Origin of the sequence: Streptomyces sp. NPDC048275 (assembly GCF_040652275.1) — a bacterium.
Taxonomy (GTDB): Bacteria; Actinomycetota; Actinomycetes; order Streptomycetales; family Streptomycetaceae; genus Streptomyces.
The window spans coordinates 1-57,671 of record NZ_JBEZLR010000040.1; the positions used below are offsets into that span (position 1 = coordinate 1).

The 57,671-nt window shown below is 69.2% G+C and carries 45 protein-coding genes, 2 tRNA genes and 3 pseudogenes (1 of these 50 running past the window's edge); 9 read left to right on the forward strand and 41 right to left on the reverse strand.

Annotated features, from left to right (window positions below; all coding sequences use genetic code 11):
• Positions 1 to 171: 171 nt before the first annotated feature.
• Complete coding sequence (locus tag AB0D57_RS23405; protein ID WP_362076119.1) at positions 172 to 2,466, reverse strand: ATP-binding SpoIIE family protein phosphatase; 2,295 nt, start codon at positions 2,464 to 2,466, stop codon at positions 172 to 174.
• 145 nt (positions 2,467 to 2,611) lie between these two features.
• Here AB0D57_RS23405 and AB0D57_RS23410 point away from each other — a divergent pair, with 145 nt between their 5' ends.
• The gene (locus AB0D57_RS23410) at positions 2,612 to 6,766 is read left to right on the forward strand and encodes a HAMP domain-containing protein (RefSeq protein WP_362076122.1); all 4,155 of its coding nucleotides are present in this window, start codon (positions 2,612 to 2,614) and stop codon (positions 6,764 to 6,766) included.
• Positions 6,767 to 6,778: 12 nt separating this feature from the next.
• Positions 6,779 to 7,363, forward strand: coding sequence for a response regulator (locus tag AB0D57_RS23415; protein WP_362076125.1), 585 nt, complete (start codon positions 6,779 to 6,781; stop codon positions 7,361 to 7,363).
• 22 nt (positions 7,364 to 7,385) lie between these two features.
• On the opposite strand, the gene AB0D57_RS23420 is transcribed toward AB0D57_RS23415, so the two are convergent.
• Both AB0D57_RS23420 and lepA read right to left on the reverse strand, forming a co-directional pair.
• Entirely contained in the window at positions 7,386 to 9,257 is a 1,872-nt protein-coding gene (locus AB0D57_RS23420; RefSeq protein WP_362076128.1) for an AMP-binding protein, read from the reverse strand.
• A gap of 247 nt (positions 9,258 to 9,504) precedes the next feature.
• Positions 9,505 to 11,373, reverse strand: a complete 1,869-nt coding sequence (gene lepA, locus AB0D57_RS23425; RefSeq protein ID WP_362076131.1) for a translation elongation factor 4 — start codon at positions 11,371 to 11,373, stop codon at positions 9,505 to 9,507.
• Between the two features lie 224 nt (positions 11,374 to 11,597).
• Here lepA and rpsT point away from each other — a divergent pair, with 224 nt between their 5' ends.
• Positions 11,598 to 11,864, forward strand: a complete 267-nt coding sequence (gene rpsT, locus AB0D57_RS23430) for a 30S ribosomal protein S20 (protein WP_362076134.1) — start codon at positions 11,598 to 11,600, stop codon at positions 11,862 to 11,864.
• A 365-nt stretch (positions 11,865 to 12,229) separates the two neighbouring features.
• Here rpsT and holA read toward each other — a convergent pair whose 3' ends face one another.
• From holA to leuS, 8 genes are all read right to left on the reverse strand, one after another.
• Complete coding sequence (holA, locus tag AB0D57_RS23435) at positions 12,230 to 13,216, reverse strand: DNA polymerase III subunit delta (RefSeq protein WP_362076137.1); 987 nt, start codon at positions 13,214 to 13,216, stop codon at positions 12,230 to 12,232.
• A gap of 150 nt (positions 13,217 to 13,366) precedes the next feature.
• Entirely contained in the window at positions 13,367 to 13,612 is a 246-nt protein-coding gene (locus AB0D57_RS23440) for a hypothetical protein (RefSeq protein WP_362076140.1), read from the reverse strand.
• A gap of 199 nt (positions 13,613 to 13,811) precedes the next feature.
• Positions 13,812 to 14,639, reverse strand: coding sequence for an arylamine N-acetyltransferase (locus tag AB0D57_RS23445; RefSeq protein WP_362076143.1), 828 nt, complete (start codon positions 14,637 to 14,639; stop codon positions 13,812 to 13,814).
• 4 nt (positions 14,640 to 14,643) lie between these two features.
• Positions 14,644 to 17,151 (reverse strand): ComEC/Rec2 family competence protein, encoded by a 2,508-nt coding sequence (locus AB0D57_RS23450; RefSeq protein ID WP_362076282.1) that lies wholly within the window; start codon positions 17,149 to 17,151, stop codon positions 14,644 to 14,646.
• A 200-nt stretch (positions 17,152 to 17,351) separates the two neighbouring features.
• Positions 17,352 to 18,536 carry a ComEA family DNA-binding protein gene (locus AB0D57_RS23455; protein ID WP_362076146.1) on the reverse strand — a complete coding sequence of 395 codons (1,185 nt, stop codon included), beginning with the start codon at positions 18,534 to 18,536 and terminating at the stop codon, positions 17,352 to 17,354.
• Positions 18,537 to 18,694: 158 nt separating this feature from the next.
• Positions 18,695 to 19,540, reverse strand: coding sequence for a DegV family protein (locus tag AB0D57_RS23460; RefSeq protein ID WP_362076149.1), 846 nt, complete (start codon positions 19,538 to 19,540; stop codon positions 18,695 to 18,697).
• A gap of 69 nt (positions 19,541 to 19,609) precedes the next feature.
• A complete protein-coding gene (locus AB0D57_RS23465; RefSeq protein WP_362076152.1) occupies positions 19,610 to 20,341 on the reverse strand; it encodes a hypothetical protein in 732 nt (243 codons plus the stop codon).
• Between the two features lie 162 nt (positions 20,342 to 20,503).
• Positions 20,504 to 23,392, reverse strand: coding sequence for a leucine--tRNA ligase (leuS, locus tag AB0D57_RS23470; protein WP_362076155.1), 2,889 nt, complete (start codon positions 23,390 to 23,392; stop codon positions 20,504 to 20,506).
• 415 nt (positions 23,393 to 23,807) lie between these two features.
• Between leuS and AB0D57_RS23475 the strand changes: the two genes are divergently transcribed.
• Together AB0D57_RS23475 and AB0D57_RS23480 are read left to right on the forward strand one after the other, a co-directional pair.
• A complete protein-coding gene (locus AB0D57_RS23475) occupies positions 23,808 to 25,130 on the forward strand; it encodes a cytochrome b/b6 domain-containing protein (protein WP_362076158.1) in 1,323 nt (440 codons plus the stop codon).
• The gene (locus tag AB0D57_RS23480) at positions 25,127 to 26,740 is read left to right on the forward strand and encodes an NADH-ubiquinone oxidoreductase-F iron-sulfur binding region domain-containing protein (RefSeq protein WP_362076161.1); all 1,614 of its coding nucleotides are present in this window, start codon (positions 25,127 to 25,129) and stop codon (positions 26,738 to 26,740) included. The genes AB0D57_RS23475 and AB0D57_RS23480 overlap by 4 nt, the downstream gene beginning before the upstream one ends.
• Positions 26,741 to 26,790: 50 nt before the next feature.
• Here AB0D57_RS23480 and AB0D57_RS23485 read toward each other — a convergent pair.
• Positions 26,791 to 26,863, reverse strand: a tRNA-Ala gene (locus tag AB0D57_RS23485).
• Between the two features lie 122 nt (positions 26,864 to 26,985).
• On the opposite strand from AB0D57_RS23485, the gene AB0D57_RS23490 reads away from it, so the two are divergent.
• A complete protein-coding gene (locus AB0D57_RS23490) occupies positions 26,986 to 28,212 on the forward strand; it encodes a glycosyltransferase 87 family protein (RefSeq protein WP_362076164.1) in 1,227 nt (408 codons plus the stop codon).
• Here AB0D57_RS23490 and AB0D57_RS23495 read toward each other — a convergent pair.
• The 3 genes and pseudogenes from AB0D57_RS23495 to AB0D57_RS23505 form a co-directional block, all read right to left on the reverse strand.
• Positions 28,191 to 28,424, reverse strand: coding sequence for a hypothetical protein (locus AB0D57_RS23495; RefSeq protein ID WP_010986886.1), 234 nt, complete (start codon positions 28,422 to 28,424; stop codon positions 28,191 to 28,193). The two genes, AB0D57_RS23490 and AB0D57_RS23495, sit on opposite strands and share 22 nt — an antisense overlap.
• Before the next feature lie 3 nt (positions 28,425 to 28,427).
• Positions 28,428 to 28,601, reverse strand: coding sequence for a hypothetical protein (locus AB0D57_RS23500; RefSeq protein WP_362076167.1), 174 nt, complete (start codon positions 28,599 to 28,601; stop codon positions 28,428 to 28,430).
• Between the two features lie 69 nt (positions 28,602 to 28,670).
• A pseudogene (locus AB0D57_RS23505) lies at positions 28,671 to 28,811 on the reverse strand (MFS transporter); the annotation flags it as partial.
• Between the two features lie 9 nt (positions 28,812 to 28,820).
• Between AB0D57_RS23505 and AB0D57_RS23510 the strand changes: the two are divergent.
• Positions 28,821 to 29,069 (forward strand): hypothetical protein, encoded by a 249-nt coding sequence (locus tag AB0D57_RS23510; protein ID WP_362076170.1) that lies wholly within the window; start codon positions 28,821 to 28,823, stop codon positions 29,067 to 29,069.
• Here AB0D57_RS23510 and AB0D57_RS23515 read toward each other — a convergent pair.
• From AB0D57_RS23515 to AB0D57_RS23545, 7 genes are all read right to left on the reverse strand, one after another.
• Positions 29,051 to 29,123, reverse strand: a tRNA-Ala gene (locus AB0D57_RS23515). The genes AB0D57_RS23510 and AB0D57_RS23515 overlap by 19 nt on opposite strands.
• Positions 29,124 to 29,229: 106 nt before the next feature.
• Positions 29,230 to 29,901, reverse strand: a complete 672-nt coding sequence (locus AB0D57_RS23520; protein WP_362076173.1) for a histidine phosphatase family protein — start codon at positions 29,899 to 29,901, stop codon at positions 29,230 to 29,232.
• Positions 29,898 to 30,341, reverse strand: coding sequence for a ribosome silencing factor (gene rsfS, locus AB0D57_RS23525; protein ID WP_362076176.1), 444 nt, complete (start codon positions 30,339 to 30,341; stop codon positions 29,898 to 29,900). Before rsfS ends, AB0D57_RS23520 begins: the two co-directional genes overlap by 4 nt.
• Before the next feature lie 135 nt (positions 30,342 to 30,476).
• Complete coding sequence (locus tag AB0D57_RS23530) at positions 30,477 to 32,306, reverse strand: LCP family protein (RefSeq protein ID WP_362076179.1); 1,830 nt, start codon at positions 32,304 to 32,306, stop codon at positions 30,477 to 30,479.
• A gap of 16 nt (positions 32,307 to 32,322) precedes the next feature.
• On the reverse strand, positions 32,323 to 33,105 hold the full coding sequence (gene nadD / locus AB0D57_RS23535) for a nicotinate-nucleotide adenylyltransferase (RefSeq protein ID WP_362076182.1): 783 nt from the start codon (positions 33,103 to 33,105) through the stop codon (positions 32,323 to 32,325).
• Positions 33,106 to 33,185: 80 nt separating this feature from the next.
• Positions 33,186 to 33,347, reverse strand: coding sequence for a hypothetical protein (locus AB0D57_RS23540; protein ID WP_362076185.1), 162 nt, complete (start codon positions 33,345 to 33,347; stop codon positions 33,186 to 33,188).
• Positions 33,348 to 33,500: 153 nt separating this feature from the next.
• Positions 33,501 to 33,659, reverse strand: a complete 159-nt coding sequence (locus AB0D57_RS23545; RefSeq protein WP_362076188.1) for a hypothetical protein — start codon at positions 33,657 to 33,659, stop codon at positions 33,501 to 33,503.
• Positions 33,660 to 33,762: 103 nt separating this feature from the next.
• Between AB0D57_RS23545 and AB0D57_RS23550 the strand changes: the two genes are divergently transcribed.
• A complete protein-coding gene (locus tag AB0D57_RS23550; protein WP_362076191.1) occupies positions 33,763 to 34,878 on the forward strand; it encodes a M48 family metallopeptidase in 1,116 nt (371 codons plus the stop codon).
• Positions 34,879 to 34,980: 102 nt separating this feature from the next.
• On the opposite strand, the gene AB0D57_RS23555 is transcribed toward AB0D57_RS23550, so the two are convergent.
• The 5 genes from AB0D57_RS23555 to proB all read right to left on the reverse strand — a co-directional run bounded on the left by AB0D57_RS23555 (position 34,981) and on the right by proB (position 40,177).
• Positions 34,981 to 36,048 (reverse strand): hypothetical protein, encoded by a 1,068-nt coding sequence (locus AB0D57_RS23555; RefSeq protein WP_362076194.1) that lies wholly within the window; start codon positions 36,046 to 36,048, stop codon positions 34,981 to 34,983.
• A 90-nt stretch (positions 36,049 to 36,138) separates the two neighbouring features.
• The gene (locus AB0D57_RS23560; RefSeq protein WP_362076197.1) at positions 36,139 to 36,801 is read right to left on the reverse strand and encodes a hypothetical protein; all 663 of its coding nucleotides are present in this window, start codon (positions 36,799 to 36,801) and stop codon (positions 36,139 to 36,141) included.
• A 61-nt stretch (positions 36,802 to 36,862) separates the two neighbouring features.
• A complete protein-coding gene (locus tag AB0D57_RS23565) occupies positions 36,863 to 38,149 on the reverse strand; it encodes a glutamate-5-semialdehyde dehydrogenase (protein WP_362076200.1) in 1,287 nt (428 codons plus the stop codon).
• A gap of 178 nt (positions 38,150 to 38,327) precedes the next feature.
• On the reverse strand, positions 38,328 to 38,798 hold the full coding sequence (locus AB0D57_RS23570; RefSeq protein WP_362076285.1) for a hypothetical protein: 471 nt from the start codon (positions 38,796 to 38,798) through the stop codon (positions 38,328 to 38,330).
• Between the two features lie 272 nt (positions 38,799 to 39,070).
• A complete protein-coding gene (proB, locus tag AB0D57_RS23575) occupies positions 39,071 to 40,177 on the reverse strand; it encodes a glutamate 5-kinase (RefSeq protein ID WP_362076203.1) in 1,107 nt (368 codons plus the stop codon).
• A gap of 244 nt (positions 40,178 to 40,421) precedes the next feature.
• On the opposite strand from proB, the gene AB0D57_RS23580 reads away from it, so the two are divergent.
• Positions 40,422 to 41,825 (forward strand): polysaccharide pyruvyl transferase family protein, encoded by a 1,404-nt coding sequence (locus AB0D57_RS23580; RefSeq protein WP_362076206.1) that lies wholly within the window; start codon positions 40,422 to 40,424, stop codon positions 41,823 to 41,825.
• An 81-nt stretch (positions 41,826 to 41,906) separates the two neighbouring features.
• Here AB0D57_RS23580 and AB0D57_RS23585 read toward each other — a convergent pair whose 3' ends face one another.
• From AB0D57_RS23585 to rfbB, 14 genes and pseudogenes are all read right to left on the reverse strand, one after another.
• Positions 41,907 to 43,112 carry a glycosyltransferase family 2 protein gene (locus tag AB0D57_RS23585; RefSeq protein WP_362076209.1) on the reverse strand — a complete coding sequence of 402 codons (1,206 nt, stop codon included), beginning with the start codon at positions 43,110 to 43,112 and terminating at the stop codon, positions 41,907 to 41,909.
• A gap of 205 nt (positions 43,113 to 43,317) precedes the next feature.
• Entirely contained in the window at positions 43,318 to 45,420 is a 2,103-nt protein-coding gene (locus tag AB0D57_RS23590) for a hypothetical protein (RefSeq protein WP_362076212.1), read from the reverse strand.
• A gap of 163 nt (positions 45,421 to 45,583) precedes the next feature.
• Positions 45,584 to 47,083: a bifunctional cytidylyltransferase/SDR family oxidoreductase gene (locus AB0D57_RS23595; protein WP_362076215.1), complete on the reverse strand. Its 1,500-nt coding sequence runs from the start codon at positions 47,081 to 47,083 to the stop codon at positions 45,584 to 45,586.
• Positions 47,084 to 47,338: 255 nt separating this feature from the next.
• Positions 47,339 to 48,490, reverse strand: coding sequence for a hypothetical protein (locus AB0D57_RS23600; RefSeq protein WP_362076288.1), 1,152 nt, complete (start codon positions 48,488 to 48,490; stop codon positions 47,339 to 47,341).
• A gap of 193 nt (positions 48,491 to 48,683) precedes the next feature.
• Positions 48,684 to 50,234 (reverse strand): annotated as a pseudogene (locus tag AB0D57_RS23605) (alkaline phosphatase D family protein).
• Between the two features lie 328 nt (positions 50,235 to 50,562).
• Entirely contained in the window at positions 50,563 to 51,999 is a 1,437-nt protein-coding gene (gene obgE / locus AB0D57_RS23610) for a GTPase ObgE (RefSeq protein ID WP_362076218.1), read from the reverse strand.
• 152 nt (positions 52,000 to 52,151) lie between these two features.
• Positions 52,152 to 52,406: a 50S ribosomal protein L27 gene (gene rpmA / locus AB0D57_RS23615; RefSeq protein WP_028802588.1), complete on the reverse strand. Its 255-nt coding sequence runs from the start codon at positions 52,404 to 52,406 to the stop codon at positions 52,152 to 52,154.
• Between the two features lie 14 nt (positions 52,407 to 52,420).
• Positions 52,421 to 52,741, reverse strand: coding sequence for a 50S ribosomal protein L21 (rplU, locus tag AB0D57_RS23620; RefSeq protein WP_103551359.1), 321 nt, complete (start codon positions 52,739 to 52,741; stop codon positions 52,421 to 52,423).
• A 343-nt stretch (positions 52,742 to 53,084) separates the two neighbouring features.
• Positions 53,085 to 53,222 (reverse strand): annotated as a pseudogene (locus AB0D57_RS23625) (dTDP-4-dehydrorhamnose 3,5-epimerase family protein); the annotation flags it as partial.
• A gap of 48 nt (positions 53,223 to 53,270) precedes the next feature.
• Positions 53,271 to 54,065 carry a class I SAM-dependent methyltransferase gene (locus AB0D57_RS23630; RefSeq protein WP_362076222.1) on the reverse strand — a complete coding sequence of 265 codons (795 nt, stop codon included), beginning with the start codon at positions 54,063 to 54,065 and terminating at the stop codon, positions 53,271 to 53,273.
• 80 nt (positions 54,066 to 54,145) lie between these two features.
• On the reverse strand, positions 54,146 to 54,757 hold the full coding sequence (gene rfbC, locus AB0D57_RS23635) for a dTDP-4-dehydrorhamnose 3,5-epimerase (protein WP_362076225.1): 612 nt from the start codon (positions 54,755 to 54,757) through the stop codon (positions 54,146 to 54,148).
• A gap of 20 nt (positions 54,758 to 54,777) precedes the next feature.
• Positions 54,778 to 56,370: a glycosyltransferase family A protein gene (locus AB0D57_RS23640; protein ID WP_362076228.1), complete on the reverse strand. Its 1,593-nt coding sequence runs from the start codon at positions 56,368 to 56,370 to the stop codon at positions 54,778 to 54,780.
• Positions 56,367 to 57,266, reverse strand: coding sequence for a dTDP-4-dehydrorhamnose reductase (rfbD, locus tag AB0D57_RS23645; RefSeq protein ID WP_362076231.1), 900 nt, complete (start codon positions 57,264 to 57,266; stop codon positions 56,367 to 56,369). The genes AB0D57_RS23640 and rfbD overlap by 4 nt, the downstream gene beginning before the upstream one ends.
• A protein-coding gene (rfbB, locus tag AB0D57_RS23650; protein ID WP_362076234.1) for a dTDP-glucose 4,6-dehydratase crosses the window boundary here: on the reverse strand, positions 57,263 to 57,671 show its 3' end. It continues 578 nt past the right edge of the window; only the last 409 of its 987 coding nucleotides appear in the window; its start codon lies off the right edge, out of view; the stop codon is at positions 57,263 to 57,265. Before rfbB ends, rfbD begins: the two co-directional genes overlap by 4 nt.

Genomic DNA, 57,671 nt, shown 5'->3' on the forward strand with positions numbered 1-57,671 from the left:
GTCGCACGATCACGTTAGCCCGATCAGCCCAGGGCACCGCAAGCCCGCAAGCGGACGATCACACGATCGAGCTAATTCGACCTTGTGCGCACTCCATGGTGAGCAGTTCCAGCCCCTCCGCTCCTGTTTCTCCCGCCCTTTCCTGTTCGGGTCCTTTCCCGTTCCGGCTGCCTACTCCGCCTGCAGCACCAGCAACGCCAGGTCGTCCTCCGGCGGCCTGCTGCCGAACTCGTGCACCAGTCGCCGGATCCTTTCCGCGACGAGCTCGGCGCTCAGCCCCACGCAGCTCGCGAGGGCCTGCGCAAGCCCGTCGTCGTCATCGAACTGGCGCGGTCCGCTGCGGCGCTCCGTCACTCCGTCCGTGACACACAGGACGGTGTCGCCGGGGTACAGCTCGAACGTCTCGGAGGTGTAGGTCGCGTCCTCGAAGACGCCGAGGAGGGTCCCCGGCTCGGCCACTTCCCGTACGTCGCCATCGGGGCCCAGGATCAGCGGCAGCGGATGTCCGGCGGAGGCGAGGGTGCAGCGGACGCCGCCTTCGAAGGGCACCAGCTCGCCGTACAGCATGGACAGGAAGCGGGTCTGCGGACCCTCGTCGGGGCCCAGGCCCGGCCCGCCCGCGGCGACCAGTGCGCGGGCCGCCGCGTCGGCCGCCTCGGTCGCGTCGTCCAGCAGAAGCTGGTTGAGGCGGTCCAGGACATCCGCGACCTGGTAGCCCTCACGGGCCAGCAGCCGCAGCCAGGGCCGGGCGAGGCCGATCACCACGGCGGCCTCGGGCCCCTTGCCCTGCACGTCGCCCAGGACGAAGCACCAGCGCCCGTCCCCGGCCGGGAACAGATCGTAGAAGTCACCGCTGGGCCCGCCCTTGTCCAACGGCTCGTACACGAGGGCGCTGCGCACCCCGGGGATCTCGGCGACCGCTCCGGGCAGCAGACCGCGCTGGAGGACCCGGCTGATGGTGGCCTGGCGCGCGTACTGGCGGGCGGCGCCGATGGCGAGGGCGATGCGGCGGCTGAGATCCTCGACCAGCCCGGTGATCTCGTCGGGGAAGGCGGTCGGCCCGGCCCGCCCGATGACGAGGGTGCCGAGTGGGCGTCCGCCCGCGATCAGCCGGTACGCGAGCGCGGCCCCACTGGACCGACTCCCGTCACTCACCCCGCCAGGCCGACTCTGCCCCTCCGCCCGGTCCGGTCCGGGCGCCTCCTCGCCGGGAATCGCCGCGTGCGCCCCGCCCATGGGGCCGACTCCGGGTAACCCGCCCACAGTGCCGGCTCCGTGCGCCTCGCCCACGATGCTCGCTCCGTAGATCCCGCCCACGATGCTTGCCTCGGGCGTCCTGCCCGGGCCGTGGGCCCCGTCCGTCACACGCGCCACATACATCTCGCCGGCCCAACACTCCTCACCATCCCCCAGCACCTCGCCCGGCCAGGGCACCGGCACAGCACGGGATCGCACCGAGTCCGGCAGTCGTGGCGGATCCTTCTCCAGGGCCCGGCGCAACTCCTCGATGCGGTTCTCACTGCCGTGCCAGACGCGGGCGAGCCGCGGCCCCAGGGCCAGGCCGAGACCGCCGGCCCGGTCGGTGGCCTCGTCCTCCAGCCACACCGCGCACCAGTCCGCGAGCCGTGGCACCAGGAGCTGTCCGGCGAGCGCGGCGACCAGGTCCTCGTCGAGCTGTCCGGCGAGCAGGTCGGACGCCTCGGCAAGGAAGGAGAGGGCACCGCGGTTGAGCCAGTCGTGGTCCCGCCGCGGGCCACGCCTCGGATCGGGGGCCCGCGTTTCGGCACCTCGCGGCCCGGTCGTCAGGGCGAGCTCATCGACGTAGGCCTCCGCCCCCTCGTCGGCCGCCCTCTCGCCGGCCGCTCCCTCCTCAACCGCCCTCTCGCCGGCCGCCCCCGCGTCGACGACAAGCCCCCCGGCCACGCCGAGTCCCTCACCCACGGCCGACCCCCCAGCCACCACGCCGAGCTCTTCGTCCACCGCCAGCCCCCCATGAACAGGCAGCCGCGCCCAGACGGTCTTGACGCCGGTGCGGTAGGTGATCCCCCAGGCGTCCGAGAGCGCGGAGACGAGCCGCAGCCCGCGCCCGTACTCCGGTGTGCCGTACTGCCGTTCGACCGCTTCCTCTCGTACCGCCCTCGAGGGGTGGTGGTCGGAGACCTCGACGACCACCGCGCCCACCGCCCCGTCGGCCGTGATGTCCAGCCGGCACAGCAGCTCGACGTCGGTGCCCGCGTGCACCACGGCGTTGGTGACGAGTTCACTGACGATCACGACGGCGTCCTCGGCCAGCCGCTCGCCGACGATCTCGGCGCCGGGCAGCGCGAGTTCGGCCCAGTCGGCGAGCGCCTCCCGCACCAGCCGACGGGCGGCGCCGGGCGCGAGAGGAGTGCCAGGCAGCGCGGCGCGCGCCATTGTTTCCTGGCCCGCGCGGTGGTGCGCGGGCGTACCAGGGGCAAGCGCCATGGAGTCCGGTTGTGACTCCCGTTGCGTCGGAATGGCCCCCACTGTGCGGCTCCCTGAGCAGTTCGGACGATTACGCCTCAGGCGACACGGACAGAGTGACAGACTGGCCGCGCCCATAAGCGCCGAGTTACCGAAGTGGGCTGCCATGAGTGAGAACAGTGCTACGCGTGCGCTCGAAGACGGACAAATTCGGGCATCAGATCTGCGTCCTCTACTCGCCGCGATGACCGCCGCGCGCGACGGCGACTTCACCAAAGTGCCGGAGACAGGGCACGGCCTGGTGGCCGAGCTGAGCACGACGTTCAACCAGATCCTCGACCGCAACACCCACTTCAACACGGAAGTGCAGCGGGTCCGGAGGGAGTTGGTGCGACACGGCCGACTCGACGAGCGACTGTCGGCGAGCCCCGGCCAGGGCAACTGGACGACCCGCGTCAATGACGTGAACCAGCTGCTCGACGCCCTGGTGGCACCCGCCGCGAACGCGACGCGCGTCCTCGACGCGGTGGCCGGCGGTGACCTCACCCAGCGGGTGGACCTGCACGACGGGAACCGTCAACTGCGGGGTGACCTCCGCAGATTGGGCCGAGCCGTCAACAAGATGGTCGACCAGCTGTCCCTGTTCACCGGTGAGGTGACCCGGGTCGCCCGCGAGGTCGGAACCGAGGGCCGGCTCGGCGGGCGCGCCAAAGTGACGGGCCTGTCGGGCAGTTGGCGCGATGTGACCGAGGCGGTCAACACGATGGCCTCCCGGCTCACCGCCCAGGTGCGGGACATCGCCCTGGTGACCACGGCGGTGGCGCGCGGCGATCTGACCCGTACGGTGACGGTCGAGGCGACCGGCGAGCTGCTCGAGCTGAAGCTCACCGTGAACACGATGGTCGACCAGCTCTCCGCCTTCGCCGACGAGGTCACCCGCGTCGCCCGCGAAGTCGGAACCGAAGGCCAATTGGGCGGCCGTGCCCAGGTCCGCGGCGTCTCCGGCGTCTGGAAGGACCTCACCGACAACGTCAACTTCATGGCCTCGAACCTGACTTCCCAGGTCCGCAACATCGCCCAGGTCACCACGGCCGTCGCCAACGGCGACCTCAGCCAGAAGATCACGGTCGACGCGCAGGGCGAGATCCTCGAACTCAAATCGACCATCAACACCATGGTCGACCAGCTCTCCGCCTTCGCCGACGAGGTCACCCGCGTGGCCCGCGAGGTCGGCACGGAAGGCAACCTCGGCGGGCGCGCCCAGGTCCGCGGAGTCTCCGGCGTCTGGAAGGACCTCACCGACAACGTCAACTTCATGGCCGACAACCTGACCTCGCAGGTCCGCAACATCGCCCTCGTCTCCACGGCCGTCGCGCAGGGCGACCTCGGCAAGAAGATCACGGTCGAGGCGAAGGGCGAGATCCTCGAACTCAAATCGACCATCAACACCATGGTCGACCAGCTCTCCGCCTTCGCCGACGAGGTCACCCGCGTGGCCCGCGAGGTCGGAACCGAAGGCAACCTCGGCGGCCAGGCCCAGGTCCGCGGCGTGTCCGGCGTCTGGAAGGACCTGACGGACAACGTCAACTTCATGGCCCTGAACCTGACCTCGCAGGTCCGCAACATCGCCCAGGTGACGACGGCGGTCGCGAACGGCGACCTGTCGAAGAAGATCACGGTCGACGCCCGCGGCGAGATCCTCGAACTCAAGGACACCGTCAACACGATGGTGGAGCAGCTGCGCGCCTTCGCCGACGAGGTGACCCGCGTCGCGCGCGAGGTCGGCACGGACGGCCGGCTCGGCGGCCGCGCCCAGGTGCTCGGCGTGTCCGGCGTCTGGCGTGACCTGACCGACAACGTCAACTACATGGCCGACAACCTGACCTCGCAGGTACGCAACATCGCGCAGGTCGCCACCGCCGTGGCCCAGGGCGATCTGTCGAAGAAGATCGACGTGGACGCGCGCGGTGAGATCCTCGAGCTGAAGACGACCATCAACACGATGGTCGACACCCTCTCCTCCTTCTCCTCGGAGGTCACCCGGGTGGCCCGCGAGGTGGGTTCGGAGGGTCAACTCGGCGGCCAGGCAAGGGTCGAGGGTGTGTACGGCACCTGGAAGCGCCTGACGACGAACGTGAACGAGCTGGCCTCCAACCTCACCACCCAGGTCCGCGCGATCGCCGAGGTGGCCTCCGCGGTGGCCCAGGGCGACATGTCCCGCTCCATCACCGTGGAGACCCAGGGCGAGGTCGCCGAGCTGAAGGACAACATCAACCTGATGGTGGCCAACCTCCGCGAGACCACCCGCGCGAAGGACTGGCTGGAGTCGAACCTCGCCCGGCTCGCCGCGCTGATGCAGGGCCACCGGGATCTGATGGAGGTCGCCGACCTGATCCTGCGCGAGCTGACCCCGCTGGTGAACGCGCAGTACGGCGCCTTCTTCCTGGCCGACCCGGAGGAGGACGGTACGTCCCTGCGTACGGCCGTGCCCACCAAGGGTCTCGCCTTCATCGCCGGGTACGGCTCGGCGCAGGGCGCGACCGTCGACACGGGCGGCATGCCGGTGCACGGACTCGTCCGGCAGGCGGCGCGCGAGAAGAAGCGCATCCTCGTCGAAGAAGCCCCACCGGACTACATCAAGATCAACAGCGGTCTGGGGGAGGCGGCTCCGGCGAGCGTCGTCATCATCCCGATCCTCTTCGAGGACAAGCTGCTGGGCGTCATCGAACTCGCCTCGTTCTCCCGCTTCTCCGACGTCCACCTGGCGTTCTTCGACCAGTTCGTGAACACCATCGGCGTCGCCATCAACACCATCATCGCCAACTCCCGCACCGAGTCCCTGCTCGGCGAGTCCCAGCGGCTGGCCATCCAGCTCCAGGACCGCTCCGACGAACTCCAGTCACAACAGGCGGAGTTGCAGCGCTCGAACGCCGAACTGGAGGAGAAGGCCGCGCTCCTGGCGACCAGCTCCCAGTACAAGTCGGAGTTCCTGGCGAACATGTCGCACGAACTGCGCACGCCGCTCAACTCATTGCTGATCCTCGCCCGCCTCCTCTCCGACAACCCGGACGGCCATCTCTCCGACCAGGAAGTCCAGTTCGCGACGACGATCCACCGCTCGGGCTCCGACCTCCTCCAGCTCATCAACGACATCCTCGACCTGTCGAAGATCGAGGCGGGCCGTATGGACGTACGCCCGAAGCGGCTCCCCCTCATCAAGCTGCTGGACTACGTCCACGCCACCTTTCGTCCCCTCACCCTGGACCGGGGGCTCGCCTTCGAGGTGGCGGTCGGCGAGGACGTACCGCGCGAGATGTACTCGGACGAGCAGCGGCTCCAGCAGATCCTGCGCAACCTGCTCTCCAACGCGATCAAGTTCACCGCGACCGGCCGGGTCGAGCTGCGCGTCAACCGTCTCAAGGACCCCGACCACACCTTCACCGGCGAGAACAGCGACGACGTGATCGCCTTCGCCGTATCCGACACCGGCATCGGCATCGCCGCGGAGAAACTCCCGGTGATCTTCGAGGCGTTCCAGCAGGCCGACGGCACCACCAACCGCAAGTACGGCGGCACCGGCCTCGGCCTGTCGATCAGCCGGGAGATCGCCGGCCTGCTCGGCGGCCGCATCATCGCGGAGAGCGCCCCCGGCAAGGGCTCCACCTTCACGCTGTACGTCCCTGTCATCAGCCCCGGTCACGCGGCGACCGGACCCGTGGCGGAGAACCGCCCGCTGCCCGTACCGGAACAGCTGTCCACCGAGCCCTACACCGCCCACGACACCGACGACTCCTGGCCGACACCCACCAAACTGGAGGCCTGGAAGTCCGGCCGCGCGGGCCAGGTCCTGCCGGGGCGACGGGTGTTGATCGTTGACGACGACATCCGCAACGTCTTCGCGCTCACCCATGTCCTGGGCCGCGTCGGCATGCCCGTCCTGTACGCGGAGAACGGCCGCGAGGGAATCGAGACCCTGGAGCGCAACCCCGACGTCGAACTCGTCCTGATGGACATCATGATGCCGGAGATGGACGGCTACGAAACGATCTCCGCCATCCGCCGCACCCCCCGCTGGACAGGCCTGCCCATCGTCGCGCTCACCGCGAAGGCGATGCCGGGAGACCGCGAGAAATCCATCGCGCGCGGTGCCAACGACTACGTACCCAAGCCGGTGGACGTCGACCAGCTCCTCACCGTCGTCTGCGCCCTCCTCGACCCGGAGGGCACAGACCTCGACGAACAGGGCGACGACGTTCCCGAATCCGTTGTTCCGGGACCGGGCATACCAGGGGAGGCCTCGGTCCCGCCGACGACCGAGTGAGGCACAGTCACCATGAGCGCTGAGGAAACGACCGACGAGCGCGCCAGCATCCTCCTGGTCGACGACATGGAGGACAACCTGATCGCGCTGGAGGCCGTCCTGGGGTCCCTCAACGAGCCGCTGGTGCGCGCGCGTTCGGGCGAGGAGGCGATGAAGGCCCTGCTGCGGCAGCGGTTCGCCGTCGTCCTGCTCGACATCCGGATGCCAGGCATGGACGGCTTCGAGACCGCCGCCAACATCAAGCGGCTCGACCAGACCAAGGACGTCCCCATCATCTTTCTGACCGGCACCGACGCCGACGCGGGCTACGCCTTCCGCGGCTACGCGACCGGCGCCGCCGACTACCTGACGAAACCCTTCGACCCATGGGTGCTGCGCGCCAAGGTGACGGTCTTCCTGGACCTGCACCGCAAGAACCAGCAACTGGAACGCATACTCACCCAGGAGCACACCCACGCTGCCCAGGTGAGCACCCGTCTGGCGGCCCTGGAGAAGCAACTGAGCGCCGATGACCAGCCGGACATCCCGGACCTGCGCAGGCAGGTCCGGGAACTACAGAGGCTGGTGACCGCCTTGAGGGACAACCGCGCCCCGTAAGAGGCTCAGCCCCTCGGGGGGCTCACGCCTCCCGCGAGCCGGCGTACATCTCCTCGATCAGCTCCTTGTACTCCCGCTCGACCACCGGCCGCTTCACCTTCAGACTCGGCGTGATCTCCCCGTGCTCCACATCGAGATCCCGCGGCAGCAACCGGAACTTCTTGATGGTCTGCCACCGCTGAAGCCCCCCGTTGAGCTCCTTGACGTAGCCGTCGATCAGCTCGACGGTGGCCGGCGCGGCGACGACATCGGCGTACGACTTGCCCTCCAGTCCGTTCTCCTTCGCCCAGTCCAGAATGGACGGCTCTTCGAGGGCGATGAGCGCGGTGCAGAAGTTCCGGTCGGCGCCGTGCACGAGGATGTTGGAGACGTACGGGCATACGGCCTTGAACAGACCCTCGACCTCGGCGGGCGCGATGTACTTGCCGCCGGACGTCTTGATCAGGTCCTTCTTCCGGTCGGTGATCCTCAGATACCCGTCCGGGGACAGCTCGCCGATGTCACCGGTGTGGAACCAGCCGTCCTCCTCCAGAACCTCGGCGGTCTTCTCCGGCAGCCCGTGGTAGCCCTCCATGATGCCGGGGCCACGCAGCAGGATCTCGCCGTCGTCCGCGATGCGCACCTCGGTGCCGGGCACGGGCTTGCCGACCGTGCCGATGCGGTACGCCTCCCCGGGGTTCACGAAGGAGGCGGCGGAGGACTCCGTGAGGCCGTACCCCTCCAGGATGTGGATGCCGGCGCCGGCGAAGAAGTAGCCGATATCGGGCGCGAGCGCGGCGGAGCCGGAGACGCAGGCCCGCAGCTTGCCGCCGAAGGCCTCACGGATCTTGGCGTACACGAGCGCGTCCGCGACCTTGTGCTTGGCACCGAGCGCGAAGGGGACGGAGGCGGTGCCGGTGCGGCGGAAGTTGTCCTGGCTGGCCTTCGCGTACGCTCGGGCGACCTCGGCGGCCCACTGGAAGATCTTGTACTTGGCGCCGCCGCCGGCCCGCGCCTTGGCCGCGACCCCGTTGTAGACCTTCTCGAAGATGCGGGGGACGGCCGCCATGTACGTCGGCTGCACCACCGGCAGATTCTCGATGATCTTGTCCACCCGGCCGTCGACGGCGGTGACGTGCCCGATCTCGATCTGGCCGGACGTGAGCACCTTGCCGAAGACGTGGGCGAGCGGCAGCCAGAGGTACTGCACGTCGTCGGGGCCGAGCAGCCCGGTCGCGGCGATGGCCTTCGCCATGTACGACCAGTTGTCGTGCGGGAGGCGGACGCCCTTGGGGCGGCCCGTGGTGCCGGAGGTGTAGATGAGCGTGGCGAGCTGGTCGGCGGTGATCGCACCGACCTTCTCCTTGATCAGGTCGGGGTTCTTCTCCAGGTGGGCGGCACCGCGGGTCTCCAGCTCGGCGAGGCTGAGCACCCAGTCGCCGGTCTCCACGCCCGTGGGGTCGATGACCACGACATGGGTGAGCTCGGGCAGCTCGGCGCGCTTCTCCCGCACCTTGGCGAGCTGGGCCGCGTCCTCCGCGATCAGGACCTTGCTGGCCGAGTCGGAGAGGATGAACGCGGACTCCTCGGCGTTCGTCTGCGGGTAGACCGTCGTGGTGGCCGCACCCGCGCACATGATGCCGAAATCGGCGAGGATCCACTCGACCCGAGTGGAGGAGGCGAGCGCGACGCGCTGTTCCGGCTGGACACCCAGTTCGATCAGTCCGGCCGCGATGGCGTAGACCCGCTCGGCGGCCTGCGCCCAGGTCAGCGACTTCCAGTCGTCGGGACCCTCGCCCGCCGGCGGGACGGGGTAGCGGTAGGCCTCGGCGGCCGGCGTGGCCGCCACACGCTCCAGGAAGAGGGCCGCCACGGACGGCGGACGGTTCTCGATCAGGGTCTGTGTGTCGCTCACGACATCCTCCGGGGCCCGCAACAGTGCGGCTGGCTCAATTTGCGGCTGTTGTTTAACTCGCGAGTAACTATCGAGCAGTGATCAGAGTAGAGCGCGACCGGCCACTGCGTAAGAGGCGGCGTGCTGTCGCTTCCTACAGCACTTCCCCCCGAGAACGCCCCAGAACGCCCCCAGAACAGAGATAGGGCCCGCCGCGCCGAAGCGCAACGGGCCCTGGAAATCGACGAAGTCGTCGTGCCGCGCGTGACTACTTCTTGCCCTTGGCCGAGCCACCGCTGTCGTCGCTGGACAGCACGGCGATGAAGGCTTCTTGCGGAACCTCCACAGAGCCCACCATCTTCATCCGCTTCTTGCCTTCCTTCTGCTTCTCCAGCAGCTTCCGCTTACGGGAGATGTCACCGCCGTAGCACTTGGCGAGGACGTCCTTGCGGATGGCGCGGATGGTCTCGCGGGCGATGACCCGCGAACCGACGGCGGCCTGGATCGGCACCTCGAAGGCCTGCCGCGGAATCAGCTCGCGCAGCTTGGCGACGAGCCGCACACCGTACGCGTACGCCGCGTCCTTGTGGGTGATCGCCGAGAAGGCGTCCACCTTGTCGCCGTGCAGCAGGATGTCGACCTTGACCAGGCTGGAGGCCTGCTCGCCGGTGGGCTCGTAGTCGAGCGAGGCGTAGCCGCGGGTCTTGGACTTCAGCTGGTCGAAGAAGTCGAAGACGATCTCCGCGAGGGGCAGCGTGTAGCGGATCTCGACCCGGTCCTCCGACAGATAGTCCATGCCGAGCAGGGTGCCGCGCCGGGTCTGGCACAGCTCCATGATCGAGCCGATGAACTCGGAGGGCGCGAGGATGGTGGCGCGTACGACGGGCTCGTACACCTCGCTGAGCTTCCCCTCGGGGAACTCGCTCGGGTTGGTGACGGTGTGCTCGCTGCCGTCCTCCATCAGCACCCGATAGACGACGTTGGGCGCGGTGGCGATGAGATCGAGTCCGAACTCACGCTCGAGCCGCTCCCGGATGACATCGAGGTGCAGCAGCCCCAGGAACCCGACACGGAACCCGAACCCGAGCGCGGCCGAGGTCTCCGGCTCATAGACCAGCGCGGCGTCGTTGAGCTGCAGCTTGTCGAGGGCATCGCGCAGCTCGGGGTAGTCGGACCCGTCCAGCGGATAGAGCCCGGAGAAGACCATGGGCTTGGGGTCCTTGTACCCGCCGAGCGCCTCGGTCGCCCCCTTGTGCAGGGTGGTGATCGTGTCACCGACCTTGGACTGCCGGACGTCCTTCACACCGGTGATGAGGTAACCCACCTCACCCACACCGAGCCCGTCGGCCGGAAGCATTTCCGGCGAGTTCGTCCCGATCTCGAGGAGCTCATGCGTGGCTCCCGTGGACATCATCCGGATCCGCTCGCGCTTGTTGAGCTGACCGTCGATGACACGTACGTACGTCACGACACCCCGGTAGGAGTCGTAGACGGAGTCGAAGATCATCGCGCGGGCGGGCGCGTCCTGGACGCCGACCGGGGCCGGAATCTCGGCGACGACCTTGTCCAGCAGCGCCTCGACGCCCAGGCCGGTCTTGGCGGAGACCTTCAGCACGTCGCCGGGATCGCAGCCGATGAGGTTGGCGAGCTCCTCGGCGAACTTCTCGGGCTGCGCGGCCGGCAGGTCGATCTTGTTCAGTACGGGGATGATCTTGAGGTCGTTCTCCATCGCGAGGTACAGATTCGCGAGGGTCTGGGCCTCGATGCCCTGGGCGGCGTCGACGAGCAGGACGGTCCCCTCGCAGGCGGCAAGCGACCGGGACACCTCATACGTGAAGTCCACGTGCCCGGGGGTGTCGATCATGTTGAGGATGTGGGTGTTGCCCGGGTCCTCGGTCGGGGCCCAGGGCAGTCGGACCGCCTGGGACTTGATCGTGATGCCGCGCTCGCGCTCGATGTCCATACGGTCGAGGTACTGAGCACGCATCTGCCGCTGCTCGACCACCCCGGTCAGCTGAAGCATGCGGTCGGCGAGCGTGGACTTGCCGTGGTCGATGTGCGCGATGATGCAGAAATTGCGGATCAGAGCCGGGGCGGTACGGCTCGGCTCGGGCACATTGTTAGGGGTCGCGGGCACGCAGGGTCCTGTCTCTTGAGGCGCCTGTCGCCTCGGGTCGGATCGATACGTAGGCTCCATCGTCCCACGGGTGGGGAGCTGCGACCGGTTTGGGCCGGTCGCGCGACGGCTGGTAGCCTGGGTGGCTGTGTCTCATGCCCTCTCTGCAGGAGGCACACCCCAAGGAAATCAAACGGCGTGTGAGACGTGCTGTCTCGCGTGCCTGAACCTGTAAAGGCTCATTCGTGGCGAACATCAAGTCCCAGATCAAGCGGATCAAGACCAACGAGAAGGCCCGGCAGCGCAACAAGGCCGTCAAGTCTTCCCTGAAGACCGCGATCCGCAAGGCCCGCGAGGCTGCTGCCGCGGGTGACGTCGAGAAGGCCACCGAGTACCAGCGCGCCGCGGCGCGCCAGCTCGACAAGGCCGTCTCGAAGGGCGTCATCCACAAGAACCAGGCCGCCAACAAGAAGTCGGCGCTTGCTTCCAAGGTCGTCTCCCTCAAGGGCTGAGTCCAACTCGACTTGACCGCCGGAAGGGACCCAGCGGGCCCTCTCATCCGCTCCTGACCGGCACCCCCGGGTCTGTGCGCGGCCTGCGTTCGCCACGCGGGCACGGACCCAACATCGTGAACCGAAGGCCCCGCTCCCCCTCCTTCCCCAGGAGGGAGAGCGGGGCCTTCGGCGTGGAAGCGTCCCCGGGGACTAGGGCCTGTCGTTTGGACCAGGTCGCGGGGAATCGGCGATGCCTTGTCGGCGCCGGTGAGCGCGGCTACAAGGCGGAGGAGGGCGTCGATGCGGAGCATCGGCAACCGACGACAACGCCGCAGACGCGTGTGCCGGACCCCGCGTCCGCGGCGTGATCCAAACGACAGACCCTAACCCCGTCGGGACCGAGCCGCCCGGGCAATGGCAACAACCGCCTTCTCCAGGGCGAACGCGGGATCATCCCCGCCACCCTTGACACCGGCATCCGCGTCAGCGACAGCCCGCAACGCGACAGCGACCCCGTCCGGCGTCCACCCCCGCATCTGCTGCCGCACCCGATCGATCTTCCACGGCGGCATCCCCAACTCCCGCGCAAGATCAGCCGGACGCCCCCCGCGCGCGGACGACAGCTTCCCGATCGCCCGCACCCCCTGCGCCAACGCACTGGTGATCATGACGGGCGCGACCCCGGTCGCCAGGGACCACCGCAACGCCTCCAACGCCTCCGCGGCCCGCCCCTCCACGGCCCGATCGGCCACGGTAAAACTCGACGCCTCGGCCCGCCCGGTGTAATACCGCCCGACCACGGCCTCGTCGATCGTCCCCTCGACATCCGCGGTCAGCTGAGACACCGCGGCGGCCAACTCCCGGAGATCACTCCCGATGGAATCGACGAGCGCCTGACAGGCCTCAGGCGTGGCAGACCTCCCGAGCGCCCGGAACTCGCTGCGCACGAACGCCAGCCGATCCGCGGGCTTCGTCATCTTGGGGCACGCCACCTCCCGCGCCCCCACCTTGCGCGCGGCATCGAGCAGCCCCTTGCCCTTGGCCGCACCCGCGTGCAGCAGCACGAGGGTGATCTCCTCAGCCGGCGCCCCCAGATACGCCTTCACATCCTTGACGGTGTCGGCCGACAGATCCTGCGCATTGCGTACGACCACGACCTTGCGCTCGGAGAAGAGCGACGGACTCGTCAGCTCGGCAAGCGTGCCGGGCTGCAACTGGTCCGGGGTGAGGTCCCGTACATCCGTGTCGGCGTCGGCGGCCCTGGCAGCGGCCACCACCTCCTGCACGGCACGATCGAGCAGGAGATCCTCCTGGCCCACGGCAAGCGTGACGGGGGCGAGAGGGTCGTCATCAGCAGTCTTCCTGGCCATCTCGACAAGCATCCCACGCGCCACTGACAACGCCCGACGAGTGGGCGGACCACCCGCCCCTCAACCCACGAATGCCCAGCAGCTCACGAACCACCCACGGTCTCCGGCCCCCTCCCCCTCCCCCTCCCCCTCCCCCTCCCCCGCGGAGCCCTACGGCTCCTCGCGCCACCCGTCCCACTCCCTCGCGAACTCGTCCAGTTCCTTCGGATCGAGCCGCTCCCGGGGATCCGTCAGGACCACCAGCCACTGCGCGTCCTCGGCATCGTCCTCGCCAGCCAGCGCGTCCCGTACGAGCTGCGGCTCCTCGTCGAGCCCGAACCGGTCACCGATCGCCTCCGCCGCCTCTTCCGCAGCATCGCGGTCCGGCAGCACCAACACATGTCTCACATCGCTCACGAGGACATTTTCCGCTACGCCCGACAGTCCCGACGCCAGGGTCGGTCACGACGCACCCCAAGCCGAAACACACCCCCCGCACCACTAGCGCGGCTTTCGAGGCACCACGCGACCGCGTCACGGGAATCCAGCGCATGGGCTGGGACTACGCACGAGTAACCCCGCTTGGGGCACTACTCACCCCATTTGACCGCTCCGGTCAGTTTTTCCGCACCTCCGGCACCCGGTCCAACTCGATCCCGAAGCGCTCCCGATAAGTGACCAACACCTCCTCGTCCGTAGTCAGATCCGACACCTCCTTCACCCCGTCGGCCGTCGTCACCGTCAAGCTCCGACCGCTCAGCGTGATCCGCCCTCCGCCCTCCGTGACCCGCGAACAGACCAGCGACCGCACGAAATGCGACACCGGCGACGTGCTGTTCCACCAGGCCCCCGCCACGAAATCCCCAAGCACCCGCGGCCGCACCTCCAGGCGGTACAGCGGCCCACCGTTCCGGATGACGTCCAGATCCTCCGCCTCGCGCCTCCCACCGACGCCCCGCACCCCCGCCGCGTCCGGTCCCGCTTCGAGGACCCGGAAGGTGCCGCCCGGATCCGCCTGTTCGGACCGCTCCCCGAAAGCCAGCGGATAGTGGCTGTGCGCCCCGAACCCGACGTCCGCCAGCCAGTCACCCCCGTCCACCGTCCGCACCCGCAGCGCGAGATGGTCGTACGGGATCCCGAGCCGCCCCTCCTCGCCATACACCCGCGCCGCGAGCAGCGTCACGTCGAATCCCAGCGCCCCCAGCAACGCCCCGAACGCGCCGTTCAGTTCGTAGCAAAAACCACCCCTGCGTGCGCCCACCACCTTGTCCAGCAGTCGCTTCTCCTCCAGCACTATCTCCTCACCCAGATGGATCGACAGGTTCTCGAACGGCACCGTCTCCAGATGGCGAAGCTGCAGCTCACGCAGCACACCGGAGGTGGGCCACGCGGGGTGCGGGGCCCCGATCCGACGAAGGTAGGCATCGGCCTGTGCGGAATTCATGCCCTCAGTCTCTCGCCACGCTCAGCCCTCCGCTCCCACCGGCGACGGCCAGTGCCCCGTCCTCGTCCGTACGCAGCACCACAGCACCCCCGGCCCGCAGCGCCGCGACCGTGCTGGGCGCGGGATGTCCGTACGGGTTGTCCCTACCGCAAGAAATCAGGGCAAGCCGCGGGGCCACTGTGCGTATGAGCCCCGGATCCTGGTAGGCCGAGCCATGATGGGCGACCTTGAGCACGTCCACTCCCGCCACCTCCGCGGCCGCGGGCGATCTCAACAGCGCCTGCTGCGCCGGTGGTTCAAGGTCGCCGAGCAACAGCAGCCGCAGCCCCGCCGACCGCACGAGCAGGGCGACGCTGGAGTCGTTGGGACCGTCCGACGTCGGGGCCGGGTTCGGCGGCGGCCACAGCACCTGCCAGTCGAGATCTCCTGTGCGCCGCCGTTCCCCCGCCACGGCCTGTGTCATCGTGATGCGCCGTGCGGCCGCCTCCCTCCGTACGAACTCGACCTGGTCCGGAGGCTCCTCGAAACCGGTCGTCTCGATCGCCCCCACCGAACGCCCACGCAGCACGCCCGGCAGCCCCGCCACATGGTCGGCGTGGAAGTGCGTCAGCACCACGAGCGGAATCCGGGTGATGCCGAGCGCGCTCAGACAGCGGTCGACCAGCATCGGATCGGGCCCCGCGTCCACCACCACTGCCGTGCCGTCGCCCGCCGCGAGTACCGTCGCGTCGCCCTGCCCCACGTCGCACATCGCGAGTCGCCAGCCGGGCGGCGGCCATCCCGTGATCACCTTGGTGAGTGATGTCGGCTGCACCACGACCAGCAGGAACACGACAACGCAGGCACCGCTCAACCATGGGTGTCTCAGGAGCCGTCGGCCGACGAGCACGACGACCGCCATGAGAAGGGCGAGCAGCAGGGCCCCCGTCCAACTCCCCGGCCAGTCCACTCCCCCACCGGGCAGCGCGGCGCCGCCACGAGCGATGTCCGCGATCCATCCAGCAGGCCAACTCGCGGTCCACGCCAGCCCCTTGGCAACCGGCAGCGCCACCGACGCAGTCGCGAGTGTCGCGAAACCCAGCACGGTGGCCGGCGCGACGGCGAACTCCGCGAGCAGATTGCACGGCACCGCCACCAGGCTCACCCGGGCCGACAGGACAACGACGACCGGTGCGCACAGGGCTTGCGCGGCTCCCGCGGCGGCGAGTGCCTCGGCCAGACGCGGCGGCACTCTGCGCCTCCGGAGTGCCGCACTCCATCGTGGGGCGAGCGTGAGCAGGGCGCCGGTCGCCAGGACGGAGAGCAGAAAGCCGTAGCTACGGGACAGCCAGGGGTCGTACAGCACCAGCAGCAGGACGGCCGTGGCCAGCGCGGGAATCAGCGATCGGCGGCGTCCGGTCGCGATGGCCAGCAGTGCGATCCCGCCGCAGGCCGCGGCCCGCAGCACGCTCGGGTCCGGCCGGCACACGATCACGAAGCCGAGCGTGACCGCGCCACCGAGCAGTGCGGTCGCCCGCAGCGGAACGCCCAGCCGTGGTGCGAGGCCCCGCCGCTCCACACGCTGGGCCAGCCCCGGCGGTCCGATGAACAGGGCCAACAAAATCGTGAAGTTACCCCCACTGACGGCGAGCAAATGAGTCAGATCCGTCGCCTTGAAGGCCTCGTCCAGCTCCGGTGTGACCCGGGAGGTGTCCCCCACGACCAGCCCCGGCAGCAGCGCCCGCGCGTCCGCGTCCAGCTCCTCGGTCGCCTCCCGCAGCCCCTCGCGCAAGCGACCGGCGAACCGCTGTGCCCCGGACGGTTCCCTCACCACCTTCGGCGGCCCACTCCCCCGCACCCGCAACACGGCCGCGATCCGATCGCCTCCCGACAAGGCGGGCGCCAGCCGCGCGGCCACCCGCAACCGGGTGGACGGCAGCAACGACAGCCAGGGCGAACGCCGATCAGGCAGCCGAGGCGAGCCCCTCGGCGAGCTCGCGTCGACGATCACCAGCACAGGCGTGCGCGTTTCCACACTCGCCCCGCCTCCGTCCGCGCGCGTCACGCGCCGGACCTCCGCCTCCAGCAGCACGGCCGTCGGGGTCGCGTGATCTCCCTTGATCCGAGGACGGGTGAGCCGCGGATCGGAGGTGACCTCCACCTCAGCGGTCACCTGGGCATACTGCCGCGCCAGGGAAGGGATCGGTCCGCGGCGCAGATCCGCCCCGTGCAACCCCGCGGAGGCGGCGGCCGCTGCCACACAGAGCAGCACGGCGGCGACGGAGACCCACGGCCACGCGGGCGACCGCCGTTCACCGTGCTCCTCCGTGGTGCGCACCCTTCTCCGCCCGGCAGCCAGCAAGGCGCCGCCCAGGATCAGGCCGCCCACCACCACACCCGTGACCCATCCGGGCGGGGCTCCCAGCGCCACCGCCGCCGTCACCCAGGCCGCGAGAGCGGGCGGCACGAGCCGCAGATCCGTTGGTCCTTCCGCCCGGGGATGCGCGGCGCCCAGACGCTTGCCCGAGGCCATATGCACGGCTCGGCGGCCCGCCACGGCATCCGCGGAAACGGAGGGCACGGTAGGCACGGCGGGTACGGAGGGCACGGCGGGTACGGAGGGCACGGCAGACACGGAGGGCACCGGTGCCGAGTCCGAATGCCCCCGCGCCACCCCGAACCCGACCCCAGTGGACCCAACCGCCCCGACCGAGCTCACCCCCTTCGCCCCGCTCATAGCCGTACGAGGTTCTGCAGATCGGCGAACCGGCGGTCGCCGATTCCATTGACCTCGCGGAGTTCGTCGACCGAGCGGAAGCCCCCGTGCTGGGTGCGGTATTCGATGATGTGCTGGGCGAGGACGGGACCCACGCCCGGAAGGATGTCGAGCTGGTCCACGGTGGCCGTGTTGAGGGGGACGGGAGCGGAGGGTGCCACCCCGGAAGCGGATCCACCGGTGCCAGTGACCCCAATGCCACCGCCCGTGACTGTTCCCGCCACGGGAGCCGGAGCGCCGACCACGACCTGTTCGCCGTCCACGAGGAGGCGGGCGCGGTTGAGCCCCTCCGTGTTCGCGCCCGGCCGGACCCCGCCGGCGGCCCGCAGCGCATCCTCGACCCGGGAGCCGGCCGACAATCGTTGGAGCCCAGGACTGCGCACCTTGCCGCGGACGTCCACCACGATCACGGTCCCGGCCGAGCCGACCGGGTTGAGTGCCCCGGCCGAGGTACCAGGCTGCTGAGCCGCCTTCCGCCCCGCCGCTGCGTCCTGTCCGCCCGCTCCGTTCGCCCCGTCTTCGCCGTCCTGTCCATCCTGTCCGCCGTACGGAGCCACTGCCCGCACCACCTCGGGAGCCCGCACTGATTGCGTCCTGCCGGCCCAGAAGTGCTGCAGGGCAAAGACCGCGGCCACCGAGAGCAGCACCATGAGCGCGGCCACGCTCTTGCGCTCGAGGCCACACCTCGACTGCAACCACAGGGGCATCCGCTCCCGGACGGCAGACCCGGCCCGCTCCCGCCACACCCCCGCCGCATTGCGCACGGGGACCTCTGATGGGGCGTCGCCTACCGGCCCCGAACCCGAAGCGTCACGCTTCACGGCCCCGTCGAGCGGAGGCGCGACGCTCCCCCACACGTGAGCGACCCCAACTCCCGCCGAGGTTCTCGCCCTTGGAGCTCCCACATCACGATCCACCCCCGGCGGACCGTTCCCCGACTTTCCCCGCACCTTGCCCGTTTCGGGGAAGAGTGCCTGCGCGCGCAAGCGGAGTGCCTCGGCCGAGGCCTCGTGGCGTCGGGTGCGGTTGCCGGGGCGGTTCCGCGGGTGGTTACGGCGATGGCGGGTGCGGCCGTCGGAAACGGGACCGCGGCCCGGGCCACTGGTCGGAGTGGCGGTGCGTGAGCGTGATCGAAGTGCCATGCGTCGAGGATCGGGCAACCCACCGCTTTCGCGATGATCTTGCTCAATTCCCGTGGACTACCGCCTAGTTGTGGATAACCCGGTCACCCACACGAGCCACAGCCGACACATCCACCCCTGCCGGCCCCTTCAGCCTCACCCGGCCCAAGCCCCGAGCCTCATCGAGGCGAGATAACCGCCCCCAACAACCCGGGCCCGGTATGCGCCCCGATCACTGCCCCGACCTCACTCACATGCAGATCGGCCAGGCCCGGCACCCGCCCCCGCAACCGGTCCGCGAGGGCCGACGCCCGCTCGGGAGCGGCGAGATGGTGCACGGCGATGTCGACCTGGGCGCTGCCCGCGCGTTCGGCCACGATCTCCTCGAGCCGGGCGATCGCCTTGGACGCCGTCCGTACCTTCTCCAGGAGTTCGATGCGCCCGCCGTCCAGTTGCAGCAGCGGCTTCACCGCGAGCGCGGAGCCCAGCAGCGCCTGCGCGGCCCCGATGCGACCGCCGCGACGCAGATAATCGAGGGTGTCGACGTAGAAGTACGCGGAGGTATCGGCGGCCCGCTTCTCGGCGGCCGTAACCGCCTCGTCGATCGTGCCCCCCGACTCCGCGGACTCCGCGGCGGACAGCGCGCAGAACCCGAGAGCCATCGCGACCATCCCCGTGTCCACCACGCGCACGGGCACCGGAGACTCCCGGGCCGCGAGGACCGCGGCGTCGTACGTGCCCGAGAACTCGGCGGACAGGTGCAGGGAGACGATGCCGGTCGCGCCCGACTCGGCGACCTTGCGGTACGTCGCGGCGAAGACCTCGGGGCTGGGACGGGACGTGGTGACAGGGCGCCGCTTCTGGAGCGCCTGGGCCAGGGAGCGGGCCGAGATCTCCGTGCCCTCTTCGAGTGCCTGATCGCCGAGAACCACGGTCAGGGGCACCGCGGTGATGCCGTGGCGCTCCATCGTCCGGGGCGGCAAGTAGGCCGTTGAATCGGTGACGATCGCGACATGGCGGGACATGAACTGGAGGTTACCCGGCGGGGGGCCCGGACGGCAGCCCGGCCCCTCCCACCTGCGGTCGAGGTCTGGTCAAGTCGTGCTCTCGGGACGGGCCTTCTTCTGCCAGGGGTAGCTGGGCTGTCGACCCGGTGGAGTGATGGCGGGAGGCGTCGGCTCGTCGGCGGTACGGGACTCAGGAGGCCTCGGCCAGGTCTGGCCGGAGGAAGCGGCCGCGTCCGGCGCCGGTGTCTCGGGCCAGGAGGCCGCGGGCTTCGGCTCGGTCGTCCAGTGCCGCAACGCACCCGCCTCGACGTCGATCTGCGCGCTCAGCGAGTCCAGGTCGTCGTCCGCGAACCGGCGGGCCCGGTCGCGCGCCGCCCAGCGCAGCGAATCCGCGGACTGCGTGATCCGCTCCGTACGCTCACGCAGCCCGGGCAGCCGGACGATGAGTGCACCCTTGTCAGGTTCGGACTCCAGGCGCTTGAGCTCGTCGTCCAGCTCGCGCCCGTGCACACTGAGCCGCTCGAAGAGCCCCAGGGATTCCTTCAGGGACTCGTCGTCGGTCGCCCCCGCCTGCAACGCGTCCTGTGTGGCCCGCATCGACGTGCGCAGCTTCAGCCTCAACTGGGCGATCTCGCCCGCCGGGCCCGGTTGGGCGAGGGTCTTGGCGCGCAGAGTGGTGTCCTCGACCGTGCGGCGGGCCTGCGAGATCGTGCGGTCCACGCCTCGCTTCGCCGCGCCGACCGCCTTCACCGTGGCATACGCGCCCAGCACCACGAACAGCAGGAAGAGCAGCGCGATTACTGCGATCACGGCTTCCACACGCTCCTCCTCGGGCCCGTCGCGGCTGCCGCCGCGGCGCTCTTCAACGGTAAACGCAACGGGCAGGTCCGGAGTTCCAGAAGAACCCCGAACCTGCCCGTAGGGGACTACCCCGACGTCCCGCCCGAAACCGAACCAGGGCGCTCGGCCACCCCACCCGATCTACGCGGGAACGATGTTCACCAGCTTCGGCGCCCGCACGATCACCTTGCGGATGCCGGCGCCGTCCAGCGCGGCCACGACCTTCTCGTCGGCCAGCGCGATCTTCTCCAGTTCCTCGTCGGAGATCGACGGGGAGACCTCCAGCCGCGCCTTGACCTTGCCCTTGATCTGCACGACGCAGGTCACGGCCTCGTCCACGACGTACACGGGGTCGGCCAAGGGGAAGTCCTGGTGGACCACCGAGTCGGTGTGGCCCAGCTTGCGCCACAGCTCCTCGGCGATGTGCGGGGCCAGCGGCGCAACCAGCAGCACCAGAGCCTCGGCGACCGGGCGCGACACCGGGCCGCCCACCTTGGTCAGGTGGTTGTTCAGCTCGGTGACCTTGGCGATGGCGGTGTTGAAGCGCAGGCCCTCCAGGTCCTGACGCACGCCGTCGATCGCCTTGTGCAGGGCCCGCAGAGTGGCCTCGTCGGCTACGGCGTCGACCACCGTGACCTCGCCCGTGGTCTCGTCGACGACGTTGCGCCACAGCCGCTGCAGCAGCCGGTACTGGCCCACCACCGCGCGCGTGTCCCACGGACGCGACACATCCAGGGGACCCATCGCCATCTCGTACAGGCGCAGGGTGTCCGCGCCGTACTCGGCGCAGATCTCGTCCGGAGTGACCGCGTTCTTCAGGGACTTGCCCATCTTGCCCAGCAGTCGGGAGACCTTCTCGCCCTGGTAGTAGTACGCGCCGTCGCGCTCCTCCACCTCGGCGGCGGGCACCGCGATGCCACGGCTGTCGCGATAGACGTAGGCCTGGATCATGCCCTGGTTGAACAGCTTGTGGAACGGTTCGGGGGACGAGACATGGCCCAGGTCGAACAGGACCTTCGACCAGAAGCGCGCGTACAGCAGGTGCAGCACGGCGTGCTCGGCGCCGCCCACGTACAGGTCGACGCCACCGTGCGGCTGCCCCTCGCGCGGGCCCATCCAGTACTGCTCGATGGCCGGGTCGACCAGCTTCTGGTCGTTGTGCGGGTCCAGGTAGCGCAGCTCGTACCAGCACGAACCGGCCCAGTTGGGCATGGTGTTGGTCTCACGCCGGTACTTCTGCGGGCCCCGGCCGTCGCCCAGGTCCAGGGTGACGTTCACCCAGTCCTCGTTACGGGACAGCGGCGTCTCCGGGGACGTGTCGGCGTCGTCCGGGTCGAAGGTGCGCGGCGAGTAGTCCTCGACCTCGGGCAGTTCCAGGGGCAGCATCGACTCGGGCAGCGGGTGCGCGACACCGTCCTCGTCGTAGACGATCGGGAAGGGCTCGCCCCAGTAGCGCTGGCGGCTGAACAGCCAGTCACGCAGCCGGAAGTTGACGGTGCCCTCGCCGATGCCCTTGCGGGCCAGCCACTCGGTGATGCGCTCCTTGGCCTCGGCGACGTCCAGGCCGTCCAGCGAGATGTCGTCGTTGGAGGAGTTGATGATCTTCGCGTCGTACGACCCGAAGGCGTTGTCCCACGTCGACGTGTCGGTGCCACGGCCGTCGGTCGGCTCGACGACGCAGCGGATCGGCAGTTCGAAGGCCCGCGCGAAGTCGAAGTCGCGCTGGTCGCCCGCCGGGACGGCCATGATCGCGCCGGTGCCGTAGCCCATCAGCACGTAGTCCGCGATGAAGACCGGGATCTTCTCACCGCTGACCGGGTTGGTCGCGTACTCGCCGGTGAAGACGCCGGTCTTGTCCTTGGCCTCGGCCTGGCGCTCGACGTCCGACTTCGAGGCGGCCTGTGCGCGGTACGCGGCGACGGCCTCGGCCGGCGTGGCGTGGCCGCCCGTCCACACGTCGTGGGTGCCCTCGGGCCAGGCGTCCGGGACGAACTTGTCGACCAGCGGGTGTTCGGGCGCCAGCACCATGTAGGTGGCGCCGAACAGGGTGTCCTGGCGCGTGGTGAAGATCGTGATGGTTTCGCCGTCGATCGGGAAGTCGACGCGGGCGCCCTCGGAGCGGCCGATCCAGTTGCGCTGCTGCAGCTTGATGGCCTCGGGCCAGTCCAGCGCCTCCAGGTCGTCCAGCAGGCGGTCCGCGTAGGCCGTGATGCGCATGTTCCACTGACGCAGCTTGGCCTTGAAGACGGGGAAGTTGCCGCGCTCGGAGCGACCGTCGGCCGTGACCTCCTCGTTGGCCAGTACGGTGCCCAGCCCGGGGCACCAGTTGACGGGCGCGTCGGAGGCGTACGCCAGCCGGTAGCCGCTCAGCACGTCGGCACGTTCGGCGGCGGTCAGCTCGTTCCACGCGCGCGCGTGGCCGTCATCGCCCACCACGGCGCGCTCGCCGCTCTCGAACTGAGCGATCAGCGCGGAGATCGGACGGGCCTTGTCCGCCTCGTCGTCGTACCAGGAGTTGAAGATCTGCAGGAAGATCCACTGGGTCCACTTGTAGTAGTCCGGGTCGATCGTGGCGAACGACCGGCGCTTGTCGTGGCCCAGGCCCAGCGCGCGCAGCTGGACCTTCATGTTCTCGATGTTGGCCTCGGTGGACACACGCGGGTGGGTGCCCGTCTGCACGGCGTACTGCTCGGCGGGCAGGCCGAAGGCGTCGAAGCCCAGGGTGTGCAGGACGTTGTGGCCCGTCATGCGCTGGAACCTGGCGAATACGTCGGTGGCGATGTAGCCCAGCGGGTGGCCGACGTGCAGGCCCGCACCCGAGGGGTACGGGAACATGTCCATGATGAACTTCTTGGGCTTGGCGACCAGCGCGGGGTCGCCCGCCAGGTCACCTCTCGGGTTCGGCGCCTCATAGGTGCCCTCGGCGTCCCAGAAGTCCTGCCAGCGTGCCTCGATCTCCGCGGCCATCGCGGCCGTGTAGCGGTGCGGCGCTGCCACCTCGGAGGCGGCAGCGGGGTTCGTCTCGCTCATGATCCTCAAAGCTCCATCGATCGTCTCTGCCAGCGGCTTAGAAATGAAAAATCCCCTCGCACAGGAGGGGACGCCGCGCCGATTCCGACCACGAATCGTCAGTGGTCGGGACTCATCAGCGCGGCTCGCTAAGCAGAAGGCGTACGGCACGCATGGCGTCAGGGTACCGCAGCCGCCGCGCAGGCCGCGACGAGCTTCCGACCGCGCCGAAACACCGCGTGCCACCGTCGTGATCAAGCCAAAAAACTGAACAATATTCAAATGTTACTTCGCGTAACAGAATCTAAGGGACAACACGAGGCCCTCGCAGCCCGTTGATAACAACGCAATAACTCAAACCTCGTACCCATCGGTATGGCTCGACTTAGAGTGCGGCTTCGGGACCGCTTCCCCGAACCGTTGGGAGTAACCCCCCATGAACCCTCGCCGCAACACCGGCTCGCTGCCCCGGGCGGGCCGATCGACCTACGGGGTGGCCACTGGTGCCGCCCTGCTCCTCATACCCTTCATCGTGCTCGCAGGAGGTGACAAAGTCCGTGACTTCCTCAACTTCGGCGCCGGCGTACTGTCGCTGGTCGCCCTCTCCTGCTCCGTGATCTGGGGGCTGGTCGCGTCCGACCGGCTCTTCCTCGACACACGCCAGCGGCTGATCGCCCAGGCGGTGCACCGGACGACCGCGGTGTCCTCGGTCGCCTTCCTGCTGTTGCACATCTCGGTCAAGCTGGCGCTCGACCACACCACCGCGATCGCCGTGCTGATCCCCTTCAGCCTCGGCGTCACGGGGACCGCCGGCCTCATCGGCCTGGGCTCCCTGGCCGGGCTGCTCATGATCTTCACGGCCGTCACCGGGGCGCTGCGCAGCGCCTTCGCATCTCCGGCACCCGTCGCGGCGCGCTGGCGCGCGATGCACATGCTGGCGTACCCGGCCTGGTGCTCCGCGCTGGTCCACGGCCTGTACGCCGGACGCGAGGCAAAGCCGATCTTCGTGATCCTGTACGGCCTGAGCCTGGTCGCGGTCATGGCCGCCCTCGCCCTGCGCATCGCGCCCGCCCCCTTCAAGCGCGGGGTCGCCGACCGGGTCCTGGCGATCCTCGGCGAAGGCAACGGCCCCGGTACCCGCTCGGCCCGCGATGACCTGGCGGCATCCCGTGCCGCCCTGGCGGACACTGCCCTGCCGGGCTTCGCCCCCCGCTCCGCTCCACAGTCCGCGGGAGACTCGTTCGTACCCCCGCAGCGCACGCCGTCCCCGGAACAGTCGCTCTACCAGACCCCGGTCGACCCTGCCGCCGCGGGCGCGGGCGCGGGCTCCGGCTTCGCCGCCGCCTACCGGGCCGTGTCGGGCACGCCCGGCGGGAATCCCACGGGCCCCGCCCCCACGGAGCGCTTCCAGATGCCCATGGACATGCAGCCCACGGAGACGATGCCCCGCATGGACAGCGGTGGCAGTACGTCGGGCAGTTGGCCCATCCCCTCCCCGCCGCCCGTCGGCGAGGCGCCCCGCTCCGCGTACGACCCGCTCGCCGACACGGGATACAACATCCCCGTCTATGACAATTCGGCCGCCAATGGATACGGCACGAGTGACGTGTACAACACCGGTGAGACGAACCCCGCCTACGGTACGTACAACCCCAACGACACGTACGACAGCGGTCCCACGACTGACGTACTGCCGGGCGCCTTCGACGCTCCTGGCTCCGGTGAACCATGGAATGCCCCTTCCGGAGGCTTTAAGTGAACGAGGCCCTGCCCGACGTCCCGGAGGTCCGCGTCGTCGGACTTCCGCAGCTCACGTCGGGTTTCGACCTGGTTGAACGACTCGATCTACCCATGCACCTCAAGGTGCATGGGCCGCTCGAACCGATGGGCGGCGAACAGCTCGCGGGCCTCGCCGAGGCGATCTCCCTGAAGGGCCGCGGCGGCGCGGGCTTCCCCTTCGGCAAGAAACTGCGCTCGGTCGCCGAGTCGGCCATCAAAAAGGGCATCCGCCCCGTGGTGGTCGTCAACGGAAGTGAGGACGAACCCGCCTGCCGCAAGGACACGGTGCTCATCAACCGTGCCCCGCATCTCATCCTGGACGGAGCCCTGCTGGCGGCCGAGGCCATGGGTGCGCGCACTCTGGTCATCGGGGTGACCCGCGAGTCGACCCAGCGGTCCATGGAGGCCGCCCTGGCCGAGCGCGGGCTCAGCGACCGCCGCGGATCGCCCCTCCGCGCGCGCGTGCAGCGCAATCCGGTGCGGATGGTGACCGGCGCGGCCGCCTCGCTCATCCGCTCCATCGACGGCGGCCCGGCCATCCCACCGGGCCGCAAGATCAGCGCCTCGCAGAGCGGCGTCGGCGGTGCGCCGACGCTGTTGTCGAACGCCGAGACGTACGCCCAGCTGGCCATCGCCGCCCGCATCGGCCCGGACCGGTACCGCAACACCGGCCTGTACGACGAGCCCGGCACCGTCATGCTCACCGTCTCGGGTGCGGTCGCCCGCCCCATGGTGATCGAGGTCCCGACCGGTGTACCGCTGCGCTACGTGCTCCAGCTCGCGGGCGCTCCGCCCATGCCGCAGGGCGTGCTGACCGGTGGCTACCACGGCAAGTGGCTGGACGCGGCGACGGTCAACGAGGCGATCGTCTCGCGCAACTCCCTGGACGCGGTGGGCGGCGCCCTCGGTGCCGGCGCGATTCTCCCGATCAGGCAGGAGACGTGCCCGCTCGGCGAGTCGCTCCGGGTGGCGCAGTGGCTGGCCGAGGAGAGCGCGGGACAGTGCGGTCCCTGCTACCTCGGTCTGCCCGCCGCGGCGCGCGGCCTGGAGGACATCCTCAACGGCGGCGGCCCGGCCGCCCTGGAGGCCGTGAAGCAGGTCGCCAAGGCCGTCAAGCGGCGCGGCGCGTGCTCGCACCCCGACGGCTCCTCGATGTTCATCGAGTCGACCCTCAAGGCGTTCACGGACGATCTGGCCGCGCATGTCCTCGGAAACGGCTGCGGAAGGCCCGTGGAGGGCGTTCTGCCGCTCTTCGAGGGCGGCCAGCTCCCCACCGGCATCCCGGGCGGCCAGGCGCAGGAGGAGGCCGGTCCCAGCCGCCAGAAGATCTATGTCGACTGGACCCTGTGCCGCGGGCACGGCCTGTGCGCGGACATCCTTCCGGAGGTCTTCGAGCTGGGCGCCGACGGCTTCCCGACCGTCGCGCAGGCGCAGGTGCCCCGGTACGCGGAAGCAAAGGCACTGCGAGCCGTACGCCGCTGCCCGGCGCTGGCCCTGCGTATCGAGGACGCGTCCTCCGCCCCGGCGCGCAACAACCTGCCCGTCCTGTCCAAGGGACGTGGCCGTCGAGCGCTCGGCAGCGGCCGCTGAACACGACGAAGGCGGGCCACCCTGATCGGGTGGCCCGCCTTCAACTTTTGTGGAGCTAAGGAGAATTGAACTCCTGACCTCCTGCATGCCATGCAGGCGCTCTACCAACTGAGCTATAGCCCCTTGCGTTCTGCCGCCCGGTCTCCCCGGCGGCGACGCCAACATTACACGGTCCTCCCGGTGCACCACCAAATCGATTCCGCGCTGTGCCGACATTACGGACATGGGGGATAGTGTCGGCGTCCGTGACCGTGATCGCGCTCCCCCGTGTCCGCCGCCGTGCGCCCATCGCCCTGGGAGCGTGCCTGTTGTCCTTCGCGGCCTTCTGGTGCGCGCAGCGGGCCGCACACGTGTCGATGATCGACCTGATGGTGTACCGGGCGGAGGGCGAGACGGTACGCACGGGCGGCGACCTCTACGCGCTGCGCACGACCGAGGCCCATCTGCCCACCACGTACCCGCCGTTCGCGGCGCTGTTGTTCACGCCGCTGACGCTGCTGGACACCGCGAGCATGCGGACGCTGGCGACAGCCGGAAATCTGGCCCTCCTTGTGGTGTTCGTGACTCTCTCGCTGCGCCTCGTCGGGCACACGCGCGTGGAGAGCGTCTGGTGGGCGTCGGCGGCGGCCGTGTGGTGCGAGCCGGTGTGGACGACGCTGCGGTACGGGCAGGTGAATCTGCTGCTCGCCGTGCTCGTGTTGTGGGACCTGACGCGGCAGCCCGGGCACCGCTGGGCCGGAGTGGGCATCGGGATCGCGGCGGCGATCAAGCTGACGCCGGCGCTCTTCGCGGTGTTCCTGCTGCTCACCGGTGTCGTGGAACACGTGCGGCGGGGCCACGGAGGAACCTGGCTGCGGCACGCGCGCGGGGCGGCCGTCGCGTTCGCCGGGGCGACACTGGCGGCGGCCGTCGTCCTGCCGTACGACTCATGGCGCTTCTGGAGCCGCAAGGTCTTCGAGGCGGGCCGGGTCGGGCTCGTGGAGGACACCGCGAACCAATCCCTGCGCGGGGTGCTGGCCCGGCTGCTGCACACCACTGAGCCCGGCTTCTGGTGGATCGCCGTGGCGGCCGTGGTGGGGTCTGTGGGCCTCGCGATCGCCGTGGCCGCGGAGCTGCGCGGGCGGCGGGCCTGGGCGGTGATCACCTGCGCGGTGACGGCGCTGCTGGTCAGTCCGGTGTCGTGGTCGCACCACTGGGTGTGGTGCGTGCCGATGGCGATGGTCGTCGGGACGCGCGGTCGAGCGGCCGCCGGCGGTACGGCACTGGTCTTCTGCTCCTACGCGCTGTGGTGGGTGCCACACGGCCCGGGACGGCTCGAGTTGCACCAGAACGGCGTCGAGTTGACACTGTCGGCCCTCTACGGAGGGGCCGGTTTCGCCGTCCTGGCCCTCGCCGCGACCCGAGCCGGCATCGTCGGGCCGCGGACGGGTCGGGTCCGGCCGCGGCGGGCTCAAGCTGTCGCGAACGAATAGAACCGTTTGAGCGTGCAGTGTTCGTCGAGGAGCCGGCCGTAGATCGGCTCGCCCTCCAGCTCGCGGTACGTCTCGATCGGGTCGCCTTTTATGATCAGCGCCCGCGCGCATTCCTCGCACCAGTACTGATAGTCGTGATTGACCGGTTCCATGTCGCGGACGATCGGCGTGCCGCTGCCGCACCAATCGCATTTCCGCCTGTGTGCACCCATCGATCAGCTCCAGCTGTGGCCGCAGGCCGTGCACACGTAGGAGATCCCGCCGTTGTCACCGAGGACCTGGGCGACGTGGACGGATCCGCAGGAAGGGCAGTCGAGGAAGGTGGCCGTTCTCCGTTTCGGTGCCGCATCGAGGAGATCGTCGACCTCCTCGAGGATGCTCGCAGGCATCGCAACTCCCTCCCGTCGGGCCGCGCCCCCTTCCGGCCGTTTGATTCTGCCACGGCCGGAGCAATACGGTCAGCGACGCCTTCGTACCAGTCCGGACACGGCACCCGACGTGGCCGTCGTGGCCAGCGCATACGTGCACAAGAGGAGCGCGTCCGCAGAGGTATACGCCCCAGGAGCCCCAAGTGACTCAAGCCGGTTGAAGAAGAGTGTGACCGCATCGTGGCCACCGAGCACGAGCGGGACGGTGAACAGCGAGACGGCGGCGGCGACATCCTGGTCGCCAACTCCCCTTACCGTGACCTGTTCTTCGTGCCGCAGACCATCGACATCGCTGTGCCCGACGCGCTGTGGCCGCCGTCACCCTGCATGGGGCGCACAAAAAATCCCGCCCCCCTGAAGGGGACGGGATCTTCGTCACTCATCTTCGACGACTCGGGAGAGTCGATCTGTGGAGCTAAGGAGAATTGAACTCCTGACCTCCTGCATGCCATGCAGGCGCTCTACCAACTGAGCTATAGCCCCTTGTGTTCTTCCCGCCCGGCGGGGCGAACAAGAAGAACTTTAGCCTGCGACCAGCCGGAAAGTGAAATCCGGTCCCGACGGGCCCGCAGGACCGCACAGGGGCCGCTCAGTCGTCGTCGCCGAGCACCGGCTCCGGCAGCGTGCCGGCGTTGTGCTCGAGCAGCCGCCACCCCCGCGCGCCCTCTCCGAGGACGGACCAGCAGCAGTTGGAGAGGCCGCCGAGGCTCTCCCAGTGCTGGGACTCCAGGCCGAGCAGACGCCCGATGGTCGTGCGGATCGTGCCGCCGTGGCTGACCACCACGAGGGTGCCGTCGTCGGGGAGCTTGTCGGCGTGCCTCAGCACCACCGGGGCGGCGCGGTCGGCGACCTCGGACTCCAGTTCGCCACCGCCGCGGCGCACCGGCTCACCGCGCTTCCAGGCGGCGTACTCGTCGCCGTGGCGGGCGATGATCTCCTCGTGCGTCAGCCCCTGCCAGACGCCCGCGTAGGTCTCGCGCAGGCCGTCGTCGTGGGTGACCTCGAGATCGGTGAGCGTGGACAGCTCGGCGGCCGTGTCGGCCGCGCGCCGGAGGTCCGAGGCGACGATCGCGTTCGGCTTCAGCGAGGCGAGCAGCCGGGCGGCGCGGCGGGCCTGGCCGATGCCGGTCTCGGTGAGCTCGACGTCCGTGGTGCCCTGGAAGCGGCGCTCCACGTTCCAGGAGGTCTGGCCGTGCCTCCAGAGGATGACGCGGCGGCCCCGACCCGGCTTCTTCTCGGCCTCCGCCCCCGCCGCGGTCACCGCAGTTCCTCGAGTTCGGCGGAGTCCTCCTCGGCCTGCAGCTTGGCGTGCTCGGCGGCCTTGCCGCGGGTGGCCTTGGCGTCGGCGGGCAGGTCCAGCTCCGGGCAGTCCTTCCACAGCCGCTCCAGGGCGTAGAAGACGCGCTCCTCGCTGTGCTGCACGTGCACCACGATGTCGACGTAGTCGAGCAGTACCCAGCGGGCCTCGCGGTCGCCCTCGCGGCGCACCGGCTTGACGCCGAGCTCCTTGCTCAGCCGCTCCTCGATCTCGTCGACGATCGACTTGACCTGGCGGTCGTTGGGGGCGGACGCCAGCAGGAAGGCGTCGGTGATCGAGAGAACGTCGCTGACGTCGTAGGCGATGATGTCGTGCGCGAGCTTGTCGGCGGCCGCCTGCGCGGCGGTCTTGATGAGCTCGATGGAGCGGTCCGTGGCGGTCACTACGCGGCTTTCCGTCGGCGGTCAGTAATGACACAAGGGTCTCACGGACCGCCGACGACACCCCACGCGTTTCTCCGACCACGCCCCGGGGCGTGGTCGGGACGTGACGGCTGTCACCTCCCGACCACCACTGGATCACCCGGTGGAAGTGCTCACCTTGTAGTCCTGGCCGAGGACCACGGACACGTCCGCGCTGGAGGTGTCCTTGCCCTTCTTCACGGTGCTGGTCGGCAGACCCAGGGTCTTCGCGACCTCGACGGCGTCGTCCTTCTCGGCGGCGTCGGTGTACGTGATCTGGGACACGCTCTGGGCGGTCGCGGCCGTACCGGAGTCCAGGAAGGTGTAGCCGCCATTGACCAGGACGACACGGGCCTTCTCGGTGGCGTCCTTGTTGCCGGTGGCGTTCTTGATGCCGACGCGGACGGCGGCGTCGGCGTCGGGGCTCGTCGCGGTACCACCGAGCACTTCCTTGACCACGCTGTCGGTGGCGCTCTCGCTCAGGGTGCCGTCCTGCTGCACGGGCAGCAGCGCCGTCTTGTAGTCGCCGCCCTTGGCGAGGTCGGCGAGCTTGGCGAGGAAGGTGCCGAGGTCCTGGTCGGTCAGCGACGGGTCGAGGATCTGCGCCAGGGTCTGCACGGTGGTGGTCGCGGCCCCCTTGTCGGAGGACAGCTTGCGCAGCACGCCCTGCATGACCTGTCCGAACCGCTCCAACTGCGCGTTCTGGGACTCGCCGGAGGCCCGGTAGGTGGCATAGGCGACGGCCATCTTGCCGCTGAGGGTCTGGTTCTCGCCCTTCTTCACGAGGGGCGACGCGCCCTTCTCCTTGGAATCGGGGTCCGGCACAGCGGCGTTGGTGGTGATGTCGATGTTGCCGACGAGTTCGACGAGGTTGTTGAGGTAGGGGGTGTCGAGGCGCCAGGTGCCCTGGACCTCGGTCCCGAGGACCGTGTCGATCGCGTCCCGAGTCCCGGAGGAGCCGTCGTCGTCGACGGACTTGGCGAGCGTGGTCGTCGAGCCATCGGCGTCCGTCAGGGCAAGGGAGTTGGGCAGCAGGACGGTGGTGCCTTGCTTGGTGGTGGTGTTGTCGACGAGCAGCGCCGTGGCGGTGCCGCCGCCCTTCGTGTTGTGCAGGTGGACGACGATCACGTCACGCTTCTGGGCGCCCGTGGCCGTAGTCGCCGCGGACTCGCCCTCCGAGGACGTGCCGGGCAGCTTGCCCGCGTACCAGAGGTAGCCGACGCCGCCGACCGCGACCAGGGCGAACACCACGACCAGGGCGACGATCCTGCTGCGGGCGCGGCGCTTGGCCTCCTCACGGCGCTCGGTGCGGTTCTCGGTGAAGTTCAGCCAGTCGATGACGTCTTCGGGTTCGCCTTCCTGCTCCTCGACGAAGGCGAACTGCTCGGTGCGGTAGTCCCGGTCGGCCCGGGGCTCGCTCTCCTCCGCGGGACGCGCCTGCTGCGGGATGTAGGCGGTCTGTTCGGCGACCCGCGGCTGCTGCCCGGTGCTCGTGCTCCCGGGGCCGGCCGCGCCCGGGGTCTGTCCGCCCCACCCCGCCCGGCCGGTCTGCCCGACCTGCCCTGTCCGGCCGGTCTGCGCCGTCTGCCCGTAGGGGTCGTGCGCGGTCGCCGTCCCGGCGGCTCCGGGTGCTCCGTTGCCGTACGGGTCATAGGGGTCGTGCTCCGGCACAGCTGATTGCCGGCCGGTGTCGTAGGACGACACGGGCTGCTGCCGGCCGGTGTCGTAGGACGACACGGGCTGCTGCTGACCGGTGTCGTAGGTCGCGCCGGCCGCGTACGGGTCGTAGCCGTAGCCCTGATGCTGCTGTGGGGGCTGCGCGTAGGGGTCGTAGCCCTGCTGGGGCTGTTGGGGCGGCGCCTGCCGGTACACAGGCTGCCCGAACTCGTCGTAGCCGACGAGCTCGTACTGGTCGCCGCCCGCGTATCCGTCGTATCGGTCGTTCACCGGTGCCCCTCTCGGCTCATGCGCCGCGGTACAGCTCGCGCTTGTCGATATAGCGCACAACACCGTCCGGCACCAGGTACCAGACGGGATCACCCTTGGCGACTCTCGCACGGCAGTCTGTGGAGGAGATGGCGAGCGCGGGGACCTCGACGAGCGAGACGCCGCCCTCGGGCAGCCCCGGGTCGGTCAGGGTGTGGCCGGGCCGGGTGACCCCGATGAAGTGCGCAAGGGAGAACAGCTCTTCCGCGTACCGCCAGGTGAGGATCTGGCCGAGCGCGTCGGCGCCCGTGATGAAGAAGAGGTCGGCGTCGGGGTTGAGCGCGCGCAGATCGCGCAAAGTGTCCGTGGTGTAGGTCGGGCCACCGCGGTCGATGTCGATGCGGCTGACCGAGAACTGCGGGTTCCCGGCGGTGGCGATGACCGTCATCAGATAGCGGTCCTCGGCCGGGGAGACCGTGCGGTCGCTCTTCTGCCACGGCTGCCCGGTCGGTACGAACACCACCTCGTCGAGGTGGAACTGGGCGGCGACCTCGCTGGCCGCCACGAGGTGCCCGTGGTGAATCGGGTCAAACGTTCCGCCCATGACGCCGAGGCGGCGCTTGCCCGGGTTCGAGGGGCCGTTTCCGGGGCCGGTCGGCAGACGGCTCGCCGCGCCGCTCACCGTGTTGCCCGGCGCGTCGGTCGCTGTGCCGTCGAGCGCGCCGCTCGTCGTGTCGCCGGGCGCGCCGCCCTCGTCGGCGCCGTCGGCGCCGCTCTCCGTGTCACTCGCCGGACCGGTAGGCATGTCCTGCTCTCCCATGCGTGCAGACCCTACCGGCCCGGTCGACGGGCTCCGCCGGACAGGGGTCCCTCGGAACGGCTCGGGGCGGCCGAAAACACTCAGCGGTCGCGGTTGAAGCGGGTGGTGATCCACAGCAGCAGAAGCAGGATGAAGAAGGCGCCACCACCGGTCAGATACGGGTTGAGGCTCTCGTGGTTGCCGCCTTCCTCGCCTTCGGCGGCAAGGGCGACCAACTGTACGGCGGTGCTGTGCAAGCTCATCTCGGCAGGACCTATCCGGTGTGGGCGGGATAAAGATGTCGGCTCATCGTAAGCGGGCGCCTCGGCCGCGATCACGCCGACTCCACCGTTGGGGACGCCGGTTGCCGCGTACGCCGCTCAGGGGTACGCCGCCGCACGGCGAGGAAGGGAGTCTCAGTCTTCGCGCTTGTACCCGCGCAGCAGGAACCAGGCGGTCAGGACCACCCCGACGACCATCACGATCAGCACGACACGCAGCAGATTGCCCGGGCCCTGCTTGTCTGCCGCGCTCGCGGCCTCGGTGAGCCAGGCGGCTGCGGGGATGTGCTCCATGGCGTACGACTCCTTCTCTGTACTGCCCGTCCACGGTATCTCCGCCTAGGCTGGACCGTGCCTTGGGGGCACATAGGGCACTCAGACGCACATGGGGGAAGACATGTCCGACGGCGACCACGAGCAGAACGGGCACGAGAACGTGCCGAGCAGGCAGCGCAGGCGCTTCGAGGGGATCTCCTCGCGGGCGTACGAACACCCGGCGGACCGCTCGGCCCTGGTGGCCCTGCGCAAGCTCAGCGGCTTCGACACGGTCTTCAAGGCGCTCAGCGGGCTGCTGCCCGAGCGCAGCCTGCGGCTGCTGTTCCTGTCCGACTCGGTGCGCGTCTCGGACGCCCAGTTCGCGCACCTCAACGCCATGCTGCGGGACGCCTGTTACATCCTGGACCTGGAGAAGGTCCCGCCGATGTACGTCACCCAGGACCCGCAGCCGAACGCGATGTGCATCGGCCTGGACGAGCCGATCATCGTCGTGACGACCGGACTCGTCGAGCTGCTGGACGAGGAGGAGATGCGGGCCGTCGTCGGGCACGAGGTCGGCCACGCGCTGTCCGGCCACGCCGTCTACCGCACGATCCTGCTCTTCCTGACCAATCTGGCGCTCCGGGTGGCCTGGATCCCGCTGGGCAACCTCGCGATCATGGCGATCGTGACCGCGCTGCGCGAGTGGTTCCGCAAGTCGGAGCTGTCGGCCGACCGGGCGGGGCTCCTTGTCGGGCAGGATCTGAAGGCCTCGATGCGCGGCCTGATGAAGCTCGCGGGAGGCAATCACCTGCACGAGATGAACGTGGACGCGTTCCTCGCGCAGGCCGAGGAGTACGAGGCCGGGGGCGACCTGCGCGACTCCGTGCTCAAGATCCTCAATACCCTCCCCCGCACGCACCCCTTCACCACCGTGCGCGCCGCCGAGCTGAAGAAGTGGGCCGAGTCCCGCGACTACCAGCGGATCATGGACGGTCACTATCCGCGGCGCAGCGAGGACAAGGACACCTCGGTCTCGGACTCCTTCCGGCAGTCGGCGAGCAGCTATGCCACGGAGGTGAAGAATTCCAAGGACCCGCTGATGAAGCTGGTCAGCGACATCGCGGGCGGTGCGGGCGACCTCGGTGGCCGGGTACGGCGCGGCTTCGGCGGCTTCGCGAGCCCCAGCTCACCGAAGGACCAGGCCGCACCGAAGGACCAGCCGCCCGGGGACAGCGCCCCGGGAGACGAGAACTGACGGTCGGCGCCGCAAGGGCGGCGGGCGGCAGGAACTAGGGCGGCAGGCGCTGGGAACAGGGCCGCGGGCGGCAGGAACAGGGCGGCGGTAGGAAACCGCCGGTCACAGCTTCGGCTGCGCGCTCGTCGCCAGCGACCCGCACAGCGCCGTCGCGCTGCCCGTCGCGTAGGGGTCGGTGCCGGCCGGGCCGCCCGCCTTCGCCGTCTGTCCCGCGAGCAGCGGACGCAGCCGGCTGACCGAGTCGTCGGCGCAGGCGAGCGGCCCGGCCTGGACGGAGGAGACGACCAGCTCGGCCTGGTGCAGCCGCAGGTCGTCGCGGTCGAAGCGGAAGTGCAGCTCGCGCCGGACGGTGAACAGCGAGGCCTCCGCCTTCGCGTCCGAGCCCGCCGGCTTCAGCGCGTACACGAAGGTGTGGTCGGCGACGACCTCGAGGGTGTTCGAGTCGAATTCGGCGGCCCGCAGGGTGCCCTGCACCCGGATCCCGGGCTCGGCGAGCTCGGTGCGGGACGGATCGAAGCGGACCAGCCAGCCGGTCGGGGCGTGTCTTCCGTCGGCGGCCGGATGGTCGAAGCTCTGGTCGAACTGTTCGAGTTGCTGCGGGTCGAGCAGGACCCGTACGGGCCGGTTGGTGCCGCCCGTGAGTACCTCCGGGTCGAGGGAGGAGTTCACGAGGTAGTCCTTGGCGGTGGTCAGGGCGGTGACGACCTGGCTGTCGGAGAAGTGCGCGGTGCGCCGGGAGGCGGGCAGCGCGATGCCCTCGGCGCCGACGCCGAACTGTGCGGCGGGACTGTGCGTGTACAGCTCGTCGACGTCGGTGGACCCCGGCACGGCGGTCTGGGGCGCGAGGGGTATGACCGTCATCCGGACCGGCTCGGGGGGCTGGGCGGCAGGGGTTTGATACGGGTGTCGTACGCCCATGTAGATCGCGGTGCCGAAGGCGATGGCGATCAGCAGGACCAGGATCAGCGCCTGCCGGGACAGCCCGCGCTGCAGGGCGGGACGGCGCCGTACGGCTGGGGCGTGGTCGGCCATGCGTTCCCGCGCGGAGAACTCCTGGAGGCGGGCAGCACGGACGAACGACTCGTCGAAGACGACGGATCGGTACTCGTCCTCTCCACCAGCGGGAGCGCCCTCGGGTGTCCCCTCAGGTGGGTCTCCAGGCCCGCCCATACCTTCAGGGTAGGTCTCCCGGAGCTCCGGTAAACGCCCTGGTACACGACAAGTTCTGACAGGTTCTCACCAGGATCCACCCCGGGTTCGTCAGGGTGTTCGAGGGACCGCCGACACCGCCGGCTGGGAGTAGTCGGCCGAGGCGGAGGGGCCCGTGCCGGACACTTTGTCCTGACCTTGTTCAAGGCCTGTGGAGGCGGGTGGCGGGACCTGGTCCTGGCGGCCCGAGGACGCGCCCCGGTAGACCGCCGTGAAGGCCAGGGCGACCATGCCGATGCCCATCACGAGGGCGAGCACCCAGGCGACGGGGCGGTGCCAGCGGGCCTGTTTTCCGTAGGCCCTGCCATACCTGCCGCCGTACCTGCCATACGATTCCAGCGCTCCGTAGCGGCCTTCGAGGACCTCGGTGTCGTCCAGATCGTCCGCATCCGGGTCATGGTCGAAATCGCCACGGCCGTCGGGCCCGAAGCCGTCCTCGTAACGCTCGTCGTCGCCGCGGGCGCCCCGGGGGCGCGCTCTGCGCGCCTCGGCCTCGGATGCCTCCGCACGGGCCTCGGCGGCGGCGAGCAGGCGCTCCACGGCGGTCGGCTCATGGATCACCGCCGCCCGTACGAAATCCTCGTCGAAGACCACGGAGGCGAACTCTTCGTCCGCACCCCCGCGGTCGTGGTCGTCGTCGGGCTCCCAGCCGTCAGGGAACGGCGTGCCCCCCACGTCCTCCGGCACGGATCCAGAGTAGACCTGGGGGGTCATTTTGGGCAGACGGTATGGAAATTCATTCACCTGACGAGACGCGTCTCACGCGGTCCGCACGTCAGCGCCGGATGTGCCCGTCCCCGGTGACGATGTACTTCGTGCTCGTCAGCTCCGGCAGCCCCATGGGCCCCCGGGCGTGCAGCTTCTGCGTGGAGATGCCGATCTCGGCGCCGAAGCCGAACTGGCCGCCGTCGGTGAACCGGGTCGACGCGTTCACGGCGACCGTGGTGGAGTCCACCAACTGGGTGAATCGGCGGGCGGCCTGCTGCGAGGTGGTGACGATGGCCTCGGTGTGACCGGAGGTCCACAGCCGGATGTGCTCGACGGCCTTGTCGAGCGAGTCGACGACGGCGGCGGCGATGTCGTACGAGAGGTACTCCGTCTCCCAGTCCTCGGGCGTGGCCTCGACGACGGTGGCCTTGGAGTCCTTGGCGTAGGCGAGGACGCGCTCGTCGGCGTGCACGGTGACCCCGGCGTCCGCGAGGGCCGCCAGGGCGCGCGGCAGGAACTCGGGGGCGATGGCCTGGTGCACGAGGAGCGTCTCGGCGGCATTGCAGACGCTGGGCCGCTGGGCCTTGGAGTTGATCAGGATGTCGATCGCCATGTCGAGGTCGGCGTTCGCGTCGACGTACACGTGGCAGTTGCCGGTGCCGGTCTCGATGACCGGGACGGTGGACTCCTGGACGACCGTACGGATCAGCGAGGCGCCGCCCCGCGGGATGAGGACGTCGACCAGGCCGCGGGCCCGCATCAGCTCGCGTACGGACTCGCGGCTCTCGCCGGGCACGAGCTGGATGGCGTCGGCGGGCAGCCCCGCCCCGCCCACGGCGTCGCGCAGGACGCGGACCAGCGCGGTGTTCGACTCGAAGGCGGAGGACGAGCCGCGCAGCAGCACGGCATTGCCGGACTTCAGGCAGAGGGCGGCCGCGTCAACCGTGACGTTCGGGCGGGCCTCGTAGATGATCCCGACGACGCCGAGCGGGACACGGACCTGGCGCAGGTCGATGCCGTTCGGAAGGGTCGAGCCGCGGACGACCTCGCCGACCGGGTCGGGCAGGGAGACGACGTCACGGACGTCCGAGGCGATCGCACGCACCCGTTCGGGCGTGAGCGTGAGCCGGTCGATGACGGTCTCGCTGGTGCCGGCCTCGCGGGCGCGCGCGATGTCCTTGGCGTTGGCCGCGACGATTTCGCTCGTACGGACCTCCAGCGCGTCCGCGATCGCCAGCAGCGCGTCGTCCTTCTCGGCCCGCGGCAGCGGCGCGAGGTCGGCGGCGGCGGACTTCGCGCGGTAGGCGGCCTGGGTGACCGGGGACATCGAGTCGTACGGCGAGAGCGTGGTCATGTCGGCAGCGTAATGCTCCGAACGGGTCCGTCCAGCCGCTGTCCCAAACTCCAAGACAGCGCTCTTTTGCGCCTAAACCGGCGCCGCTCTCGCGGAACTGGTTGCTCGCCGTGGCGGTTCCTCAATCAATGGTGACGGTGTGTGGTCGCCAAAAATCAAGGTGTGTGGTCGTCAAAAATCAAAAGGGATGTACGCCCACGGGAGTCGCCGGCAGCGGTCCGTAGCCCTCCGCGATCCTCTGGTGGTAGGTCCCACGGTCGATGACTTCCAGGCCGACGATCTCCCAGGGCGGGAGCTGGGCGGTCTGTCGGTGCTCGCCCCACAGGCGCAGCGCGACGGCCGCGGCGTCGTGCAGGTCGCGGGCCTCTTCCCAGTAACGGATCTCCGCGTGGTCGTTGGCGTACCGGCTGGTCAGCAGGAAGGGGTGGTCGTGGGCCAGCTGTTCGAGGGCGCGCCGGACCTCCTTCAGCGGGGCCTCGTCACCCGAGACGCTGAGCGTGACGTGCCACAGCCGGGGCTGCTCCACCGGCTCTCCGCCCTCGTAGGTGTCGCCGGCCGCGACGCTGGTCAGGGCCCGTTCCTCGCCCGCTCGAGCGGAGCCGAGGGTGGGGGAGGCACCACCGCGGGACGCCGCCGCCCCAGGGCGCACTCGTCTCACGACGGCCTCCTCTTCGCAATGGTCCTACGGAATCTCGGGGTCTCCCTGCAACAAAGTTGAGCAGGTGGTGAGCCTCCGCGTGGCGGTTTTACGGAACGTCGCCCGGCGGGGGCAGGGGAATCGGCCGTTTACCGGCGCAGCGGACAGCTCCAGAGGGCTGCGAGCGCCCACGGAAACTGGCCGACAGCTGCCTCCGCAGCGCCTTGGCAGTGGTCTCCGGAACAGCCCGGCAAGGCTCCTCGGGGCAACCCGGCGCAGTGGCCTTACGGGTGCAGGATCACGAGGTCGTCCCGGTGGATGACCTCGCGTTCGTACGCGGGGCCCAGCTCGCGGGCCAGCTCGCGGGTCGAGCGGCCGATGAGCTGCGGGATCTCCTTGGCGTCGAAGTTCACCAGGCCCCGCGCGACCGCCCGGCCGGCGCTGTCGCGCAGTTCCACGGGGTCGCCCGCGGTGAAGTCGCCCTCGACGGCCGCGATGCCCGCCGGCAGCAGCGACGTGCGCCGGTCGACGACCGCACGCACGGCTCCGTCGTCCAGCGTGAGCGCGCCCTGTGGCGTCGAGGCGTGCTGGAGCCACAGCAGCCGGTCGGCCGAGCGCTTGCCGGTGGGGTGGAAGTACGTGCCCGTGTCCCCGCCCCCGAGGGCGTCGTCGGCGTGGACGGCGCTGGTCAGCACGACGGGGATGCCGGCCGCGGCGGCGATCCGGGCCGCTTCGACCTTGGTGACCATGCCGCCGGTGCCGACGCCGGCCTTGCCCGCGCTGCCGATGTCGATGCCGTCGAGATCGGCGGGAACCCGCACTTCCCCTATCCGCGAGGTGCCGGGCCTGCTGGGGTCGCCGTCGTACACGCCGTCCACGTCGGAGAGGAGGACCAACAGGTCGGCGCGTACGAGATGGGCTACGAGCGCGGCGAGACGGTCGTTGTCGCCGAAGCGGATCTCGTCCGTGGCGACCGTGTCGTTCTCGTTGACGACCGGCAGGGCACCCATCGCGAGGAGCTTGTCGAGGGTGCGGGAGGCGTTGCGGTGATGGGCGCGGCGGCTGGTGTCGTCGGAGGTGAGGAGCACCTGGCCGACGCGGATGCCGTAGCGGGCGAAGGAGGCGGTGTAGCGGGCGACCAGGAGGCCCTGGCCGACGCTCGCGGCGGCCTGCTGCCGGGCGAGGTCCTTGGGGCGGCGGCGCAGCCCGAGAGGGGCGAGCCCGGCCGCGATGGCACCGGAGGAGACGAGGACGATCTCTCTCTCGCCACCGCTGCGGTGTTTGGCGAGGACGTCGACGAGCGCGTCGACGCGGTCCGCGTCGAGGCCGCCCGCGGCCGTGGTCAGTGACGAGGATCCCACTTTGACGACGATCCTGTGGGCCTGCGCCACAGCCTGCCTTGCCTCTGCCGCCTGCCCTGCCACCTGCGGTGTGTCCCCTCGCGTCGGTCCGGCTGTCCCGCCCGGCAATCTACGCGAAGGAGGCGGCACGACGCCCGTCGGTCCAGCAGGCGGACGCCTCCACGTAACCGCTCGCTCACGTCTTGCGCATGCCGGAAAGGTTGTACAGGTTCCTCATATGAAATAAAGAGCATGCAAATATAAGTTGAACGCTGTGGCATCTATTGTTCATCCTGTGAAGCGCATACTCCTGAGATCAGGGAAAAGCCCGTACGACGTCGTCCCTGTGGAGCAGGCCCTCCATCGGGACGTCTTCGCCACCAACTCCGGCAACCTGATCTTCAGTGACGCCGCGCACAAGATCCTCGAGACTCCGACCACCGAGGTCGTCTCGAACGGCATCCGCACCAACGTCTCCGCCGCGGACCGGATCAACGAAGAGTTCGACGCCTTCGTCATTCCGCTCGCCAACGCGTTCCGGCCGTCGTTCGAGCCCCAGCTCAGGCGGCTGACCCAGCTCATCAGCAAGTTGAAGATCCCCGTGATCGTGCCGGGGGTCGGCGCGCAGACCGGACTGGACTACAACCCGGCGCGGCTGAAGCCCATGGAGCCTGCCGTCCGGGAGTTCGTCGGCGCGGTGCTGGAGCGCAGCGCGTCCATCGGCGTGCGCGGCGAGTTCACCGAGCGGTACCTGAAGGACATGGGCTTCAGCGACGTCGAGGTCATCGGCTGCCCGTCGATGTTCATGTACGGCAAGGACCTCGACGTCCGCAAGCGGGTGGACGCGCTCGGCCCCGAGTCCCGAATCGCGATCAACGGGTCGCACAGCGCGGTGAAGTCCCAGGGCCTCGACCGGGTCATCCGCCGGACGCACGCCCGCTACCCGCACCTGCGCTTCATCGGCCAGAACCTCAGTGACGCCCGTCAGCTGCACTGGCGCGACCTGTCGGATCCGAACGGTTCCGTCACCGCAATGCCCACACACCCGGACCACCCGATGTACCGCGAGGACAAGGTCCGCGTCTACATCGACCCCCTCACCTGGATCGACGACCTGCGGGAGTTCGACTTCTCCTTCGGTTCCCGCATCCACGGCAACATCGCGGCGCTGCTGGCGGGTACGCCCGCGACCGTGCTGTGTGCCGACTCGCGCACCCTGGAGCTGTGCCGCTACTTCGACATCCCGCACCGCACCATCGACTCGCTGCCCAAGGATCTCGATCCGGCCGAGTTGTTCGCGGACGCGGACTTCGGCGCGCTGACGGGCGGTCACCAGGAGCGCTTCGAACGCTTCACCGGGTTCCTGGACCGCAACGGCCTGCAGAACACGTTCACGCACGGGGACGCGGGCGCCGCCCACGAGGAGCGCCTCCGCTCGCTCGCCTTCCCGGCCGGCGTCCGCCCGTGGAACGAGGCCGATGTCGCCGCGCTCGCCACTCGGTTCGGCTGGCTCCAGACCCGTATCGCCGAACTGTCCACGGACAACGCGAAGTTGAAGCGCGAGCTCGATCGGACCCGGAAGTCCGCGAAGTCCGTGAAGCCCGCGGTGTCGGCCGTGCCGCCGCGCTCCGTCTACCGCATGGCACGCCGCGTGGTGGGGCGCCCGCTGCGCAAGGCGCTGCAGCCGGGGCGCCCGTAGCACCACCCCATCCAGCGCGTGCTCACCTCGCGAAACGCCCGCTCCGTGCGCCTCTTGGGCGCGGGGAGCGGGCGTTCCCGTTCACCCCGCGCGCCGCGGCCCCAGCACCTTGCGGGCCACGCGGCGGGCGGTGCGCATGCCGGGGAAGTGGCTGCCGGGGGCGAAGTGGAAGCTCTCGATGGTGACCGTCTCGCGGGAGGTGGGGACGAACCAGCTGTCCGGGATGCCCGCTTCCCGGTCGCGGAAGTGCGGGTAGGCGAGGTAGGTCTTGCGGCTGCGGGCGTCCACGTGGAGCGTGGGCGCCTTCTTCTTCTTGATGAACTCCAGGACGTCGACGAGCAGATCGGCCCGGCCGTGACCGGCCAGGTTCACCCGGAGCCGCTCGTTGACCTTGAGGCGGCCCGCGACGCCCTCGGTCCAGTGCGCGTCGACCAGCGGCTTGGCCAGCTCGAGCTTGTTGCGCCTGACCTCGTCACTGTCCTTCAGGAAGACGGGGCCGAACTGCGGGAGCAGGGTGACGGCGAAGGGGCGGACCATCAGGGCGTCGCGGCGCGCACCCGCGGGCACATGCTCGGCGATCAGGCCCATCAGGGCGCGGGCCGAGTCGAAGCGCAGCGTGTAACTGCCGCTCTTCGTCACGTGCTTGCCGTCCTCACGACCGACCAGGTGGTAGCAGTCGTAGTCGGCGACCACGGAGACGCCGTCGGCGCGGAGGTAGGCCTCCATGGTGAAGAGGGCGTCCTCGCCGGTCTTCAGCGACTCGTCGAAGTGCATGCCGTGCCGCGAGAGCAGCTCGCGCCGGAAGAGCTTCTGCGCGCTGAGCGTGAACTTGATCTGCGAGGAGAAGACGTCGGTACGGGGCTGGTTCTTGCCCCACATCGACTTGGGGACGTTGCGGTTGACCCCGATGACCTTGCCGAGCACCACGTCCGTGCCCTGCGCGTCGGCCATGGCGACCATGCGCTCGAGGGCTTCGGGGCCGAAGTAGTCGTCGGCGTCCAGAAAGAAGACGTAGCGTCCGCGGGCCTTGTCGAGGCCGACGTTGCGCGGGCCGCTGGGGCCGCCCGAGTTGGCCTGCCGGATCACCGTGACGGCCATGGCCGCACGCTGCGCGAACTCTTCGAGGTACTCCCCTGTGCCGTCCGTCGACCCGTCGTCGACGGCGACGACCTCGATTCGGGCGGGATCGAGCGTCTGCGCTTCCACCGACTCCAGGCACTTGACCAGGTAGGGCATGGCCTCGTACGCCCCGATGATCACACTCACATCAGGCTGCGTCACGGTCACGTTTCTCCAGTGTCATCATCACATTTCCCCCCGTTTCACCTCAACGGCTACCTATAAGAGCGTTGGGCGCACTATTAGGTTGCCTGACGCCTCCCTCCCTGTGGCGCATTTCACAGAAAAGGGCTGGTTTGCTCACAGCGAAAAGGGCCCGGCCCCGAGGATGTTCCTCGGGGCCGGGCCCTGTCGCGGGTCGGGGCGAAGTTGATCAGCCCGTGACCGCGGCACCGTCCGTCGTGTCTGCCGTGCCCACCCGCTGGCCGGGGAGCGCGTTCGCCAGTTCCACGGCGGCGGCCGAACTGCCGGTCTCCTGGCCGTGGTTGCGCGCCCGGGACTTCTTCGCGAGGTCCCGCACCGCGGCGTTGAACTGGTCGATCGACGCCGGCTCGTCGGGACCGAGCAGGTACTCCTTCAGCTCCCGGCGGTCGGCGGCCAGCGCGTCGCCCGTCGGGTCGGTGACCTGGGCGAGCAGCTCGCCCAGCTCGCTCGCCGAGTTGGAGAGGATCACGGCGGCACGCACCGCGGTGTTCTGCCGCTTGAACTCCTCGACGCCCAGCTCCGCGGAGTCCGTGACCGCGTACGGCTTGCCGCTCGCGATGAAGTCGGAGACCACGCTGGAGATGTCCGAGACCATGGCGTCGGAGACGTTGAAGCAGTCGTACAGGCGCGGCTCGGCGCCCGTGATGACACGGTGTTCCCAGCTGCCGAAGGAACGCCAGTAGGCGTCGTTCCACTCGGCGCGCAGCCGGGCGACCTCGGCGTGCGCCGCCGCGTCGACCAGGCCGTCGCGGGTGGCCTCGGCCTCGTCGCCCTTCTCGGCGACGCCGGTCAGCTCCGCGATGCGGGCCTCGATGCGGGCGAGTTCGGCCTTGGCCGCGCTCCGGTCCGCCGCGTCGGCGGTGAAGCTCGGGTCGGCGGCGCGCTCGGCGGCCGCCTTCTCGACCAGCGCGACGATCTTCTGGTGCGCGGCCTTGGCCTGCGGGCTGCGGGTGCCGGTGAAGGGGTGGGGCTTGTAGAGAACGCGGACGGGCTGCTCGGCCGTCAGCAGCGCGTCCACGATGTTCGCGCCCGCTAGCAGGATCGAGGTGTTGCCCGGGTTGTCGTCCCAGCCCTCCCAGGTGGGGGCGTAGAGGACCGTCGGCATACGCCCCTCGGGCGCGCCGCGCCAGGTCTGGATCGGGGCGAGCTGCGGGCGGCCGACCTCGACGATGTCGTCGTCGCGGACGCCGACGTCGGCGATGGCGTAGCGGTCACGGCCTGCGCGGCCCGCGGTCCACACCTCGTCGTACGCCTTGCTGAACGGGTTGACACTGGCGAGCTTGTCGCTGTCGCCGTGGCCGATGAAGACGTGCTTCATGGTCGGAACGCGCAGCATGTGGATGTTCTTGCCGACGTTCGCCGCGTACAGCGCGACGCGCACCGTGGACAGATCCATGTTCATCAGGTGCACCCCTCCGGGCACACAGATGACCGGCACGGTGGTGGGTGCCATCCGCTCCAGAATGGCTCGCTCGCGGAGGATGATCAGCGGCCGGGTGTCCAGCTGCTCCATCGTCTCCAGCCACATGTTGACCTGGTACGCCGAGTCCTTGGAGCCGGAGAAGTACAGCACCGTCTCCGGGCGGTACTCGCGCAGCCAGTCGTCGACGGCCTCCAGTACAAGTTCCGTGTTCGGCGGGGTCTTCTTGCCGCGGACGTACGGGACGAGCGCGATGACGTAGACGAACGCCGACGCCAGGGTGACCGCGATGCCCGCGAAGCCGTACACGTCGGAGTCGGTGGCCCCGGTGACCAGCACGCCGGCGACGGCCACCAGGTCGAGGTGGAGCATCTTCTCGGCGGCCCGGCTGAGCAGGCCGCGCGGCGGCGCGTCGGGGATGCGGATGCGCGAGGCCAGGTCGACGTTGCGGGTGGCGACGGGCATTTTGCGGCGCGAGCGGATCAGCGCGACCAGCGCGCTGTGCGGGGCCTGGAAGCCGTAGAAGGCCAGGAAGCACGCGATCGCCGCGTAGAAGACCACGCTGTCGGACAGGTCGAGCCGCGCCAGGAGCAGCACGAGCAGCAGCTGCCGTACGAGGAACCTGATGGACAGACCGGCACGCACCTTGCTGAGGCGGTTGATCAGATAGCTGCCACGCCGGTGCAGATAGTGGTCCGCCAGGTACGTCACGGCGGCCGCGGCGGCGAAGGCGCCGACGCTCGGGAGGAGCGCGGCCAGCATCAGGCAGGGGAAGCCCAGCATCATGAGGGCCGCCGCGGCCAGCTCGGCCCCACTGCCCACCCGGGCAACGCGTATAGCGGTGGAAATCACGGAGAAACCTGCTCTTGAGGGAGTGCCGGTTTGGTACAGAAAGTAACCTTGACGCAGAAAGTGCAGAAGATGCCGAAAAGGTATTTACGGATTCAGGCCTCCGTGAATGCGCGACAAACACGCAGCCACAAAGGCCTGAATTACCGGAAGCTAATTGATGTAATTATGCCACGCCGTCCTGACGGTCCAGGACGCTGGCCAGGGCCGCCTCGAAGCCGGAGGCCCGGCCCGCGCCGGCCGTCGGGTCCTGCTGACGGACGTCGATGACGTGACCGGTGAGCTCGGAGACGAGGACGTCGAGCGAGGTGCGCGCCACGGCCTCGGAGGACAGCAGTGAACCCGAGGGCTCCTGACCGAAGGCCTTGGTGCGCATCGGGGTCGCCGTGCGCTCCGGGTTGATGCAGTTGACGCGGATACCGTCGCCGGCCCACTCGTCGGACAGGGCCTGGGTGAGGTTCACCATGGCGGCCTTGGTGGAGGAGTAGAGGCTGTACTCGGCGCGGCCGCGGGTGTAGCTGCTGGAGGTGTAGAGCAGCAACTGGCCCTTGGTCTCGGCCAGGTACTTGTACGCGGAGCGGGCGATCTGCACCGGGGCCAGGTAGTTGACCTTGAGCGCTTCCTCGATGGTCGCGTTGTCGGTCTCCGCGAGCTTGCCTATGCGCAGCACGCCCGCGGTGTTGATGACGTAGTCGATGCGCCCGGTCTCGGCGTACGCCGTGGACAGCGCGTCGTCGACCTCCTCCGGGTTCTCGACGTGGGTGCCGGTGGTCGAGCGGCCCAGCGCGTAGGTCTTCGCGCCGTACCCCTCGGCGAGTTCGGCGATGTCCTTGCCGATGCCGTACGAACCGCCGAAGACCACCACGGTCTTGCCGGTGAGCAGCTCGCGGTAGGCGGCCTCGTCGGCCTGCTCGGGCGCGGCGGTGGAGCCGAGCTGGAAGAGCTTGTCGGCGATGAAGACGTCGACGGGCTGGGTGACCTTCATGTTGTACTCGTCGCCCGCGACGACGTGGATCGGCACGTCCGGCAGGTACTTGAGTACGACCGAGCAGTCGTCGGTGGCCTGGAAGTTGGGGTCGCCGGCCGCGACCTCGTACGCCCGCCGGATGGTGGACAGCTTGAACGCCTGGGGCGTCTGGCCGCGGCGCAGCCGGGCGCGGTCCGGGATCTCGGTGATGAACTCGCCGTCCTCGCCGTGGGTGCGGGTCACGATGATCGTGTCCGCGGACGGGATGGCGACGTCGACGGCCTGGTAACGCTCGAGCGCCGTCACACAGTCGTCGATCACGCGCTCCGACAGCAGGGGGCGTACGGCGTCGTGGAAGAGGACGTTGGCGTCCTCGCCCTCGGCCAGACCCTCGCCGAGGGCGGCGATGGCGCGCTCGGTGGTCTCGTTCCGTGTCGAGCCGCCCTCGATGACCCGGGACACCTTGGTGAAGCCCGCCTTGGCGACGATCTTCTCGACGTCCGGCACATAACCGGGGGCCATCAACACAATGATGTCGTCGATGGATTCGGCCTGCTCGAAGGTGGTCAGCGTGTGTTCGATGACCGCCTTGCCGGCGATCTTCAGCAGCTGCTTCGGAATCGACAGACCCACGCGCTGACCGGTACCCCCGGCCAGGATCACTGCGGTGGTACGGGGCTTGGCAAAGTGCTCAGACACAGGTGACCTACCTTGGGGCGACAGGGAACCTTGGAATGCTCCCACTTAGGGTTACCGAGGTGCAAGGTGAGCGCCGTCTGCTGCATATGTGCGCGCAACCAGCTATTCACCTTGCACGCAGGCGACTCTCAGGAATCCGAACCGGATCACAACCGGATTGTCCGGATTTGCTGTGAGTAACTCCACACGGTTTTTGTACGTTTTCTCCTCGCCTCCGCAGCGGAAGCGAGGCCCGTCCGTTACTTACCGCTTCCGCTACTTGCGCTTCAGCCGCTTGAGGACCCGGTGGCCGAGCACCCGGACGAGTTCCTTGGACGAGGTCTGGTGAACCGAGCGGACAGCGGCGGCGCGCACGGCGGGAGTCGCGGCCGCCACGGCGAGCGCCCCGTACAGCGCCTGGGCCGCCACCTCGGGATCGATCCGCGGGGACGCCGTCTCCTCGGCACCGCCCGCGACGGGTGGGGCAGACAGCAGCGCGGGGTCGCCGAGTACGCGTACGCCCATGGTGCCGATCCGCTCGGCCGTCTCCGCGCCGATGCCCGCGGCCGCCTCCAGCGCCCACGTCGGCGTGTGGATCCGCGCGTCGTCCGCCGCGGGACGGCAGGTGTTCTTCATATGCATGACCGCGCCATTGCGCACCAGCTTGGAATACACCTCGTCGGGCAGCCCATTGCCGCGGAACTCCATATTGAGCTTTCGCAGCATTTCGGTCTCGGCGAGGGTGAGAGAGCGATTCGCCGTGTCCGGAACCGGCACCAGGAGACCGTCCGGCAGACCGAGGAGGGATTCGAAGGTGCGCATGAGGCCGCCGCGGTCGCTGTCGTCGACCACGACGACGGTGACGTTCTCGGCGCCGACCACCCGCACCCAGCGCTCCACCAGCCGGTCGTGGCGGTGGCGGCGCCAGAAGCTCGGGTTGGGCTTCTCGTACGGGGCCTTGCGCAGCATGTGCGTCAGCCAGTCCTCGTAGCCCATGCGCAGACCGTTCTGCACGTACTGCTGCCACTGCGAGGGCATGATCTTCGCCAGCGGGCGGAGGGTGACCAGGACGTGTACCCGGTCCCGGCCGAGGTCGTCGACGATCCGGGCGATGGTCTCGTCGTCGGGCGCGTCGGCGAAGAACTCGCTGCTGACCACCGAGGTGCGCTTGCCGGTCGCGTGCACCGCGTCGACGAGCCGCTTCCAGTGGCCCTCGGTGGGCCTGGTGTCGCCCATCATGCCGGGCCGGGCGCAGATGCCGAGGGCCGCCTCCATGGGGTGCCTGCTGCGTGCCGGGAAGTCGACGCCGTGCCCGGCCATCGTCTCCTTCGCCGCGAACAGCGCGCCCTGGATCGACGTGGTCCCGGTTTTGTGCGGGCCGATGTGCAGCAGCCGGGTGCCTACGGGCAGGGCGCCGGGGGCACCCATCGCGACGGTTCGCGCCACTTCCTGGACGGCTTCTGTTTCCGTCCCGGTGGCCACCGTGTCATGAGTCGTACAGTCGGTCTCCATGGTCAAGGGAGGTTAAATCTCTTACCTGAGTATTAACTGAGAGAGCCCTGGGACTCATATGAGCTCCAGAGCCTCCCCCTCAGGCGGTCCCCCAGGTGGCCCCAGGTGATCAGACCAGTCGCACTCCCGGCGTCCCCGCCTCGCCCCGCAGCCGGGCCAGCGTGCTGGAGGCGGCGTCGGGCTTCAGGACGGTCTCCGGGACGCGCACCTGGGCGTCGATGCCGTCGCGCCGGATGTCGAAGAGGTGGTAGCCGCGATGGGCGTCGATGAACTTCCAGTGCGGGTTGTCCGCCATCCGCGGGTCCCAGTCCTTGTGGAAGGCCGCCTGGTCCTGGTCGCCGCCGCTGGAGATGGAGGTCCCGACGAACTCGGCGCCGACGACGTCGGAGTCCGGGTCTGCGAAGTCCTTCTTGAGGTCGCTGATCATGCTGAGGTGGCGGTCGCCGGTCAGCACGACGGGGTTGCGGATGCTCGCGAACTCCCCCATGAGGGCGTTGTGTTCGACCTGGTAGCCGTCCCAGGCGTCGTAGTACCAGAGCTTGCCCTCGCCGACCTGGAGATCCGTCTCGGCCATCATGATCTGTGAGGCGATCAGGTTCCAGCGGGTCGGCGACCCGTGCAGGCCGTCGAGCAGCCACTCCTTCTGCTCGGCGCCGAGCATGGTGAGCGCGGGGTTCGCGGCGCCCGCCTGGCTCGTCGCCTGGTCGCTGCGGTACTGCCGGGTGTCCAGGACGTTGAGGCGGGCCAGCCGGCCGAAGTCGAGCCGCCGGTACATCTGGATGTGCGGCCCGTTCGGGATCGCGCTCGCCCGGACCGGCATGTGCGCGTAGTACGCCTGGTAGGCGGCGGTCAGCCGGGCCACGAAGGCGTCGTGCGACTGACTGGCCGGGTCCTGCGGGATGTCGCCCGCGTAGTCGTTGTCGACCTCGTGGTCGTCGAAGGTGACCACCCAGGGCGCGGCCGCGTGCATCGCCGCGAGGTGCGGATCGGTGCGGTACTGCGCGTAGCGGTTGCGGTACTGGACGAGGGTGTACGGCTCGTTGCTGCCCTCGTGCGTACGGGTGGCCGTGGCCGACGGCCTGGTCTCGTAGATGTAGTCGCCGACGAAGACGACGACGTCCGGATCCTGGTCGCGCATGTCGGCGTACGGCGTGAAGTAACCGTTCTGCCAGTTCTGGCAGGAGGCGAGGGCGACGCGGAGCGTGCCGCCCGAGCTGCGCGGGTGGGGCGCGGTGCGGGTGCGGCCGGTCGGCGAGAGCTGTCCGGAGGTGCGGAAGCGGTACCAGTAGGCGCGGTCCGGGCGCAGTCCGCGTACGTCGACGTGCACGCTGTGGCCGTACTAGGGCAACGCCCGCGCGACACCCCGCCGCACCCGCTTCCTGAACCGGCTGTCCTCGGCGAGCTCCCATTCCACCGGCACCGCGCGGTCGGGCATACCGCCGCCGTCGAGTGGGTCGGGGGCGAGCCTGGTCCACAGCACGACGGCGCCCGGCAGCGGATCGCCGGAGGCGACACCGAGCGCGAACACACCGTCGGGCAGGGGTGTTTCGGCGGCTCGCGCGGTGGCGGGCAGCCACAGCTGCGTGGTGGCCGCGGCACCCAGCACCCCGGCACTGGTGGTCAGAAAGCGGCGACGATCGCGTGAGACAGCTCCGGTCATCGGTGAACTCCCTTGCGTCGGTGGCCCCTTTGACACCGGGAAGCTCACACGGCGCAACGGCCCGCTCGCTGAACGGGGTCCATCACGAACATGACAAATGAGCGAGCAAAAGGAGACCCGCCGCGGTGCGGGGAAAATCCCTGCACCGCGGCGGGCCTGACGTTCTTTCAGTACCGGGCCACTCAGCCCGTCCGGCGTTCGAGGACGAAGCCGTTCAGGCCGAAGCGGGGGTCTGGAGGCGGCAGCCCACAGGGGACGGGACCGGACGGGGGCGGCGGGGGCAAAACCCCCTCAGCCCCAAGCCGGCCCTGGAACCCCCGAGCCGCCCCTAGAACGGCTCGAAGTCGTCGTACTCCTTCTCCGACTCGTCCCGCTCCGCCTGCTTGTCCCGGCGACGCTGCGTGGCAGGCCGCGGCGCGTCGAACCGGTGGTCCTCACCACGCCGCCCCAGCATCTCCGCACCAGCCATCACCGTCGGCTCCCAGTCGAAGACGACCGCGTTCTCCTCGGGTCCGATGGCAACGCCGTCGCCCGAGCGGGCGCCCGCCTTCATCAGCTCCGCCTCGACGCCGAGGCGGTTGAGACGGTCGGCGAGGTAGCCGACGGCCTCGTCGTTGCTGAAATCGGTCTGGCGGACCCAGCGCTCGGGCTTCTCCCCGCGCACGCGGAAGAGGCCGTCCTCCTCCTGGACCACGGTGAAGCCCGCGTCGTCGACCGCCTTCGGGCGGATGACGATCCGGGTCGCCTCCTCCTTGGGCTTGGCGGCGCGCGCCTTCCCGATCAGCTCGGCGAGGGCGAAGGACAGCTCCTTGAGGCCCATGTGCGCGACCGCCGACACCTCGAAGACGCGGTAGCCGCGAGCCTCCAGGTCGGGGCGGACCATCTCGGCGAGGTCCTTGCCGTCGGGTACGTCGATCTTGTTCAGGACGACCATGCGCGGGCGGTTGCCGAGGCCGCCGTACTGCTTCAGCTCCTCCTCGATGATGTCGAGGTCGGTGACCGGGTCGCGGTCGGACTCCAGGGTCGCCGTGTCCAGGACATGGACGAGCACGCTGCACCGCTCGACGTGGCGGAGGAATTCGAGGCCGAGGCCCTTGCCCTGGCTGGCGCCGGGGATGAGTCCGGGCACGTCGGCGATGGTGTAGACCGTCTCGCCCGCCGTCACCACGCCCAGGTTGGGGACGAGGGTCGTGAACGGGTAGTCCGCGATCTTCGGCTTGGCGGCGGACAGGACCGAGATCAGCGAGGACTTGCCCGCGCTCGGGTAGCCGACGAGGGCCACGTCCGCGACGGTCTTCAGCTCCAGGACGATGTCCTGCAGATCCCCGGGCACCCCGAGCAGCGCGAAGCCGGGCGCCTTGCGGCGGGCCGAGGCCAGCGCCGCGTTGCCGAGGCCGCCACGACCGCCCTGCGCGGCGACGTACGACGTGCCGTGGCCGACGAGGTCCGCGAGGACGTTGCCCGCCCTGTCGAGTACGACCGTGCCGTCCGGCACCGGCAGGATCAGGTCCTGCCCGTCCTTGCCGGACCGGTTGCCGCCCTCGCCGGGCTTGCCGTTGGTCGCCTTGCGGTGCGGGGAGTGGTGGTAGTCGAGCAGCGTGGTCACGGACTGGTCGACGACCAGCATCACGTCACCGCCACGGCCGCCGTTGCCGCCGTCCGGGCCGCCGAGCGGCTTGAACTTCTCCCGGTGAACGGAGGCACAGCCGTGGCCTCCGCTACCCGCGGCGACGTGCAGCTCGACGCGGTCCACGAAGGTGGTCATGTGGGGTGCCTCCAGCACTTGGGTTACTTCTCAGCGCGTACGGAATGTCTCTCGTACGGAGTGTCTGTTGTACGGAATGTCTCTTGGATAACAAACGAAAGGCGGACCCACTTCCCGACCGGGAAGTGAGGTCCGCCTCGCGAAAGAACCGGTCAGGCGACCGGAACGATGTTCACGACCTTGCGGCCACGGTGGGTACCGAACTCCACCGCACCGGCGTCAAGGGCGAACAGCGTGTCGTCCTTGCCACGGCCGACGCCGTTGCCCGGGTGGAAGTGGGTGCCGCGCTGGCGGACCAGGATCTCACCGGCATTGACGACCTGACCGCCGAAGCGCTTCACGCCGAGCCGCTGAGCATTGGAGTCGCGACCGTTCCGAGTGGACGATGCGCCCTTCTTGTGTGCCATCTCTCCTCAGTCCCTTACTTCGCAGCCGCGGGGATCTCAGTGACCTTGATCGCCGTGTACTGCTGGCGGTGGCCCTGACGACGGCGGTAGCCGGTCTTGTTCTTGTAGCGAAGGATGTCGATCTTCGCGCCCTTGTGGTGGTCCACGACCTCGGCCTGGACCTTGATGCCGGCGAGGACCCAGGGGTCGCTCGTCACGGCTTCGCCGTCGACAACGAGCAGCGTAGAGAGCTCTACGGTGTCGCCAACCTTGGCAGTGGAAATCTTGTCAACCTCAACGATGTCGCCGACAGCAACCTTGTGCTGGCGACCACCGCTGCGCACGATGGCGTACACGCGGATCTCTCTTTCACTCGGGACCGGACCCCTGACGCCAGCCGCTCACACGGACCCGAGGGCCCGATGATCCGGATGTGGACGAGCGGCCTCCCCCGCTCAGAGAGCAGGAGGTGGGGTGCTCAGGGATGGGTGTGTACGGAGACACACCGAGGATTCAGGTTACGGGCAGTGCCATGGCGGGTCAAACCGGGTCCGGCCCGGCCCGTCACCGCGCCCAGATGAGGTCCTCTGTATGCACACGTCACTTCCTGCTCAAATACCTCTGTCGCAAGAGTTCACTCTGGGGAGGGACCATGCGGGGCAGTTCCAGGAGACCGGTCGGCGTGCTCGCTCGCACCGTGACGGTGTGGTGCGCACTGTCGTCGGGCCGGACGATCTCCCACTGCTTGTACATGGGCGAGCCGACCCGGATGTCAACGATCACGTCGAGCACCACGCCGCGTACGCACTTGGCCTGGCTGGGCGGGACGTCCGCGAAGGTGCGTGCTCCTCGGGCCGGACACGCCGGCCCGAGGAGCAGCCGGTGTCAGCCAGCCACCGCTTCGATGCGGCGGCGTATGGGCGCGAACGCCGAGCGAGGGCGACGCAGGTTGCGAGCCCGGGTCAGTGTCGGCCAGAAGTCCGCCTTGAGCAGGGTCTCGCCCTGGACGGCGTTCTTGCGGAGCAGGACTTCCTCCGGGACGTCCTGCGGGTCGTCGGCGCGGTACTCCTCCATGATCTTGTCGTAGTTGTCCTTCAGCACGGTGCTGGTCGGATCCGCCCCGAAGACCGCGACGACACCGGTCGGCTTCGTGTCGAGTTCCACCACCACCAGATCGGGGCGGAAGCGCCGTAGCACCTGCACCACCTTGAACACGTCGCCGGTCCACATCCCGGTGTGCCGGTCGCGGGCCGCCTCGTCGACGTTGCGCGGCAGCATGTCGTCCAGCACGATCACGCTCGACCAGCGCGAGTGCCGCTCGACGTTCATGAAGTCCCGCAGTGCGAACTCGAAGAGGTGCATGCCGTCGATGAACGACAGGTCTAGCCGCGGCTCACCGCCCAGGAGGTTCAGCGGATCGCGGCGGGCTAGCGCGCGGAACGGGTTGCGGCCGTTTCGCAGGTGAATCAACGGGTCCCTTCGGTCGAAGAAGGCGTCGCTCGTAGCCTTGATCATGTGCACATCGCAGCTGATCTCTGACGTCACCTTGAATGCCGGATCGACAGCGACCGTGGGAACTCGAGACAGCGTCAGGCTGCGGCCGTCATTGACGCCGATCTCGAGATAGTTGCGGGGGCGATAAACCATGTGCAGCTGGCGGAGAAATCCGTGCCGATCCACGTAGAACGCGCCCTTCACTGATAGTTGACGACGAACCGATCCCACGGAAGCTAGCCGCGAGGTGACCGGAGAGTAAACAGCTACCTTCCGGTAACTTCGGTGCTTGCGAGTTCCGCGCGATGGGCGATGCAGTCCTCGTATCTGGGGAGCAGTCCCTGCGTCGCCGCGTCCGCCAGCGTCGGAGCAGCGGCATCCTTGTCCGACAGCAACGGATCCACGTCCGCCGGCCATTCGATGCCCAACTCGGGATCGAGGGGATGGATGCCGTGCTCCCGCTGCGGTGCGTAGCCCTCGGAACAGAGGTAGACGACCGTCGCGTCGTCGGTCAGCGCCAGGAAGGCGTGCCCGAGGCCTTCGGACAGGTAGACCGAGGCGTGTGTTTCGTCGTCGAGCCGGACCAGCTCCCACTGCCCGTAGGTGGGGGAGCCGACCCGTATGTCGACGATGGCGTCGAGCACAGCACCGCGTACGCACTTCACGTATTTGGCCTGGCTCGGCGGCACGTCGGCGAAGTGGATACCGCGCAGGGTGCCGCGGCGGGAGACCGAGCAGTTGGCCTGGGCCAGGGACAGGTCATGCCCGGTACTCGCTCGGAAATCCGATCCGCCGAACCATTCGTGGAAGCTACCGCGCTCGTCCGGAAAGACGTTGGGCTCGTGGAGCCAGGCGCCTTCGATAGAGAGGGGTTTCATGATGTAGCGGGACCTCCGGGTCAGGATGCGAGAACTCTTTTGACCTTCTTGGCGACTCTCCGCCAAATGGCCTGGGATACGGCTGGCTTGTCCGGCACCTTGTGCATGTTTCCGCCGATGTCAAGAGCCAGCCGCCCGTCCCGGGTCCAGTAGGGGGCAGCCTGGATATTCAGGCGCTCCGACCGCTCACCGCCGCAGGGCAGCAGTTCACTCGCCGGGCCGCCCTCGATACGGGCCACCCGGTCGATCCCGAGCAACTGGACGTTGACGTGAACGTCGTAAAGCCCCTTGGGGAGCCGACCGCCACACGCGGAGGTGTCAGGGTCAATGCGGACGGTTCCCTCGATCTCCACAGTCCCGTCAGCGGCGATAGTCACTCTGGATTCGACTTCAGGGAACCAAGCCTGCGCCTTGTTGCGCTGACGCAGCTGGAAATCTATGGCCGCACGGTTCTCGATGTCCTTGAAGGACCAGTCGGGCCCGCCCTCGATCCCATGGACCAGGGCGAGGTCGAGGCCGTAGCCATCGCCCAGCTTCCTGACCTTCACCGTGGCACCGTCCTCGTACCGCAGCCGGGCACGGAACGGCGCCTCCAGCACACCCCGCCGCCAGCGCACCGGTCCACTGAACTCGACCTCGCTGATGGCGTCGCGGTAGCGCTGGGCCACCTTGCGCAGGTCCTCGACCCGGTCGGCCTCGAGCAGTTCGGCGCGGAACCGCCAGAGCGGTGGCAACCCCTCACGGACGGAATCCGTGTACTCCTCGACCGCTACCTTACGGGCCGCCTCGTAGTGCCCCATGCTGAAGGGATCGCCGTTCAGGAAACCCTGCGTGGAGGTGTTCCGCAGGACTTCAACCCGGTAGTTACGCGTCAGGAAGGCGTCGCGCGCCGGTCCCGGGGTCGTGTTGGCCTTGACGATCTGCGCGGTCTTGGCAAGCCACGGATAATAGTCCGCCGGCTCGGTCCGGGTCTTGCTGTTGTTACTGCCGTCGTCGCGCTTGCTCCAGTCGTAGCACACGACATCGCTGACGATCGTGATGCTCTTGGCGAGCGGATAGGCCTTCGCCAGGAACATCTGGTCCTCGAGACGACACCGCCCTTCCTGGAAGGTGATGTCGTTGTCGAGCAGGAATTCACGCCGGAACATCTTGTGCGGAGTCAGCGTCTCGTACAGCTCGGCGAACTCCGGGCCGGTGCGTTCAATCGACTCCCGGAAGAGGCGAATAGGGCCACGCATATTGCCCTTCACCTTGCCGACGACAATGTCAGAATTGTTCTTCAGCGCCCGGTCGTACATTGTCTGCAGCGCCTTCGGGCCCAAGCAGTCGTCCTGGTCGAGGAAATGTACGTACTCGCCGCGTGCGTTGGCGACACCGACATTACGGGGACGCCCGGGCCAGCCCGAGTTCGGCATGGAGAGCACCCGGAAGTTCTCGGTCTTGTCAGCCATCGACTGGAGTCGCTCCGCAGAATCATCGGTCGACCCGTCGTCGACGAAGATCACCTCGAGCTCGTCCTGCGGCAGTGTCTGCTTCAGGATCGAGTTGATCGGGCGCTCGATGTAGACCCCCGCGTTGTAGACCGGGATGATGATGCTGACCTTCACGGTCATGGATTCCCCTCCTGGGGCTCAGCGACCAGCACGGGCATCGCAGAGCTGAGTCCCTCGGACCAGCCGCGTATCGGTTCGATGCCGGCCTGCTGCCAACGGTCGTGGCCCAGCACGCTGTACGCGGGCCGGGGCGCGGGGCGGGCAAACGCCGCGCTGGTGGTCGGCCGGACCCGCGCCGGATCGGTGCCGAGGAGCCGGAAGATCTCCCGGGCGAAGCCGAACCAGGTGGTCTCGCCGCTACTGGTGCCGTGATACACACCGGCCGGAGCGGTGCCGGCCAGCGCAGCCTGGCCCAGCAGGACCAGCCGGTCGGCCAGATCCACCGTCCAGGTGGGCTGACCTCGCTGGTCGTCGACGACGTCGAGGGAGTCTTTGACGCTCTCAAGTTTGATCATCGTACGGACGAAATTGCCGCCGCCGGCCCCGTAGAGCCAGGCGGTACGGACCACGTAGCCGAGGTCCGGCAGCGCCTTGAGCACCGCGCGCTCACCGACCAGCTTCGTGCGGCCGTACGCGCTGCGCGGGCCGGTCGGGGCGTCCTCCGCGTACGGCTTCTCGGCGTCGCCGGGGAAGACGTAGTCCGTGGAGACGTGCAGGAGTACGGCGTCCAGCTCGCGGCACGCCTCGGCCAGGTGCCGGGGGCCGTCACCGTTGATCCGCAGGGCGTCGTCCTCGCGGGTCTCCGCGTCGTCCACGGCCGTCCAGGCGGCGCAGTTGACCACGACAGCCGGGCGGTGCTCCGAGAGAACGGCCTGTACGGCGGCGGGGTCGGTGATGTCCAGGTCGGTGCGGGCGACCGCGACCGCCGGGATGCCGGCGTCAGCGAGCCGGGCCAGGACATCCTGCGCGAGCATCCCGCCCGCACCGGTCACCAGCCAGCTTCGGGTGTCACTCACAGGGCCGCCCGCTCCTTCAGCGGTTCCCACCACGCGCGGTTCTCGCGGTACCACCGGACCGTCTCCGCGAGCCCCTGCTCAAAGCTCTTGCGCGGGACGTAGCCCAGCTCCTCGCGGATCTTGGTGCAGTCGACCGAGTAGCGGCGGTCGTGGCCCTTGCGGTCCTCGACGTACTCGACGCTGGTCTCCCAGTCGGCGCCGCAGGCCGCCAGCAGCAGCCCGGTGAGCTCCTTGTTGGAGAGTTCGGTGCCGCCACCGATGTTGTAGACCTCGCCCGCGCGGCCCTTGGTGCGGACCAGGTCGATGCCCTGGACGTGGTCGTCGATGTGCAGCCAGTCGCGGACGTTGCCGCCGTCGCCGTACAGCGGGACCTTCTTGCCGTCGAGGAGGTTGGTGACGAAGAGC

What these genes read in the sequence shown, in the direction of transcription:
- AB0D57_RS23445 (WP_362076143.1), bottom strand. Translation starts at nt 14,639, where the DNA reads ATGAATTCCGCACAGGCCGATGCCTACCTTCGTCGGATCGGGGCCCCG.
- AB0D57_RS23500 (WP_362076167.1), bottom strand. Translation starts at nt 28,601, where the DNA reads ATGCCTGCGAGCATCCTCGAGGAGGTCGACGATCTCCTCGATGCGGCA.
- AB0D57_RS23455 (WP_362076146.1), bottom strand. Translation starts at nt 18,536, where the DNA reads ATGGCACTTCGATCACGCTCACGCACCGCCACTCCGACCAGTGGCCCG.
- AB0D57_RS23550 (WP_362076191.1), top strand. Translation starts at nt 33,763, where the DNA reads ATGTCCGACGGCGACCACGAGCAGAACGGGCACGAGAACGTGCCGAGC.
- AB0D57_RS23405 (WP_362076119.1), bottom strand. Translation starts at nt 2,466, where the DNA reads ATGGCGCTTGCCCCTGGTACGCCCGCGCACCACCGCGCGGGCCAGGAA.
- AB0D57_RS23415 (WP_362076125.1), top strand. Translation starts at nt 6,779, where the DNA reads ATGAGCGCTGAGGAAACGACCGACGAGCGCGCCAGCATCCTCCTGGTC.
- rfbC (WP_362076225.1), bottom strand. Translation starts at nt 54,757, where the DNA reads ATGAAACCCCTCTCTATCGAAGGCGCCTGGCTCCACGAGCCCAACGTC.
- AB0D57_RS23410 (WP_362076122.1), top strand. Translation starts at nt 2,612, where the DNA reads ATGAGTGAGAACAGTGCTACGCGTGCGCTCGAAGACGGACAAATTCGG.
- AB0D57_RS23475 (WP_362076158.1), top strand. Translation starts at nt 23,808, where the DNA reads ATGAACCCTCGCCGCAACACCGGCTCGCTGCCCCGGGCGGGCCGATCG.
- holA (WP_362076137.1), bottom strand. Translation starts at nt 13,216, where the DNA reads ATGGCCAGGAAGACTGCTGATGACGACCCTCTCGCCCCCGTCACGCTT.
- AB0D57_RS23545 (WP_362076188.1), bottom strand. Translation starts at nt 33,659, where the DNA reads ATGGAGCACATCCCCGCAGCCGCCTGGCTCACCGAGGCCGCGAGCGCG.
- AB0D57_RS23460 (WP_362076149.1), bottom strand. Translation starts at nt 19,540, where the DNA reads ATGTCCCGCCATGTCGCGATCGTCACCGATTCAACGGCCTACTTGCCG.
- AB0D57_RS23560 (WP_362076197.1), bottom strand. Translation starts at nt 36,801, where the DNA reads ATGACCCCCCAGGTCTACTCTGGATCCGTGCCGGAGGACGTGGGGGGC.
- AB0D57_RS23540 (WP_362076185.1), bottom strand. Translation starts at nt 33,347, where the DNA reads ATGAGCTTGCACAGCACCGCCGTACAGTTGGTCGCCCTTGCCGCCGAA.
- rpmA (WP_028802588.1), bottom strand. Translation starts at nt 52,406, where the DNA reads ATGGCACACAAGAAGGGCGCATCGTCCACTCGGAACGGTCGCGACTCC.
- AB0D57_RS23555 (WP_362076194.1), bottom strand. Translation starts at nt 36,048, where the DNA reads ATGGGCGGGCCTGGAGACCCACCTGAGGGGACACCCGAGGGCGCTCCC.
- leuS (WP_362076155.1), bottom strand. Translation starts at nt 23,392, where the DNA reads ATGAGCGAGACGAACCCCGCTGCCGCCTCCGAGGTGGCAGCGCCGCAC.
- AB0D57_RS23495 (WP_010986886.1), bottom strand. Translation starts at nt 28,424, where the DNA reads ATGGGTGCACACAGGCGGAAATGCGATTGGTGCGGCAGCGGCACGCCG.
- AB0D57_RS23565 (WP_362076200.1), bottom strand. Translation starts at nt 38,149, where the DNA reads ATGACCACGCTCTCGCCGTACGACTCGATGTCCCCGGTCACCCAGGCC.
- AB0D57_RS23450 (WP_362076282.1), bottom strand. Translation starts at nt 17,151, where the DNA reads ATGGCCTCGGGCAAGCGTCTGGGCGCCGCGCATCCCCGGGCGGAAGGA.
- nadD (WP_362076182.1), bottom strand. Translation starts at nt 33,105, where the DNA reads ATGGGAGAGCAGGACATGCCTACCGGTCCGGCGAGTGACACGGAGAGC.
- obgE (WP_362076218.1), bottom strand. Translation starts at nt 51,999, where the DNA reads ATGACCACCTTCGTGGACCGCGTCGAGCTGCACGTCGCCGCGGGTAGC.
- AB0D57_RS23600 (WP_362076288.1), bottom strand. Translation starts at nt 48,490, where the DNA reads ATGGGTGCCCCCGGCGCCCTGCCCGTAGGCACCCGGCTGCTGCACATC.
- AB0D57_RS23640 (WP_362076228.1), bottom strand. Translation starts at nt 56,370, where the DNA reads ATGACCGTGAAGGTCAGCATCATCATCCCGGTCTACAACGCGGGGGTC.